56 protein-coding genes and 1 riboswitch (1 of these 57 running past the window's edge) are annotated in these 57671 nt (G+C 44.5%); of the genes, 17 read left to right on the forward strand and 39 right to left on the reverse strand.

Annotated elements, in window-relative coordinates; genetic code table 11:
- Positions 1-302 precede the first annotated feature (302 nt).
- Positions 303-1328: an Rgg/GadR/MutR family transcriptional regulator gene (locus tag ACYQ2E_RS04565; protein ID WP_460016888.1), complete on the forward strand. Its 1026-nt coding sequence runs from the start codon at positions 303-305 to the stop codon at positions 1326-1328.
- Between the two features lie 31 nt (positions 1329-1359).
- On the opposite strand, the gene ACYQ2E_RS04570 is transcribed toward ACYQ2E_RS04565, so the two are convergent.
- The 3 genes from ACYQ2E_RS04570 to ACYQ2E_RS04580 form a co-directional block, all read right to left on the reverse strand.
- Positions 1360-2499: an ABC transporter permease gene (locus ACYQ2E_RS04570; protein WP_460016889.1), complete on the reverse strand. Its 1140-nt coding sequence runs from the start codon at positions 2497-2499 to the stop codon at positions 1360-1362.
- Positions 2496-3263 (reverse strand): ABC transporter ATP-binding protein, encoded by a 768-nt coding sequence (locus ACYQ2E_RS04575; RefSeq protein ID WP_460016890.1) that lies wholly within the window; start codon positions 3261-3263, stop codon positions 2496-2498. Before ACYQ2E_RS04575 ends, ACYQ2E_RS04570 begins: the two co-directional genes overlap by 4 nt.
- Positions 3264-3337: 74 nt before the next feature.
- Positions 3338-3985 carry a TetR/AcrR family transcriptional regulator gene (locus ACYQ2E_RS04580; RefSeq protein ID WP_460016891.1) on the reverse strand — a complete coding sequence of 216 codons (648 nt, stop codon included), beginning with the start codon at positions 3983-3985 and terminating at the stop codon, positions 3338-3340.
- A gap of 223 nt (positions 3986-4208) precedes the next feature.
- Between ACYQ2E_RS04580 and ACYQ2E_RS04585 the strand changes: the two genes are divergently transcribed.
- Complete coding sequence (locus tag ACYQ2E_RS04585) at positions 4209-5060, forward strand: KilA-N domain-containing protein (protein WP_460016892.1); 852 nt, start codon at positions 4209-4211, stop codon at positions 5058-5060.
- On the opposite strand, the gene ACYQ2E_RS04590 is transcribed toward ACYQ2E_RS04585, so the two are convergent.
- Entirely contained in the window at positions 5053-5802 is a 750-nt protein-coding gene (locus ACYQ2E_RS04590) for a pseudouridine synthase (RefSeq protein ID WP_460016893.1), read from the reverse strand. The two genes, ACYQ2E_RS04585 and ACYQ2E_RS04590, sit on opposite strands and share 8 nt — an antisense overlap.
- A gap of 106 nt (positions 5803-5908) precedes the next feature.
- On the opposite strand from ACYQ2E_RS04590, the gene ACYQ2E_RS04595 reads away from it, so the two are divergent.
- Together ACYQ2E_RS04595 and ACYQ2E_RS04600 are read left to right on the forward strand one after the other, a co-directional pair.
- Positions 5909-6619, forward strand: a complete 711-nt coding sequence (locus ACYQ2E_RS04595; protein WP_460016894.1) for a transaldolase — start codon at positions 5909-5911, stop codon at positions 6617-6619.
- Between the two features lie 359 nt (positions 6620-6978).
- A complete protein-coding gene (locus ACYQ2E_RS04600) occupies positions 6979-7329 on the forward strand; it encodes a hypothetical protein (RefSeq protein WP_460016895.1) in 351 nt (116 codons plus the stop codon).
- Between the two features lie 31 nt (positions 7330-7360).
- Here the strand turns inward: ACYQ2E_RS04600 and ACYQ2E_RS04605 are convergent, their stop codons facing one another.
- A complete protein-coding gene (locus ACYQ2E_RS04605) occupies positions 7361-7741 on the reverse strand; it encodes a carboxymuconolactone decarboxylase family protein (RefSeq protein ID WP_460016896.1) in 381 nt (126 codons plus the stop codon).
- 71 nt (positions 7742-7812) lie between these two features.
- On the opposite strand from ACYQ2E_RS04605, the gene ACYQ2E_RS04610 reads away from it, so the two are divergent.
- Positions 7813-8184, forward strand: a complete 372-nt coding sequence (locus tag ACYQ2E_RS04610) for a MerR family transcriptional regulator (protein WP_460016897.1) — start codon at positions 7813-7815, stop codon at positions 8182-8184.
- 55 nt (positions 8185-8239) lie between these two features.
- The gene (gene mnmE, locus ACYQ2E_RS04615; protein WP_460016898.1) at positions 8240-9613 is read left to right on the forward strand and encodes a tRNA uridine-5-carboxymethylaminomethyl(34) synthesis GTPase MnmE; all 1374 of its coding nucleotides are present in this window, start codon (positions 8240-8242) and stop codon (positions 9611-9613) included.
- A 21-nt stretch (positions 9614-9634) separates the two neighbouring features.
- Here mnmE and ACYQ2E_RS04620 read toward each other — a convergent pair whose 3' ends face one another.
- A complete protein-coding gene (locus ACYQ2E_RS04620; RefSeq protein WP_460016899.1) occupies positions 9635-10879 on the reverse strand; it encodes an MFS transporter in 1245 nt (414 codons plus the stop codon).
- 334 nt (positions 10880-11213) lie between these two features.
- On the opposite strand from ACYQ2E_RS04620, the gene ACYQ2E_RS04625 reads away from it, so the two are divergent.
- Complete coding sequence (locus ACYQ2E_RS04625; protein WP_460016900.1) at positions 11214-12212, forward strand: MFS transporter; 999 nt, start codon at positions 11214-11216, stop codon at positions 12210-12212.
- 330 nt (positions 12213-12542) lie between these two features.
- Here ACYQ2E_RS04625 and ACYQ2E_RS04630 read toward each other — a convergent pair whose 3' ends face one another.
- The 13 genes from ACYQ2E_RS04630 to ACYQ2E_RS04690 all read right to left on the reverse strand — a co-directional run bounded on the left by ACYQ2E_RS04630 (position 12543) and on the right by ACYQ2E_RS04690 (position 24964).
- Positions 12543-13232, reverse strand: coding sequence for a hypothetical protein (locus ACYQ2E_RS04630; protein WP_460016901.1), 690 nt, complete (start codon positions 13230-13232; stop codon positions 12543-12545).
- 18 nt (positions 13233-13250) lie between these two features.
- Complete coding sequence (locus ACYQ2E_RS04635) at positions 13251-13970, reverse strand: hypothetical protein (RefSeq protein ID WP_460016902.1); 720 nt, start codon at positions 13968-13970, stop codon at positions 13251-13253.
- Positions 13963-14595, reverse strand: a complete 633-nt coding sequence (locus ACYQ2E_RS04640; RefSeq protein ID WP_460016903.1) for an ABC transporter ATP-binding protein — start codon at positions 14593-14595, stop codon at positions 13963-13965. Before ACYQ2E_RS04640 ends, ACYQ2E_RS04635 begins: the two co-directional genes overlap by 8 nt.
- Entirely contained in the window at positions 14592-15161 is a 570-nt protein-coding gene (locus tag ACYQ2E_RS04645; protein WP_460016904.1) for a hypothetical protein, read from the reverse strand. The genes ACYQ2E_RS04640 and ACYQ2E_RS04645 overlap by 4 nt, the downstream gene beginning before the upstream one ends.
- Complete coding sequence (locus ACYQ2E_RS04650) at positions 15154-15633, reverse strand: hypothetical protein (RefSeq protein WP_460016905.1); 480 nt, start codon at positions 15631-15633, stop codon at positions 15154-15156. The genes ACYQ2E_RS04645 and ACYQ2E_RS04650 overlap by 8 nt, the downstream gene beginning before the upstream one ends.
- Before the next feature lie 178 nt (positions 15634-15811).
- Positions 15812-16645, reverse strand: coding sequence for a hypothetical protein (locus ACYQ2E_RS04655; RefSeq protein WP_460016906.1), 834 nt, complete (start codon positions 16643-16645; stop codon positions 15812-15814).
- Between the two features lie 188 nt (positions 16646-16833).
- Complete coding sequence (locus ACYQ2E_RS04660) at positions 16834-17694, reverse strand: hypothetical protein (RefSeq protein WP_460016907.1); 861 nt, start codon at positions 17692-17694, stop codon at positions 16834-16836.
- Between the two features lie 100 nt (positions 17695-17794).
- Positions 17795-18901, reverse strand: coding sequence for a CHAP domain-containing protein (locus ACYQ2E_RS04665; RefSeq protein ID WP_460016908.1), 1107 nt, complete (start codon positions 18899-18901; stop codon positions 17795-17797).
- Between the two features lie 244 nt (positions 18902-19145).
- Positions 19146-20027: an Rgg/GadR/MutR family transcriptional regulator gene (locus ACYQ2E_RS04670; RefSeq protein ID WP_460016909.1), complete on the reverse strand. Its 882-nt coding sequence runs from the start codon at positions 20025-20027 to the stop codon at positions 19146-19148.
- A 159-nt stretch (positions 20028-20186) separates the two neighbouring features.
- On the reverse strand, positions 20187-21701 hold the full coding sequence (locus tag ACYQ2E_RS04675; RefSeq protein WP_460016910.1) for a glucosyltransferase domain-containing protein: 1515 nt from the start codon (positions 21699-21701) through the stop codon (positions 20187-20189).
- A 26-nt stretch (positions 21702-21727) separates the two neighbouring features.
- Complete coding sequence (locus ACYQ2E_RS04680) at positions 21728-22348, reverse strand: ATP-binding cassette domain-containing protein (RefSeq protein ID WP_460016911.1); 621 nt, start codon at positions 22346-22348, stop codon at positions 21728-21730.
- 12 nt (positions 22349-22360) lie between these two features.
- Entirely contained in the window at positions 22361-24379 is a 2019-nt protein-coding gene (locus tag ACYQ2E_RS04685) for a hypothetical protein (RefSeq protein WP_460016912.1), read from the reverse strand.
- Positions 24380-24655: 276 nt separating this feature from the next.
- Entirely contained in the window at positions 24656-24964 is a 309-nt protein-coding gene (locus tag ACYQ2E_RS04690) for a hypothetical protein (RefSeq protein ID WP_460016913.1), read from the reverse strand.
- Positions 24965-25629: 665 nt separating this feature from the next.
- Here ACYQ2E_RS04690 and ACYQ2E_RS04695 point away from each other — a divergent pair.
- The gene (locus tag ACYQ2E_RS04695; protein ID WP_460016914.1) at positions 25630-26568 is read left to right on the forward strand and encodes an Rgg/GadR/MutR family transcriptional regulator; all 939 of its coding nucleotides are present in this window, start codon (positions 25630-25632) and stop codon (positions 26566-26568) included.
- Between the two features lie 67 nt (positions 26569-26635).
- Here the strand turns inward: ACYQ2E_RS04695 and ACYQ2E_RS04700 are convergent, their stop codons facing one another.
- From ACYQ2E_RS04700 to ACYQ2E_RS04730, 7 genes are all read right to left on the reverse strand, one after another.
- Positions 26636-27763 carry an aminotransferase gene (locus tag ACYQ2E_RS04700; protein ID WP_460016915.1) on the reverse strand — a complete coding sequence of 376 codons (1128 nt, stop codon included), beginning with the start codon at positions 27761-27763 and terminating at the stop codon, positions 26636-26638.
- Between the two features lie 82 nt (positions 27764-27845).
- Positions 27846-28790 (reverse strand): carbamate kinase, encoded by a 945-nt coding sequence (gene arcC / locus ACYQ2E_RS04705; protein ID WP_460016916.1) that lies wholly within the window; start codon positions 28788-28790, stop codon positions 27846-27848.
- Positions 28791-29080: 290 nt separating this feature from the next.
- Positions 29081-30682, reverse strand: coding sequence for a basic amino acid/polyamine antiporter (locus tag ACYQ2E_RS04710; protein ID WP_460016917.1), 1602 nt, complete (start codon positions 30680-30682; stop codon positions 29081-29083).
- Between the two features lie 339 nt (positions 30683-31021).
- Positions 31022-32071: an ornithine carbamoyltransferase gene (argF, locus tag ACYQ2E_RS04715; protein WP_460016918.1), complete on the reverse strand. Its 1050-nt coding sequence runs from the start codon at positions 32069-32071 to the stop codon at positions 31022-31024.
- A 142-nt stretch (positions 32072-32213) separates the two neighbouring features.
- On the reverse strand, positions 32214-33449 hold the full coding sequence (arcA, locus tag ACYQ2E_RS04720; RefSeq protein WP_460016919.1) for an arginine deiminase: 1236 nt from the start codon (positions 33447-33449) through the stop codon (positions 32214-32216).
- 189 nt (positions 33450-33638) lie between these two features.
- Positions 33639-35675 carry an ATP-dependent DNA helicase RecG gene (recG, locus tag ACYQ2E_RS04725; protein ID WP_460016920.1) on the reverse strand — a complete coding sequence of 679 codons (2037 nt, stop codon included), beginning with the start codon at positions 35673-35675 and terminating at the stop codon, positions 33639-33641.
- Positions 35676-35710: 35 nt separating this feature from the next.
- The gene (locus tag ACYQ2E_RS04730; RefSeq protein ID WP_460016921.1) at positions 35711-36898 is read right to left on the reverse strand and encodes a pyridoxal phosphate-dependent aminotransferase; all 1188 of its coding nucleotides are present in this window, start codon (positions 36896-36898) and stop codon (positions 35711-35713) included.
- A 114-nt stretch (positions 36899-37012) separates the two neighbouring features.
- Positions 37013-37180, forward strand: a riboswitch (Lysine riboswitch).
- 97 nt (positions 37181-37277) lie between these two features.
- Here ACYQ2E_RS04730 and lysA point away from each other — a divergent pair.
- From lysA to ACYQ2E_RS04770, 8 genes are read left to right on the forward strand one after another with little or no spacing between them, the layout of a single operon-like run.
- Entirely contained in the window at positions 37278-38543 is a 1266-nt protein-coding gene (gene lysA, locus ACYQ2E_RS04735) for a diaminopimelate decarboxylase (RefSeq protein ID WP_460016922.1), read from the forward strand.
- Positions 38544-38551: 8 nt separating this feature from the next.
- On the forward strand, positions 38552-39367 hold the full coding sequence (dapF, locus tag ACYQ2E_RS04740) for a diaminopimelate epimerase (protein ID WP_460017003.1): 816 nt from the start codon (positions 38552-38554) through the stop codon (positions 39365-39367).
- A complete protein-coding gene (dapA, locus tag ACYQ2E_RS04745) occupies positions 39360-40250 on the forward strand; it encodes a 4-hydroxy-tetrahydrodipicolinate synthase (RefSeq protein WP_460016923.1) in 891 nt (296 codons plus the stop codon). The genes dapF and dapA overlap by 8 nt, the downstream gene beginning before the upstream one ends.
- Positions 40251-40269: 19 nt before the next feature.
- Positions 40270-40989, forward strand: a complete 720-nt coding sequence (dapB, locus tag ACYQ2E_RS04750; RefSeq protein ID WP_460016924.1) for a 4-hydroxy-tetrahydrodipicolinate reductase — start codon at positions 40270-40272, stop codon at positions 40987-40989.
- An 11-nt stretch (positions 40990-41000) separates the two neighbouring features.
- On the forward strand, positions 41001-41702 hold the full coding sequence (gene dapD, locus ACYQ2E_RS04755; protein WP_460016925.1) for a 2,3,4,5-tetrahydropyridine-2,6-dicarboxylate N-acetyltransferase: 702 nt from the start codon (positions 41001-41003) through the stop codon (positions 41700-41702).
- Between the two features lie 41 nt (positions 41703-41743).
- A complete protein-coding gene (locus ACYQ2E_RS04760) occupies positions 41744-42742 on the forward strand; it encodes an aspartate-semialdehyde dehydrogenase (RefSeq protein WP_460016926.1) in 999 nt (332 codons plus the stop codon).
- Positions 42736-44058 (forward strand): aspartate kinase, encoded by a 1323-nt coding sequence (locus tag ACYQ2E_RS04765; protein ID WP_460016927.1) that lies wholly within the window; start codon positions 42736-42738, stop codon positions 44056-44058. Before ACYQ2E_RS04760 ends, ACYQ2E_RS04765 begins: the two co-directional genes overlap by 7 nt.
- A 3-nt stretch (positions 44059-44061) precedes the next feature.
- Positions 44062-45228, forward strand: a complete 1167-nt coding sequence (locus ACYQ2E_RS04770; protein ID WP_460016928.1) for an N-acetyldiaminopimelate deacetylase — start codon at positions 44062-44064, stop codon at positions 45226-45228.
- Positions 45229-45285: 57 nt separating this feature from the next.
- Here the strand turns inward: ACYQ2E_RS04770 and ACYQ2E_RS04775 are convergent, their stop codons facing one another.
- From ACYQ2E_RS04775 to gap, 3 genes are all read right to left on the reverse strand, one after another.
- On the reverse strand, positions 45286-45540 hold the full coding sequence (locus ACYQ2E_RS04775; protein WP_460016929.1) for an NINE protein: 255 nt from the start codon (positions 45538-45540) through the stop codon (positions 45286-45288).
- Between the two features lie 86 nt (positions 45541-45626).
- Complete coding sequence (locus ACYQ2E_RS04780; RefSeq protein WP_460016930.1) at positions 45627-46775, reverse strand: MFS transporter; 1149 nt, start codon at positions 46773-46775, stop codon at positions 45627-45629.
- A 241-nt stretch (positions 46776-47016) separates the two neighbouring features.
- Positions 47017-48030, reverse strand: coding sequence for a type I glyceraldehyde-3-phosphate dehydrogenase (gap, locus tag ACYQ2E_RS04785; protein WP_460016931.1), 1014 nt, complete (start codon positions 48028-48030; stop codon positions 47017-47019).
- A gap of 237 nt (positions 48031-48267) precedes the next feature.
- On the opposite strand from gap, the gene ACYQ2E_RS04790 reads away from it, so the two are divergent.
- Positions 48268-49518 carry a polysaccharide deacetylase family protein gene (locus ACYQ2E_RS04790; RefSeq protein ID WP_460016932.1) on the forward strand — a complete coding sequence of 417 codons (1251 nt, stop codon included), beginning with the start codon at positions 48268-48270 and terminating at the stop codon, positions 49516-49518.
- A gap of 43 nt (positions 49519-49561) precedes the next feature.
- Here ACYQ2E_RS04790 and ACYQ2E_RS04795 read toward each other — a convergent pair whose 3' ends face one another.
- From ACYQ2E_RS04795 to ACYQ2E_RS04840, 10 genes are all read right to left on the reverse strand, one after another.
- Positions 49562-50518, reverse strand: a complete 957-nt coding sequence (locus ACYQ2E_RS04795) for an L-lactate dehydrogenase (RefSeq protein WP_460016933.1) — start codon at positions 50516-50518, stop codon at positions 49562-49564.
- A 172-nt stretch (positions 50519-50690) separates the two neighbouring features.
- On the reverse strand, positions 50691-51434 hold the full coding sequence (gene dagF / locus ACYQ2E_RS04800) for a 2-dehydro-3-deoxy-phosphogluconate aldolase (protein WP_460016934.1): 744 nt from the start codon (positions 51432-51434) through the stop codon (positions 50691-50693).
- Positions 51434-52543, reverse strand: coding sequence for a DgaE family pyridoxal phosphate-dependent ammonia lyase (locus ACYQ2E_RS04805; RefSeq protein WP_460016935.1), 1110 nt, complete (start codon positions 52541-52543; stop codon positions 51434-51436). The genes dagF and ACYQ2E_RS04805 overlap by 1 nt, the downstream gene beginning before the upstream one ends.
- Positions 52540-53703: an amidohydrolase/deacetylase family metallohydrolase gene (locus tag ACYQ2E_RS04810; protein WP_460016936.1), complete on the reverse strand. Its 1164-nt coding sequence runs from the start codon at positions 53701-53703 to the stop codon at positions 52540-52542. The genes ACYQ2E_RS04805 and ACYQ2E_RS04810 overlap by 4 nt, the downstream gene beginning before the upstream one ends.
- Before the next feature lie 12 nt (positions 53704-53715).
- Positions 53716-54402, reverse strand: coding sequence for a DUF4310 family protein (locus ACYQ2E_RS04815; protein WP_460016937.1), 687 nt, complete (start codon positions 54400-54402; stop codon positions 53716-53718).
- A gap of 16 nt (positions 54403-54418) precedes the next feature.
- Positions 54419-55189, reverse strand: a complete 771-nt coding sequence (locus ACYQ2E_RS04820) for a DUF4311 domain-containing protein (RefSeq protein ID WP_460016938.1) — start codon at positions 55187-55189, stop codon at positions 54419-54421.
- A 20-nt stretch (positions 55190-55209) separates the two neighbouring features.
- Positions 55210-55551 carry a DUF4312 family protein gene (locus ACYQ2E_RS04825; protein WP_460016939.1) on the reverse strand — a complete coding sequence of 114 codons (342 nt, stop codon included), beginning with the start codon at positions 55549-55551 and terminating at the stop codon, positions 55210-55212.
- Positions 55552-55554: 3 nt separating this feature from the next.
- Positions 55555-55911 carry an SFCGS family glycine-rich protein gene (locus tag ACYQ2E_RS04830; RefSeq protein ID WP_460016940.1) on the reverse strand — a complete coding sequence of 119 codons (357 nt, stop codon included), beginning with the start codon at positions 55909-55911 and terminating at the stop codon, positions 55555-55557.
- Positions 55912-55991: 80 nt separating this feature from the next.
- A complete protein-coding gene (locus tag ACYQ2E_RS04835) occupies positions 55992-56333 on the reverse strand; it encodes a PRD domain-containing protein (protein ID WP_460016941.1) in 342 nt (113 codons plus the stop codon).
- Between the two features lie 4 nt (positions 56334-56337).
- Positions 56338-57671, reverse strand: the 3' portion of a protein-coding gene (locus ACYQ2E_RS04840) for a BglG family transcription antiterminator (protein WP_460016942.1). Its footprint extends 505 nt past the window's final position; only the last 1334 of its 1839 coding nucleotides appear in the window; its start codon lies off the right edge, out of view; it ends in the stop codon at positions 56338-56340.

Raw genomic sequence — 57671 nt, forward strand, 5'->3', positions numbered from 1 at the left:
CTTAATATATAATACGTATTTTTTTGCAAGATGTTTCAAAAAATTTTAGTCAAATTTTCGATATTTGTCTCAAAACAGCAATCCTTGAAAATACTTTCTAGGTCAAAGGATTACTTCCAGAAAAGCGGATGTTGGTGGTATTTCTTCTCCAACATCCGCTTTTCTCTAGAGAAAAGTCTAAAAACTAATAATTTGATAAAGTAAAACAAGAACTATGAAGGAACTCATCAAACGCAACATTTTAAATTTTCTCATCATTTTTTCCTTTTCTTATTTATTTGATAATATGTTATAATAAAAGAATGATAATTGCAACTGTCATACTGCTTGATGGGCACAATTTCTGGAATTATTCTACATATTTTCTAGTATACAGAAAGAAAATACTAATTATGAGACAATTTGACAATAATTTTACAAAAATTAATCATGTCATGAGTACTGTTTTTAAAAAATTGCGGTCAACTCGCAATTACACACTTGAAGATGCTGCTGATGAGGGAATTTCAATTTCTCAGCTTTCCAGTTTTGAACAGGGGAAAACGAGGTTATCAGCTCCAGCCTTATTTACTGCACTTCAAAATATTAATGTGAATACCTATGAATTTCAATATGCTTGCAATAAAAGACTTGAGCAAAAAGACATCCTGCTATTCAATACGGAAGTTACAAACGCCTACATGGATGACAGTGTTCCAAAACTCAAAATTCTTTTGAAATCTGTCCAAGATGAAATAAAATTGCACCCTAACAAAAAGAAGTTTAAATTTGATAAAATACGGGTTGAAGCTACTCTTTATTCTCCTGACTCTGACTACGAACCCGCGGAGGAAGATATCGCTTTTACCAAAAATTATTTAGTGAACCTCAGCAGCTGGGGTAATGAGGATATTCGACTTTTTAGTCAATGCCTTCCATTTTTTGATGTCAATGTGATAATTAACTTGACTGGGAAAATGACTGATTTGGTGAAGGTATCTCCTCAGCTTCACTACACACAACACGTCTTTATACAGACATTATTAAACATTGTCGACCGCTTTATAGAGTTGAGAGCTTTTGACAAAGCGCGCCATTATATTAATTATTTAGAAGATTATAAAATCCATGAGTACTACATGTATGAAAAACTGACTCTCATTTACAACAGAGCAAAGCTCAACTATCTTGAAGACGGTGACGATGAGTCTCTCAATACCATGAAACACTGTAAAGAGGTGATGGATTTCTGTGGTTGTCTTAAAACTGGACTCTTGATGGAAAATGAGATGGAAGAGTCGTTGGAGGAAAGAGGAGTTAAGGGAGTTGAAAAGCACGGTTCGCAATGAATCGTGCTTTTGAAATGAGCAGGTTTTATTTTTAAATTCTTCGAAGGTTCCGTAAGGCTGCGACGTTGAGCAGGTAGAGAAGGATAACAATTGCGAGCAGGACTGTCAGGTCTAGTCTTATCGAAGCGAGTCCAAGGCCTTGTTTTATCACTTTCTGGAGGGCGTCGACGCCGTAGTAGAGGGGCATGATGTGAGCGAGCCACTGCAGGGGGCGCGACATGGTGTCTATGCTGATGATTCCCGAAAAAAGAAACTGCGGGACGATGGCAATGGGGACGAATTGGATGAATTGGAATTCGCTTTTGGCCAAAGCTGAGAGCAGGAGACCGATGAGGAGCGCAATTAGGGCGATGAGAAGGTTAATTACAATCACCCAGGCAAAGTTCCCGAGGACGTTCATTTGCAGGACAAAGCGGGCCCAGAGGACGATGAGAATGGTCTGTGCAACTGCAAGCAGGCCGTAAGCCAGCGTGTAGCCGCTGATGATTTCGCTGCGCCTGACGGGGCTGATGAGCATGCGGACCAGTGTGCCGCTGCTGCGCTCATTGACCAGGGAGATGCCGGAAATGAGAAAGACGAAGAAAAAGACGAAGAAGCTGACAAGGACCGGCGCGAGGTTGTCAAATGGGCTGAGCTTGGAGTTTCCATAGAGATAACGGGTCTTAATTCTAAGACTAGAACCGCTGGAAATATCAAGAGACGCAAGTTTCCCAGCCAATGAGGAATCGCTTTGTAATGCTTTTCTGAGCGTGCTCTTGATGGATTGCTGAACCTTGCTTTGGGCCGCTTCTGCTTGTGTTTTCTGCAGCAGTGCCGTGATGATGCTGCCCACGTGCTGTGTGCTTCCCGTGTCCTTATTGGAGAAAGTCAGATGAACTGCCTTATCGCGAATGTCCAGGATTGCTGTCAGGTTTTTGCTATTCATTGTCTGACGGCTGCTGTTCTTGACTTTGACAAGTTTTAGCTCTTCAGAGCTTTTCAGTGCTGTCGTTAAGCTTGTGCTGCCGGGTTCGCTGACAAGACCGATGCGGTAGGTCTGGCCAGACGGGATTTGCAGCAGCAGGTACAGCAGACTGAGGATGACCAGCGGGGCGACAAAAAGCAGGACGAGACTGCGTTTATCGCTGCGCCGCTGGAGGAGGATTCGTTTGAAAATGGCTCGAGTTCTCAATTTGCTGCCTCCACTTGAATTTCTCCGGCTTTCAGCTCTTGACCGGCTTTGATAAACGCATCTTCGATGCTTTGGACGGCGTATTTTTTCTTAATCTCGCTGGGACTTCCCTGCGCAACGAAGCGACCGTCTCGCAGCAGCAAGACCTTGTCACACTTTTCAGCCTCATCCATGACATGCGTCGTGATAAGAATTGACTTATCCTGAGTCGCCTGTAAACGCAGTTCTTTCCATATCTCCCGGCGAAGTTCCGGGTCAATGCCGACGGTCGGCTCGTCCAGCAGAATCAGCGGTGCATCGGTCTGCAGAGCAATGGCCAGTGACAGCCTTCGTTTCATGCCTCCGGAATAATTGCTGAGCGTTTTATTCAGGTGCTCGGTAAGATTGACAGTTTCCGCAGCTTTGTCTAATCTGCTTTTCAATTCTTCCTTGGGAATACCTTGCAGGGCGCCGAAAAATTCCAGGTTCTGACGACCGGTTAATTCGGTGAAAAGTGCGTCTGACTGCGCCATGAAGCCTATTTTTGTCAAAATTTCGCGATTGGGAATCTGCTTATCAAAAATGGTCACTTTACCTGTGTCTGTCTTGACCATGCCGAGCAAGGCATTGATAAAAGTTGATTTTCCGGCACCTGAGGGACCGATTAATCCGACAATTTCGCCTGATTGCAGGTTTAAAGACAAGTTATCTAGAATTGTCGTTTTATCAGACTTCTTGCGTCCAAAACTGACGGTCAGATTTTGGACAGAAACTGCTGTTTTCATCTTTATCTCCTATAATTGAATTCGGTGTGACGACTTCACATTCTTCGTGGGATGGTAATATATGACTGAGATTTTCACGGCCTGAGGCTTTTCTGCAGGAAGTCAGTCACCACAGTGATTTCTGTTTCTAGGTCGGGCGCTTGAGAATCCAGCAGCATTCTCCCGAAATAACCCGCCATTGTGCTCAGAACAAGCTGGAAAATCATGTCATTCGGCAGGTTCACCATTTTTCCTTCGTTTTTGAATTTTGTAAAAACTGGAAAGATAAATTCTGCCAGATTTGTCATGAACACGGACTTGACGTATTCTTTCAGTTTTTCATCAAATAGCAGCTGTCCGACCATCAGCTTAAGGACTTGTGCATTGTCGCGGATAAATGTCAGACGGTCATGCACGATTTGTCTAATAAAATCTTCGAAATTTTGATTTTTTGGAGACGAAACAATCGTTTCTGTCAAAAATTCATCTTTAACGGACTGTATGGTTTGAAAAAGCGGCGTTAAAACAGCCGCCAGCAAAGCTTCTTTGTTAGGGAATTTTTTGTAGACAAGGCCGGTTGAAACGCCTGCCCGCTCGGCAATCTGCTGGGTGGACGTTGCCTCAAATCCCTGCTCTGAAAACAGGTCCAGCGAGGCTTGCAGGATTTGCTTCTGCTTGTCGGTTAGGTCTGGGATTTGCGCGAGCTGCTGCTGGTATAGGGTGGAAATTTTTTGTTCTGTCATGCTTTTTGTATTTTTCTGTTTGTTTAATTTTTTGAGTGAGTGAGCGTTCACTTACTATGGTTAGTATAAAATAAAATCCTCACAATTGCAAGGATTATGTTATTTACTCTTTGCAGATAGTTTAAAACTAATCCAAAATTTTGAAACAAATTCCACCTTTCTACGTATAAATAGATAAGGGGAGATAAGCCCCTATCTTAGTAAAATACATAGAATGGGAAATATGGTTAAGAAAACAGCAAAAGAAATAATCCACGCCAAGGGAGTGGATATTGCAATTTATACCAACAACTTCCAAGATGAGTTTTTGTCATTGACGGATATTGCAAAGTATAAGAGCGACTCGCCTGCAGATCTTGTCAAGAACTGGCTGCGCCAAAAGGACGTGATTCAATTTTTAGGATTGTGGGAAAAACTCCATAATGAGAGTTTTAAACTGGTCGAATTCGACCAGTTTAAAAACAACGCAGGTTTGAATTCTTTCACTTTGTCTCCAAAGAAATGGATTGAGAAAACCAATGCCATAGGTATGGTCTCTAAATCAGGACGCTACGGCGGAACCTTTGCACACAGCGATATCGCCTTTGAATTTGCCTCATGGATTTCAGCTGAATTCAAGCTCTATATCATCAAAGACTATCAGCGTTTAAAGCAAGATGAGAATAGCCGCCTTTCCTTAAACTGGACACTTCATCGAGAAATATCAAAACTCAACTACAAAATCCACACAGAGGCAATCAAGAAACATATCACTCCAAAATTACTTACTCCAAAGCAGATTTCTTTTACTTACGCTGATGAAGCTGACGTGCTCAATGTCTCTATATTCGGATTAACTGCTAAAGAATGGCGGAGAGCCAATCCGTCTGCCAAAGGCAACATTAGGGACGAAGCAACACTTAACCAGCTGTTAGTTTTAGCAAACATGGAAAGTTATAATGCCGCTCTAATCGAGCAAAATAAAACACAATCTGAACGCCTGCAACTGCTTAATACGCTGGCAATCCGGCAACTCGAAACAATTGAGCAAATCAGTACTGATACAATTAAAGGACTTGAAAATCCAGTTAAATGATTTTCTCTGCTTCCTTTTTTAAGCACATGACTTCGGTATCGCTCAGAACTCGATATTCTCCGAGTTTCAGGTTTTCGTCCAGCTTCAAATCGCCCATGCGCAGTCTCTTCAGGTAGAGAACGTACATATCCACGGCCTCAAACATGCGTTTTACCTGGTGAAATTTCCCCTCGTGAATGATAACGCGGATGTCGCTGGCTGTGCCGAGCTGCGTGTCTGAGTTTTCATAGATTTTGTCAATGAAAAGCTCGGCAGGACGTGCGCTTTCTCCGTTTTTCAGGGTGAGGCCTGCAGCAAACGCCGCCGCAGTCTCCGCGGTCACGCGCCCGTCAATGTGCGCGAAGTATTCTTTTTCGACGTGTTTTTTCGGCTGGGTCAGGTCATGTCCCAGTGCACCGTCATTGGTCAGGATTAGTAGGCCTTCCGTGTTTTTGTCCAGGCGGCCGACGGGGAAAATGTCTGCGCGAAAGTCTTTTTCGTCTAATAATTCTAAGACAGTTTTATCGAGTTTATCCTTGGTTGCTGAGACGAAACCTGCTGGTTTGTTCAGCATGTAATAGTAGAATTCCTGGTACTGCAGGACTTGGCCGTCATATCGGACTTCTGCGGAGTTTTTGTCGACTTGGAATTTTCCGTCCTGGATGATTTCGTTTCTGACAGTGATTTTTTTCTTTTTTAGGAGGATTTTCACTTCAGAGCGCGAGCCTAGGCCGCAGGCTGCTAGAAATTTGTCTAATCTCATGTTTTCTATTTTATCAAAAACTGGGCATTTTTCCAGCTAAAAATCGCAAGATTTGCTTTGACTTTTGCTGGTGAAATTAATATAATTAACCAAAAAGGAGATTTTTATGGCTCAATTTAAAGTTGCTCTCTACTCAGACGGGGCGGTGCTTCCGGACATGGTCGCGATGAAGGAGAAGGGCTATGTGACCGGTTTCACGACGAATCCTTCGCTGATGAAGGCGGCGGGCGTGACGGACTATATCGGGTTTGCCAAGGAGGCGCTGGCTGCGCTTCCGGGTATGCCGATTTCTTTCGAGGTTTTCGCGGACAATTTGCCGGACATGGAGAAAGAGGCTGTGAAAATTGCCTCTCTGGGAGAAAATGTCTATGTCAAGATTCCGATTATGACGACCGATGAGACGTCAACTCTCCCGCTTATCAAGACGCTGTCAGCTAAAGGTCTCAAGCTCAATATCACGGCTTTAATGACTGAAGAGCAGGTCGCCGGCGCTGTTGAGGCTTTGGCGCCTGGCACTGATAATCTGATTTCGATTTTTGTCGGGCGGATTGCTGATGTGGGGCGTGACCCGATTCCGCTGGTGAAGCGGACGGTTGAGCTTTGTAAGTCTAAGCCTGGCACTAAGTCGCTCTGGGCTTCGACGCGCGAGTTCTACAATATTCTCCAGGCGGATGAATATGGGATTGATGTGATTACGGTACCGCCGACGGTGCTTGAGAAGTTTAAGAATTTCGGCCGGAGTTCTTATGATTTGTCGCATGATACGGTGCTGGCTTTTAAGAAGGATATTGATAGTTTGGGGTTGTCGATTCTGTGAAAGTCCAAGTCTTGGATAAATGCTATTTCCATTCGGCTTATCGTTAGCAGAAGGAAGCAATCTAGCTTAAACAAAGAAAAGCTGTCACATTTTCGGCAGCTTTTCTTTTTGGTTATATTTCGTTGTGCATTAGGAAGTCCCAGATTTTCATGTGTTTTACACCGTCTTGTTCAAAATCTCGGTCGTCCTGCTGATGACGTATTTGGGGAAATTGTCGAGTATTTCGCGGTAAACGCCGGATTCTCGTTCTTGGGTTTCTTTTGTTTTTAGGAGATAGCTGAAAAACGATAAGATTAAATCGAGAGGGCAGACGCTGATTCTTTTCCTAAATTGCGGGAAGAGCTGATTTCTTCCATTTCATGAAGCTGAAAAGTACCGGAAAATCAAAATTAGTTCTAACTGTGTCATTTCGCTTCTCCCACTTTATAAGTCGCCCGACTTTTTCACCAGTTCCCAGACAGCTTCAAAGCGCATCTGAAAGTCTTCGTCCCATTGCGGAGCAATCATTGCGCGGTGAAAACAATGCCTCAAATCCAGTCAATATGAAGCTGTCGGATTTTATCCGTGTGAGCCTTTCTGAGATTGAGCACAATAAAAATGTTATTAATCCGGGCGCATCAAAGCTTTTACGACTGCTAGGAAAATTTGCGCCACTCGCAATCAGAAATCGTGTTTTTCAGGCAACGATTAAGACTTCTTTTGGAGAATAAAGACTTCTTGGCTTGTTTGACCTGATATTTTTCACTTTTCAGATTCTTCCGCCTTCCTGAAAATCTCCTTGGCAACAAATACTGCATTAAGCACGCGCGGAAAACCGACATAAGGCACACAGTGGATAAAAGTCTCCACAATCTCTGCCTTGGTCAATCCGACATTGAGCGATGCTTGAATATGTACACGGAGCTGATTTTCTGTTCCGCCCTGTGTTAAGAGACTTGTAATGGTAATCATTTCCCGCTGCTTCAGGTCCAGAACGCCGCGGTCATAAATCGTACCGAAAGCGAATTCCAGCATGATTGTACCCAGGTCAGGTGCGATATTCTTCAGGCTTTCGACCACTTGTGCGCCTCCGTCACCGTCAATTTCTGCGAGGTTTTTCAGTCCTTTTTCAAGTTTGTTCATTTTTATAATTTTTTCCTTTCTTGTGGTAAAATGATTATAAACTATCAAGTGCACTTGAAGGCAAGCGATAAATGACTAAAACTTATAAAATTTCTGAAATTTCACAGCTAACCGGGTTGTCTTCTGCGACTTTGCGCTATTACGAAGATATAAAACTGCTCAAACCGCAGCGGGCGGAGAATAATTACAGAGTCTTTACCGAGGACGATCTCCGTTGGATTGAGTTCATTCATCGGGCAAAAGCTACTGGGATGACGCTCGTTAAAATCGTTGAGTACTCTCGGCTTCGGGAAATGGGTGACAGCACGATTACTCAGCGAATCTCTCTTCTTTCTGAACAGGAGGTCGTTTTACGCGAAAAAATTCAGGAATTGGACGATCATCTGGGTTTTATTTCAAAAAAGAAGCAGGTTTATTTCGAGCAGTTAGAGAAACTGAAGTAAAATGATGCCAAACCAATGTATTGTCTCTAATAGTTGGTTATGATATGATAGAAGCATGTTAACACAAGAATTTGAAACAATCGCAGCTATTTCCACTCCACTGGGCGAGGGAGCGATTTCTATCGTTCGTTTATCGGGTGCAGAGGCTGTGAATATTGCTGCTCAGGTCTTCCGCGGTGGAGCGGATTTGACACAGGCGGACAGCCACACGATTCACTACGGACACATCCAAGACGGCGAGGAGCTGATTGACGAGGTCATGGTCAGCGTTTTTCGGGCGCCGAAGACTTTCACGCGCGAGGATATTGTGGAGATTAACAGCCACGGCGGAATTGCGGTGACGCAGGAGATTCTGCAGCTTCTGCTGCGCTCTGGCGCTCGGATGGCGGAGCCTGGCGAGTTTACAAAGCGGGCCTTTTTGAATGGGCGGATTGACCTGGCCCAGGCCGAGTCTGTGATGGATATTGTGCGGGCGAAGACGGATGCGGCGGCTTCTGTCGCGGTTCGGCAGCTTGACGGGAGTCTGTCCAGCCTGATTACGGGGATTCGGCAGGAAATCATCGAGACGCTGGCGCAGGTCGAGGTCAACATTGATTATCCGGAGTACGACGACGTCGAAGAGGCAACTTCTGAGCTGCTGCTGACTCGGATTGGACATTTTCGCGAGCTGTTATCGGATTTGCTGAAGACGGCGAAGCGCGGGAAAATTCTCCGAGAGGGCTTGAAAACAGCGATTATCGGCCGGCCGAATGTCGGCAAGTCCTCACTCCTGAATGCCCTGCTGCGTGAAGACAAGGCCATTGTCACGGATATTGCAGGCACCACGCGCGACACCATCAGCGAGTTTGCGAATATCGGCGGCGTGCCGCTGGAGCTGATTGACACGGCGGGGATTCGCGAGACTGCCGACAAAGTCGAGGCAATCGGGGTCGAGCGCAGTCGTAAGGCCTTGTCCGAGGCAGATTTGGTGCTGCTGATTCTTGACGCTTCTGGCGAATTAACGCCCGAGGACCGGGCTTTGCTTGAACTTTCACAGCCATCGACACGGATTTTACTGCTGAATAAAACGGATTTGCCCCAGAAACTGGATGAAACCCAGTTACCAGATGGAGCAGAGTCGATTAAGATTTCTGCACTGAAAAATGAAAATCTTCAAGCGCTTGAAGAACAAATTCATCGCATTTTCTTCTCAGGCGAGATTGAAAGCCGAGATGCAACTGTTCTGTCAAATACACGGCATATTGCGCTGGTTGAGAATGCGCTGACCTGTTTGGACGAAGCCGAGAACGCATTGGCGGCTGGGATGCCGGTAGACCTGGCTCAGGTTAATCTGCGTGAGGCTTGGGAAAAGCTGGGTGAGATTGTGGGTGACACAGCACCGGATGCCCTGATTACTCAGCTTTTCAGCCAGTTCTGCCTGGGGAAATAATTCAAATTTTGCATTTAAATCTTAGTCTAATTTATTTCGTCGCATATCAACTTTAAAAGCTAATGGGTAAATAATAGTTATGATAACGGTAAATAAGCCAGCAATCATAAAAATATAGGGACTATTATTTTTATTGAATAAAGCAGAAAATAGTAAAATCCCGATTGGCGATAGCAGCTGAGCTCCTGTATTTAGTAAATTAAACACACGGCCTTGATATTTTGGCGGGATTTCTTTTGTCATCCATACGGTCATTGGGAGATTGACGAGAGTAATTCCTACTCCGGTTAATAAATTAAATAAACCAACGATAAAAATGTAATTTAGCTTCCCCATGTTAATAGATAGTGAAAATCCTAAAAGAGCAATTAATATCCCTATAAATCCTATTCCCCTCCAGGAACTGAAAATGGGAAACTTTAAATCGTTAGTGAAAGACAAGATGATGCTTGTTAATATCATCCCTAATGAAAAAATCGATTCAGTAATTCCGTATGTTGTGTTGGAAAAATGAAGTACACTGATTTGAATAAATGGCAGCCCAACATTAATCGCACCAAATATGAAATTAACCAGCATTGAAAAGAAGAGGACAAAAACTAATAGCTTTTGATTTTTGATAAATAAAAGTCCGCTGCTGAAAAGAGTTCGTATCGATGTATTTTCTGGTTTGTCATTCTCTGATTCAGTTTCGTTGAAGTGAAAGTTTACGGATGAAATAATCCAAATTGTTAGTAACTCTAGGAAAATTTCTATAATAATCAAGTACAGTAAGGGCAGCTTGTTAAATAATAAAGCTCCCATAATCGGTGAAAAGACTAAGATGATAGCAGATATAAGCTGTTGGATGGATTTGAGCTTTTGGATATCCTTTTCTGTGACTAAATTGATGATTGAAGCGGTAAAACCAGTTGTTAAAAATTGGTCAGATATTTTTAAAAATATTAGTAATATGTAGACGGGGAAAAGATTTATTCCTTTATCATGGAATATAAATATTCCAAAGATAAACAAGGCAACTATACTAAGTAGTTGTGCGTAAATAAGTATCTTTTTTTTATTATACTTGTCAACAAATGCACCAGTAACAGGTAAAAGAATCAGCGCAACCAATGGGCCGATAACTTGAGAAATCCCAAAGTTTAATGCTGAATTAGTTTCTTTAAGAATGAGAAGACCAATTATGAAAGTGAGGACAGAGCTTCCTATGTTCCCCGTAATGATACTTGCAACTATTTTAGTCATTTGCTTTTCTGATTGTTTCATATCGTATATTTATACTTTCTTTGTGGATTAAAATGATTGACTTTTCTAATAACTCATTATATACTTCTTTCACTAATAAGTAAAGGTAAAAGTTAAATACCGTTTGCTTCTAGCAAAATATATGAAAAATAAAAACATCAATTATCTTCTCGCTTCCAGAATTTTTCAGAATTTTCAGGCTCCATGTACCTGGTGGTTTACCCGCTTTTCATTCTCCGTCTCAGCGGTTCTTTAGCCTTATCCGGTCTATTTTTCATGCTGATTATGATACCGTGGATTGTGATGTCACCGGCTGTCGGTGTATGGATAGAAAAGAAATCCAAGAAAAGAATGATTGTTCTGGCGACTGCTGCTCTACTTGATTCAGTCCGTTTTTGTGTTTGCTGATGCTAAGCCGTCTCTGATTTTACTTGGAATATTCACAGCTGGTATCAGCTTTGTTTCAAAATTGTCGGACTTGACGACAAGAATTATGTTCTCTGAGATTGTTCCGAAAAATGAATTGGAAAAATACAACGGGATAAAGAGTGTGCTGGACAACATTGCCTCTTTTGGGGCGCCTGTCATTGGTTCAGCTTTCTACGGTATATGCGGTTTTGCTGTGTTTTCAATCATCAGTAGTTCGATACATTTTATCGCATTAATATTACTTGTACGTATTAATTATACACAGACGACAGAGTCTATGCCGTCGCGAAACAGCGGCTTTTTGAGCCAATTTAAGGATGGGCTTGTCTTTTTGTGGGAAAATAAGGCGGTTTTGAGACTTTCCATTTTGGCTGCGAGCTTGAATTTCTTTGTGGCTTCGTCTGGAAATATTACAAATCCTGGTATACTTATTCAAGAATACAGCATCTCAAGTCAGCTTTTTGGCTTTGTTGAGGTTGCATTCTCTCTGGGCGTCTTATTTTCTGGGGTGTTTATTGCCAAACATTCCAAAATCAACCTGCAGAAGAATATCCCGATTTTTTTAATTGTAAATAGTGTGATTATGATTGGCCTGGGTGTGTTCTCGTTCTTGATGTTTAATTTGCTTCATTCACTTTGTCTGGCTGTGTTCTTGATTCTCCAGATTGAGCTTGGTTTTGTGACGATTTTATTCAATGTGCCGATAATGTCTTTTTATCAGAGTCATGTTCCTAATGGATTTCAGGGAAGATTTTTCGCCTTGAGTTCATTCATCGGGAGTATTGCCATCTCGGTCGGAACGAGTTATGCCGGTTTCATTTCACAAAAACTGGATGCGGATTCGGCTTATATTTTTAATTATATTTGTGTGATTGTTATTGTAGTGGTGGTGATGTTCTGTGGAAAGCCTGATGGCTTAGAGTGATGGTTTTTCAACTGTGTCAGATTTTGGCACAGTTTTGCGCAGATTGACGTTAGAAAATAATTTGCTAAAAAAACAAGTTGGAATTGCGACGATTTACCCTTAAAAAGCCCGTTATGGCCGCAGAGAGCCAAGCGCCAACAGATGAGAAAACCACATCGCGTTATCAATGTGGTTTTTGTTTTTATTAAAATTTTTCTTGTTTCTCAAGAATTTTTTTATTTCAAATTTTAGTAAGTTCATGGAAGCACCTCTAATTTAAGAACAGGGGTGTTAATGATGATTATCAAAGTGAAAATCCTTGTACATCAACTGTAAGGTGGATTTTTTGTCTTACTTGATTTTAATCAGACTTACAGCAGTATCTGGTGTTGCCTGGTAAAAAGAGACAGTTAGAAGAGTTTTGTCCTTTAGAGTCAGAACGACCGTGCCGGAAATATCGCTGCCGAATAAGCTTAGGCTATAGCGTATATTCTTTGCTTCATTATCCTTCAGAATATTGCCTTCTTCGTCCTGAGCTGTGATGGTTAAAGTCGTGGGTGAGGAAGATTCGGACATGGTATTCCATGTACCACCTGTCGTGATACGATAGTCGCCTGCAGGAATTTGCTGTCCAACGAGATACATGCCGGGCCGCCTGAAAGTCAGGCTTTTTAGTGCTTTCAGATTGCTAGGTTTTAGGACAATCTTACTAGCTTTTGACAGACGAATCGTATCCGCAGATGTCAGATAGACCTGAGTTTTTTCGCCTCCTAAATTATTCAATCCTGCAAGAGGGAAAGAATCGACTTTACCTGACCGAAGATTAAATTCATAGAAGCCGCTGGCAATTCCTAAGTCTTTAACTGTGTGATTCTTGCCGTCACCAGTCAGTTGAACTGTCCTAGCGGGAGGATTTTTAAGACTTGTGAGAAAATCGCTTGAACTACTTTTTTGACGACCAAGCAGAAAGTAACCGCCGATAATCGCCAATAAGATGATGAAAAAAATAAAAGGAGCAGTTTTTCGTAGCTTATCTTGCATAATTAAAGTCCTACTTTCTTAGCCTATTTTTTCCAAATAGACTCTCAAATCTTTAGGCGGATTTATATAAGAAATTCCAAGAATCTGCTCTTTATCCAAAGTAAAGCTTGGCTCTAACTGCTTGCTTGCACTGCGATTAACATTTTTTAGCGGCACAGAGCCTGACTCACCAAAATCCAAGCCGGCCGTAGAAATCGCAATATCAGAATTAAGCTTTGATTTTACATCAGCTTTGGGTAAGTTCTCATAAAGAAGTTTATATTTTCCAGCAGGAATCTGACTGTCAGAAAAATAAAGACCTTGGTTTAGTACCTCGTATACTTCCTTTCCGTTATAATGGACGATTTCAAGGGCTTTAAGAGCTGACTTAGTGAATTCAGCTGTTCCTGCAGCGTTTAATGTAACCACGTCCCCATCTGCTAGAAGCATATTAGAAGCAGGGTTATCCTTGCTGACTGTAACAAATATTGAGCCCAAAAAAATTTGACAATCACTATCTGTTGAGACATCATAGTAACCAGCATGAATGTCTCTACCCACTTCAAAGTTTTTCACCTCTTGTGATGTTAAAGTGGTGTCCTGCGCAGTATTGCTGATTTTTTCGGTACTTTTCGTTACAGCTTTAATCATATTGGCTTTTTTAGTTTCTTCTGCCTTATCTTGCAGCTTAGTATAAGCAAAAGCAGCAATAGCAATCACAACTATAGCAATGAAAATAAAATTGACATATTTACGCATAATCACTTACCCGTCCCTCTGCCATATAGATAATCTCATCAGCTAAAAGTTTTAAGTCTTCTTCATTATGGCTAGCAATGATGATAGTCGCACCACGTGCTTTTTCAGCTAGAAGAATTTCTCTGACCTGACTGACACCAGCCACATCAATCGCATTTGTTGGTTCATCAAGTAAAATCAAATCAGGTTTTTCAAAAATTGCTTGGGCCAGTGCCGCACGCTGCTTCATACCAAGTGAGTATCTACGCACAGGCTGTTTATCGTCTGGGTCAAGTCCCACCTTGATGATAGCCTGCCGAATGCCATCTGCAGTAGTAATTTTCTTGATTTTAGCAAGAAGAGTCAAGTTTTTAGTCAAAGAAAAATCGGGCAGGACATTAGCATTTTCAATAAGGAGACCTAAAGATGGGGGGAAATCTATATCTTTTCCTAAGACCTTATCCATAATCCTGATTTGACCGGTGTCAACTCTAATGAGACCAGCAATCGCCCGTATTAACATAGTCTTTCCAGCGCCATTTCGGCCTTTTAGACCGTAGATTTTTCCAGCATCAAAGTCAAGCGAAACTTCGGAGAGAATCATTTTTTTCTTAAGTTTTTTAGAAATATTTTCAACATGTATCATACTAAAATATCCTTTCTTTTCAATAGTAAGAGGGTGATGATGAAACTAGCAACAGCTAAACAAACCAATACCGGAATATTGGCTTGTCTGAGATTCAGACTCAGCATATTTAGAAAACCGAGGGGCAAATATAGACCGAGGTTGAGGAGAACTGCCAAACAAACCAACGCCAGTTCAATTTTGAAAAAGCACTCAATAAGAAGCATAAAATGTACCAAGAAGAAAGAAGCAAAGAGCAATTCAAAGAAGCACTGACTCTGCGATAATCCTATCAAGACAATCATAATCAAAAACTTGCAATCCAACAATATCAAACTTCTAAGCCAGTAACTGAGCCGAGACTGATAGCGAACGATTTGAGAAACTCGTCGTTCCAACTGCAGCCCCTGCCCGCTCAGCCAAAGAAATGGAGACATTTTACAAACAAAAACCATGATTTTTTGCGATAATTCAAGTATCAAAGGCTTTTTGAGCAGGAAAGGAGACTGACCTAACTGCTGGTAAAAGAGATAAAACAAAAATAAGCAGAGAAAAAAGAGAATTAGTCTAAAGTTACGGTTAATCATAGCACTCCACCCGGTCACTATAATAGAGGATTACCAATGTAAGCCCTGCGAGCAAAGCAAGATACTGAAGAATCTCCACCCCTGGTACTTGAAGTACCATTCTCCTGATAAAGACTTCAAAAATATCACTTGTAAAAGGCAGCTTCTGTCTAAAAGCAAGGCAATAAACTAAAGCGATAAACCAAAGACCAAAGTTGGCTAAAACTCGATTAAGTCTAAAAAGCTGGAGAAGCTCACTTAAAAATAAGAAAAGCAAAACCAAAAACCAGTTCATCAAAAGTACCAGAAAAACAAGAACAATCAGCCAAAGTTTTATTTCCCCTGTCAAAAACGCAATTCTAAGTACAAAATAGGAAAAAATTCCCAAACTTATAAAACCTGAAGAAACGAACTTGCGTCTAAGCGCCTTTAGAAGAATCTGCCGCTTTGACTTCTGTCGAATCAAAGTCTGAATGTTCATTTCTTCACTCAATAAATCATAAATCAGATAAAGAGGAACCCATCTTATCAGCCAGCTATTAATGTCAAATATACCGTGAGAACTAAGCTCTATACGCAAAAAATCCTCCGAATCCGTCACATAAAAACGCGTTGACAAAAGCAATAAAACAGCTAGCGCAAGGACAAGCGCAACTGTAAGCAAAGATTGTTTAAGCCTCAATCAGCTCCTCCTCTCCCGATAAATACCAGTGCATAACCAGATTAAAAGCCAGCAAAACTCCAAAAACCAAAGCGATATTGTGCCACCAATCTGAAAAAAGGACGGGTAATAAAGGATGTATACCTTTACTTGCCAAAATATTATCCTTGTAACTCACCCCCAGATAATATAGGAGAATCGACAAACTTAAGACTTGATACGACTTTCTAAAGAAACGTGCAAGTGTCATCATACTCACAGCCACAAGTCCGGAAAAAATACCCGCCAAAGTATTGTATAAGAGCCAGGCAAGTCCGCCATGCGCCATTTGCCAGACAACAAACTGCATATCCTCCTCTTTCTTGACCATTCCCACCGTATTACCAAAGGCTTCCCAAAAAGTCCTTATCATATTATTCGGTAAAAAGGGTAAAGTCAGTTTGACGAGAAGCAGATTGGTCAAGAGCGGAAAAAAGAGAACCACAAAACCAAAAATAAAAGTCGAACCATAGGTTTTTAGAATATAGCGAGAACGACCGATACGACTAATAACAAGGAGCTGCTCACCAGATTTCTGGTCTTCAATAAAGTTTTTGACAACAGCACCATAAAGATAAATTGGTAAAACAAGCAAAACAACAACCCAAGTAAGATGTCCACTAAATGAAATCCAGCCGGCAAGAAAGGTGGAGGCATAACCAGATAAAACATCCCCCCTGTTAATCTGCCGAAAGAAATCTGCAGCCATCACAGCAATCAGAAAGGCTTCTACTATCCAGAAAGAGCGGGTTGCTAAAACCCGCCCAAAGAAGTAAGAAGAAGTCACTTTTTTCAAAGTATTCATGGGCTTACCAAGTTTCCTCATCCCAGGCGCCTGAGATATTAATCTTCATATTTTCCTCCATGATTGTATTTAATTATGAAATATTTGTTCTAAGGTATTACCTGCTAGAACTGGCTTTTAGGGGGGCACTTGTGCCTCTCATCTCACTCTTCCTGAAGACGAGTGCCTACAACTTGGCGAAAGGTTACCTAGCTTCCCACTTTATAAAAGTAACTTGTTAAATAATTTGATTGACCAATGTAAATCCTTGGCTGGCTCAAATCACTCGTATCATTAGGCCCTGCGCTTGTACCTGGAGAAAGTATCATCATCGCCGCACCAGCAACTTCTCCTCTAAGTGTAAAACCGACATAACCGTCTTTTTTACTTGCCGTGTCCCACATATTCACTACAAGTCCATCATTCATGTCTTTTCCGTTCAGTATGAACTGATTACCGATTACTTCTAAGGTTCGGCTCTCACTATTTTTCCAGAGTCCCTGAATCGTTGTCAAATCCTGGTTATAAATCTGGTCCAGATTAATTTTGTTCGTTCCGATTTTAAGGGCTTTCCAGGCAATACTGCTGTATTTCCAGCCTAGATTTAACAGGTTATTCTGCTCGTTCATGTCTGTTGTATAATTGTGCGCACCTGAATCGGCGTTTGGATTATAAGCGACGAAATTTGCAACATCTCCGCCTGAGTAAAAGGCAGGTTTTCCATCGTTATCCCACTTCCAGCCCAATGAAACATTGTGCTCAGCTTCGAACTTACTCTTTGTGTAGTAATGGTCACCGCCTTTGGCGTTAGGATTGTAGATTCGATAAACCGGCTCGCCAGTTTGAGGCGCATACCAGCCGATGCCTTCAGATGTCCAGCCTGCTTTCTGAAGACTAATCAACTCATAAGCACTCGGCGTGTAGAAATGCTCGCCAGTGTTTTTATTGTAGAGGCGATAAACTGGGACTTCGTCTTTCGGTGCGCCTCGGGTGTCTGCCTGAACAGGAACGGCTGCTCCCAAAACAAATACTGAGAGTGCCAAGCTTGTCGTTAATTTTGATTTTTTCATTGTTTTTTACTTCTCCACTATCCCGCTATATATGAAATAAAAAATATTGTAAAAAGTTTTTTTATTCCATAAATACTGAAAGGTCATTGAGTCATGTCTTTTAACCGTAAAAAGCAACTCCTTCATAGCTCCAACCAGCAGCAACGAGTGAATTTTTTTCATATGCACTTGTTGTCCAGAAATGGAAACCTTGCGGATTATAAAGACGATAAACGGGGGCTCCAGAACTTGGTGCAGTCCACGATATTCCCTGATTGTTCCAGCCAGATGCAGCTAGGCTATTTGCTTCAAAGGAGCTTCCAGTGAGAAAATGTTCTCCGCTATTTGGATTGTAGAGTACATAAATTGGTGTACCACCTGAGGTTGATTTATAAAATGCAATTCCATCATATTGCCAGCCCGAATTTACAATACTCTGGGCCTCATATTGACTTGCTGTATAGTAATGGTCACCATTTCCAGGATTATACAAGCGGTAAACAGCATTGTTTACTGTAGGAACAACAGTAGCCTGAATCCTTAAAGACGGGCGTAGAACTCCCCAAAAAGTCAGACCAGAAAAACCAGCCGTTGTTCTTGAATAGGGTTGAACCGTTTTACTACCATTAACATTTTGTTCCAAATCGACAAAGGTGTTTCCAGCTCTTGCTGTTGCGACTCCAACATGCCCATAGCCTTCAAAACCTCCTGTCCAAACAACGATATCACCAGGCTCAGGCATTGTCCCAGGCAGGCTTGTAAAACCAGAATAGTCATAGTATGCATAATCGGAAGCATTCCCATAAGTCACTGGAAAACCGAGCTGTTGTGAGTAAGCTCGAGCCAAATCAACACATTGGATAGGGTCGTCAGGCGGTGCACCGTCTGTTTCAATTGATTGCCCCACTTTACTGTTCAGCCAGTCAAGTGCCTGAGAAATTGTGTATGATGAAGTAATTGTGGCTGCCCTTGTCCTTGGCTGTAAAGGACCATTTGTATGCAGCTCTCGTTCTTCTTCTGAAGAAACTTGTGGTCCGCCGTCATTTATATAACTCTCCCCCGGCTGAAGCACACCAGCAAGATAGTTAGACTGAGATTTCACCATGTCCCCTGCAGGTGCTTCAGCGAAAACTTTGGATTGTGACACATTCGTAAATAACAAAGCACTAGTGAGTATTGTTACAGACATTAATGTGAATTTAAATTTTTTCCTTTTCAAGATTTTCATTGTTTACTCTTTTCCTGTGAGAATTTCGCTCACAATCTGATTTTTGTTAATTAGGTTACGATGTCGTTATATTTTCGGATTTTCATTCATCACCATCTTTCTCGTTTGATAGACACTGTGTAGATTATTCGGTCTTTTTCTTAATGAGTTTCATGACACTCGTCAATTGAATTTATAAATTATTCCTACATTTTTATTATAACCCCGATTTTTCAAAGCGCCAAAAAAGTTCCACACAGGAACTTCATTTCAACCATTCTTTAAAATAGAGCGGAAATTTTGCATTTGTCACGTTTTCATCATAAATTCTCTGATAATATTGCGCCAGCTGTTTACTGCCTTCCCATTCAAAAACTTTAATTACTTTTTCCATTTCTTCACGGCCTTGCTTGTGTTCAGGACCATGACCAAAAAATAAATCATAATAACCTTTCGTAAAGCGATAAATCTGACGTGAACAAATATCTCTTTCGTGACAGCATTTTTCAGCCAAACTTAGTGATTCATGAGCTTCTAGTTGAGCGCTTTGCCCGTATTTGACGCAAGCTGTTGAGGCCCGGCAGGCAATTCGGCAGACGATATTACGATAACGTGAACGCTCTTGTAGTCTTTTGTGATTTTCCTGTAAATCACGAATTGTGCCGCGAATCATATTGGGCGAGAATTCTGAAATTGTATCAGATAGAACAGCAAGCTCATAAAAGGTGAAAATCTCAATGCCCATGATGAAAGTATTAATTTCCTGCGCCTCATCTTCATTCAGCCCTTTAAGTCTAGCCTTAGCCGAAAGAGCAATCATTCGCTCACCTTCTTGAGCTGCTTTGTCATGTATTGCTTTTAAAGCAACGTCATCTGATACCAAAGCTGCTCTATTAATTTCTCCAAAATACTGCTCATAATCATTATGCCAAAAGTGATTAACATATAAATCAAATTCGGATAAATCCATATGGATAACCGCCAAGGCCTTATCTATCTGGTCTAATGTAAGACTCTGTTTGCCATTTAAAAACCTTGAGAGTGTGGATTTTGCAATGCCTGTTTTTCTCTCAATCTCTGCCATTGTAATTTCTTTTGCTTTGCATAGTCGAGAAAAAGTTTCCCCGTATCTCTTATTCACTGCCATTGTTTTCCCCTCACCACGCGCCACTCACTTCACTTTTTATGCAAGCGCTTCATTTTATGCAATTTTAAAACATTTTCATTTTTTGTCAATGTGAATTTTGCAAATATTCTGTATTATCTATCCCTTTCCATTCCTTTCGGGCGTGATTCTCATATCTTATTATTTGGCAACAATATAAACTTCTTTTTCACAAGTATAGACAATCCAGCAGTCATTTTCCAAAACTTTTACAGCTTTACCATCTGTGATGTTCTGTTCCTGGGCTTGAGTAAACTCGCCTGTCTGCTCTTGAGCCTGGCTTATCGTTTCTGCCGGTTGAACATTCTGGTATAAATTCTGCATAATCTGAAGACGAATCAGCTCCTGACTGGTCTGAGTGTTTGAAAGGAAAAGTTGTGTGTAGCCGCCGTTCAAAATCGGGTAATTCTTCTGTGAATTTTTTAATGTCGCTGAGTCGGAAAAAAGGAAATCCGAAAAATAAAGTTTTACCCCTTTTAAATCAACTTTTTCTAAAGAATTTGCTAGCCCCATTGTCTGTGATTGAAGTGACTCGCGCTGATTTTCCAGAACTCCGGCATAGGTAAACGAGAATTGAAGTATAAAAAAGGATAGAAGTGCAGGAACAAATCTGTTGATGATAGTTAGCGCACGCCACTTCTCTTCTTGCTTATCAAACAACATGATGGCCAAACAGGCCAAAAAGAATGGAAGACCATAAATGTACCTGAGAGCAGGGGTCAGCTGCTGGAGAAAAAGATAGATGCCGAATGAAAGAAACGTTCCAAGAACAAAGAAAACAGCGAGATAAAGTGAACTAAAGGCTAAGTTATTGTCAGAATTAATGATTTCTTTTATGACGAAAACAACTAATAAGACTGCAAAAACTGCAATCCAAACCTTCGCACTGTTATACTTGAATGCTGACAAAAACAGGCGGACATTGGTGAACGGCTGAAGAAAAATATTCTGCGACAACATTGAATTGCTGCTGTGACCTGCGGCGACTGGAAGAACTTTCAGCTGGACAAAGTAGGCAATTGTCGGAAGAAGAAAAGATAAACCGCCCATTAAAACATTCGTTCTTAACTTTTTCCCATCAATTCTCTGTGTTAAACTCCTGTAAATTTTTATCAGAAAAATCACCAGGAAAATTCCCGAGCTCGCCTGATAAGTATTGTACATAAGGAAAAGCGCGAAAAAGGAAACCACGGCAAACTGCCGCTTCTCCCAGAATAAAAAGGGAATGATACTCATTAAGACACTTACCGCCATGAACGGAGAATCAAATTTGAAAGAGAACAAGCCCAAAGACCAGGGATTTAATCCAATCATTAAGGAGACAAAAAGTGATAAATAACCTAATTTCGATATTATTGAAACTAGTATGACACTTGACAAAGCAAGGATTAAAGCCGTCACAATAAAATTAGTCAGTCCCGTATCAACCAGATGCCGGCTTCCCTGTAAAATCCAAGCTAAGAATTCGCTCCCCCATCGTGAATAATCGTTGCCGAAAGCGGTGTAGCCCATGGCACGGCGTGAAGTATCATCCAGATAGGGATAATTTGAAAGGCCTATTGCAATGAGAGGAACCGCATAGCAGATAAAGGTGAAGGAAAAATACTTGAAAAATTCTTCCCGAGTAATATTAAAAATTTCAACCCTTCTGTTCATTTTTTCTCTCATCTTCTCTTTATTTCTTATTGACTTTCCACTAAACTAGAAAGGTCAATCACTTCATCCACACGAGTATAAATTTCCGGGTCATGCGTGGCAAAAATCAGAACATTTTTCGGATTAACAAGTCCTAGAAGAACATCTCGTATTTCAGCTCCTGTTTGCGCATCCAAAGCCCCTGTCGGTTCATCAGCTAAAATAATCGTAGCCCGTTTCAGCAGGAGCCTGGCAATTGCCACACGCTGTGCCTGACCTCCGGATAAGCCATAGATTTTCTGCGCTAGATAACCTTTCCCTAGGCCGACTCTTTTGAGTGCTTCGACTTGTTTCGAGCGGTCGCTTTCAACGACGGCCAAGTTCTTTGAAACACTGTCATCATCAATCAAGGCATAATTCTGGAAGATATAACCCAGCTGATTTCTGAAGAAATTCTTTTCCGACATGCGCCAAATGTCTTTTCCTGAAACTGAAACTGTCCCGCTTGTCGGCTTTTCAAGACGCGCCAAACTATTAAGCAGGGTTGTTTTCCCTGAACCTGATTTCCCGATTAAGGCGTAAGATTTGCCTGCTTCAAACTCCAAGTTAAGAGATTCATAAACTGTTTTCTGACCGAAACGCTTGGTTAAATTTGTTACTGTAATCATCTGTTTTTCCCTCTATTCTAGTGAATCCTTCATTACCTGAAGACGTCTTTGCTTAAGCTGTCGCTGATTAATCAAAACCACAACCAGAATTTCAAGCAGGTACAAGATTAAGATAAATCCGAAAATGGTTAGACTTCCTGTGATTAAACTGTTTAGTATTGCCACAAGAATCACACCTATTACCAAAGGGAGTAAAAGCAATAATTCTTGGCGCCTGCTGTCGCCTGAAAAAAGATACGTAATGACAAGTGATTTTGACGCGCGCTGATACTGATTTTTCAAATATTCCCATAAAACAAAGACCGAGCAGATAATCGTTGCAGCCATGACCATGAGTGCCCCCTGAAGCTGGCTGTTAACATTTTTGCCCAAGAGCGCTGCATCTGCACTCACATTATCTGTACTTAAAACCTGTTCTTGAAGACCTTGAGCTTTTAGTTTGTCTATTAAAACGCTTTGGCGAATCATTGCTCTCCCGTAAGGGTCGGTGTATCCTCCAACAACCCTAAGTGGTTCAGTGGCAAAGGAGGGAAGCAAATGATAATTAATTTGCACAAAAATTCTATTTTTCATGACTTGAGTCTGAGGCAAAGCACCACCTGCCAATCCTCCTTGTATCGCCTCGTAATTTAACAAGAAAGTTTTTTGATTATCAGGAATGATGTTCACATAAAATTGTGATGAATCCATACTTACAAAAGCAAATTCTTCTGCAATGATATTATTCTCAATACTTTCCACTTTTCCTTCCAGAGATTTCGGCACATAAAGTGTGATTAGCTTATCAGCGTTTGTTTCACCATAAGAATTCTCAGGATAGAATTTTTGATTCAAAAGAACGAATCCTCTGGAAACATAAAGTGTATTAGCTGTGAATTGGCTATCGGTTTGAACATTATTAACAATTCCCTTATTTCCTTGTAAAGCCTGCTTATAACTGTTTTCCTTTTCAGCATTAAAAGCCGATGGAGAGGAATAAATGAAGTCCTCATCATCAATTGATTGATTGAAAGCAAGTTCTCTCTGAGTCTGGGCGAGCATATAATCACGGTCAATAACTCCATTTACATCTGCATGAGCACCTACACCAGTTTCAACATTTGGAATCACATAGCCTTTCACTTCCTGCCAGCTGGAGAGCTGCTGCTTATAACTCGACAGCTGGCCCGCTGTTTTCAGACTCATATTAACTGACTGAGAGAAAATCAGAATTGACAAAAGAATACCGATAAGATAAATTACAGAGCCTAAGCGGTTGACATACTGGTGTTTCAAAATATTCGAAATGTGACTCGTCTTGACAACTAAAGTAAAAAGCAAATTCGCAAGAAATGTCAATAAAAGCAAAATCAAAGCAGACAATGCAAACGTCAAAACAAATTCTTTGAAAAATACACCGCTAACAGAACCTTGTGTTAAAGAAAAAAACAAGACAATGATAAAATCCAGAGCCAGTATCATTCCCAAGTATTGAAATAAGTTTACCAAGACATAGTGTTTAAATCTCCCTAAACTTCGATAAATCATTCCCCGTTTGATGAAGCTCATTTCAACCGCGAACACTGAGATAAAGAAGATAAAAAACAAGGCCCAAATGCTCGGTGCACGTCCCCCTTGTGTCAACAGAACAAGCGGCATTATCGAAACATTAATCGTTTGAAAATCCACTTTCAAACTACCATCCGCCATCATAGACTGCACAAATTGTTTATCCTGACTACTTAAAAAATAAGTCCCAATAATTGAATGGTTCTGCAAATCTTCAAGATTTGTTTCCTCCAAACCAAACTTGGCAGTTTCAGTCACACCAGAATCAGGCACAAAAGCCTTATAAATCGTAATTTTTGACTGCTTAGCCAAATTGTTAATCTTTTCGATAGTTTCCGGCTTATTTTCACCAGTGTAAGCAGTGACATTCATTATTGCATTCGCGGGATAAGAGATAGATTGGCCGACCTCCTTCATGCTTCCAGCTAAAACAAAGCTCAAGAACAGGGTTGCCACTGCCACGATAATTATTCTTAATTTCATTGAATCAACTTTCTAAAAGCTTTCCTCTGAAGCTTTTCCAGGTGTCATAATAATAGAAATGTCTATTTAAAATACGGACTACTTTTTCTTAATTCAACAGATTTCCATTACTTAAAAATATAGATAATTCTTGACATATGCTTTCTCGGAACTACGCCAAGAATTATCCATAAATCCTTTCGCTTATACAACCCTAAAATCAAATAAGTAAAAAATCTGTAATCTTTATGTTAAGAGCTACTACACAGTCTGGACTTGTATCAGCACACCAAACAATCAGAAGTAATAGTACCAAGAATAGAATTCTTCAGTACCAAAAACAGAATCTTTAACGTGTGCATAAGCCCAGCCATAATCATTGTAAACGTCACCGGAGTCCAATCCAAAACCATTCGTTACACGTGCCATTGAACCAACTCCTGCATTCTCAACAAGGAAGTTTGAATGGTCTTCATATGGCAAATCGCCGTCTTTCCAATAGCCGTATTGCCATTGTGAAGTGAGCCCTGGGATATGATTGAACTGATTAAAGATTGTTACATCAACTGTCTTTGCTCCTGCGAATCCTGTGCCAAAGATACCCAAAGCTATAGCGCTCGTTGCTATAGCTTTGGGTATCTTTGTTTTTCCTTTTTTTCTTTATTCACAAATCAATATCAAAATGATTTGCATCTTAATCGCCCTCTACAATCAGGACTTCTGCCCTAATCTTCGCGTCCTCCTCTTTCCATTACAAGTTTGCTAGGGGGTTTATTTAATTGTCCATTTGTTATGACTTTTTGCCTCTCTTTCTGAAAGATAAATGCCTTTACCTTTCGTCATTAATCTACGTAGATTTTATAATTTAACGAGCCAACAAAATTTGTCAACTCTTTAAATTCTCTTAAAAGATACCTGTAGGATTAGGGTGCTGAGGCGAATCTTCTCAGCACCCGCTTTTCTCTATAGAGAAAACTAAAATCCACCAATCAGGTACAACACAATCACTAAAGCAAATGCGACAGTTATTGATGATTTGTACTTTTTCATACAGCCTCCTCTTGACACCTTATTAATTTTTCGTATAATAACATTATAGGTTTGTTTTACGTCTTTTGCAAGGGCTTACACGTCCGTGTATTCAAAGTAGGAAAGTTTTCTTGTTTCAGCTTTTTTGCAAGAAATCCTCCTGATGCTTAATACTATTGATTATCCCTTGTTCAAGGTAGAACACGCGTTAGAAGTATTCTTTGCATAAGAGGAGAGAAAACATGGATTTAAACGAGAATTCTGACAAAAAAATAGATAAAACATTTGGCCAAGTTTTTCATGATTTGCGCTCATGGAAAAATTTTTCCAAAACAGAAGCAGATGCAGAGGTCATGACCGACACAGCACTCACAAATTTTGAAAATGGCAAATCTATTCCTAGCTTTGACAAAGTCTATAAAATGCTGAAAAATATCAATGTCACACTTTTAGAATATGACGACGCTTATAATCGTAATAAACTAAAACAGGACATTTTACTTTATGGTACGACCATCTCAGAGGCTCTTTTAACCAAAAACGTCGAAAAACTAAAGTTTATATTGTCTGAAATTGAGCATGAAATCAAACGTTCACCGAATGTAAAGAAATACGAAATTGATAAATGGAGAATTGAAGCAACCATTAAGGAATTAGACACGAATTACGTCATGCCATCTAGTGATATCTCCTCTTTAAAGGATTACCTTATGCATCTTTCGGAATGGGGATTATACGACATTCATCTTTTCGGCCATTGCGTCAATGTTTTCATCAATGATGACGATTTTGGAGATTTGGTCACTCAAATGCTGTCCCATACGGAAGACACAGGGCAGCTTCACAATGTTGAGCACGCAGTCATTGTAACAACGCTGAACATTATTGACTCCTGCCTGTCAAGAGGAAATTTCAAATTAGCTGAAGCTTTTATTAATCATCTCAACCGTCTGAAAATTCATGATTACTATATGTTTGAAAAGTTTACGCTAAAATATGCTACGGCAAATCTTGAGTATCAAAAAGGGAAAGATTCTGCACTTGAAGTCATGAAAAAATGTTATGAAATAGCACTTTTTTGTGGCTGCACTTCTCTGGCAGATACGATTTCAAAAGAGATTCCAAAGATTCAAGAGATGGTTAAAAACGCTAAAACTCATAAGTCCGAAAATCAGCAGTAAACTCAATGCATCATGGAAATTAAAAAAGACAGAATGTTTTTTGTACAATCTGTCTTTTTCTATTTACTCACTCAAATTCCCGCAGAAACTCCGACAAACGCTCAAGCCCCGCACGCAGCGTGGCTTCGTCCGTACAATAACCAATCCGCGCATGCCCAGGCATATCAAAGCGATTCCCGGGAATAATCAGCACACCCTTTTCCTGCAGCAGTTTAACCGCAAACTCCTCAGTACGCGCCGGGTCGAGCGCTTCAAACTTGACGAAACTCACAGACACCATGTCCGGATAAATCATTGACACGAGCGGCTCATGTGCCACCCAGTCCTTCAAAATGGACAGGTTGTTCGAAACAATCTCACGCGCACGCGCCAGGACTTTATCTTTATGCTTCAAAACCAGCGCGGCAACGGCATCGTCAAAGACACCTGTACAAATCATCGTATAATCACGAATTTTGCGCAGCTCATCAGCCAGCGCATCATCAGGCGTAGCAACCCATCCGACGCGGATTCCAGGGACAGAGTAGGTTTTAGACATCGAGTTGGTCGAGATGCCCTTTTCGTACAAATCAGCAATAGGTGTGTAATCGGCATCCGGATTCAGCGGCAGATAGACTTCATCGGACAAGATATAAGCGCCGACTTCTCGGGCAATTTTCACAACTTCGTCCAAAAACGCCGTGTTCAGAATCGCACCAGTGGGCTGAGCGGCATTGTTGATACAAATCAGCTTCGTGTTCGGCCTGACCAGCGCGCGCAGCTCGTCCAGCCGCGGATACCAGCCGTCCTCCTCATAAACCTGCCAGTTGTCCACCTCAGCGCCGAGCGTCCTCGGCCAGTCATAGAGCTGCTGGTAGGTCGGCCACTCCGCAATCACATGGTCGCCAGGCCCAATCAGCCCCAAAATAGCCATGAAATTTGCACCGGTCGCGCCATTCGTCGACAAAATATTGTCAGTTTTGACACTTTTGTACAGTTTCGCGACCTCGCCCTTAAACTCCGGGGAGCCCTCAATCCAGCCGTAGGAGAAGGTTTCCTTCTTTATTTTTTCTAAAAAAGCTTCGCCGTTATCTTGTTCAAAACTGAGGATTTCGTCCAAAGTCAGCGAAGAAATAGTCGACTGAGCAATGTCAATCTGAGCAGATTTTTCCCATTTGTTCAGCCAGTCTTCACAACCAAATTGTACTAAATTCATTTATATCCTTTCACTCTCTGTATAAAAATTCCCACAAAAACAACAAAGTCCCTGTCAGAATTGACAAGGACATTTTCACAAATCAAGGCATGATGCGTGTACCAGAGCCATTCGCCAGAAAATCAGGCAAGTTCTCCAGCGAGGTGATTGTCGCAGGATGTCCGGTGCGTGACACAAATGACAGAGCCGCCTGAACCTTCGGCAGCATTGAGCCTGCTGCGAACTGGTCTTCGCTGATGTAGTCGTTCATTTCAGTCACCGTCACGATTTCGAGCTTCTTCTGCTCCGGCTTGTTGAAGTTGACATAGACATTGTCAACAGCAGTCAAAATCAGAAGGTCGTCTGCTTCGACCAGTTCTGCCAGTTTGGCAGCTGAAAAGTCTTTGTCAATCACGGCTTCCACACCCTCATAACCGTCTGCGCTCTTCACCACCGGCACGCCGCCGCCGCCTGAAACAATCGGCAGAACAGTCATGGAAGGCATCGCTGCCAGAGCTTTTGCTTCAACAAAGCGGCTTGGTTTTGGTGACGGCACGACACGGCGGTAACCGCGTCCGGCGTCTTCTACGAAAGTCCAATTCGGGTACTGCTTCTGCATCTCAGCCATGCCGGCTTCATCATAGAATGGACCGATTGGCTTGGTTGGCTTCTCAAAAGCCGGGTCATTTTTATCTACAAGCGCACGTGTCACAACGGGCAGCACAGCGACTTGTCCCATGCCGACTTTATTCAGCGCTTTAGTAAAAGCCTGCATCATCCAGTAGCCGATTTCTCCCTGAGTCATGGCAACGGCAGTGTCCAGCGGCATTGCAGGATTCTTTGCTGAATCTGCCTCCAGCTGCTGCAGGAGCAGATTTCCGACCTGCGGGCCGTTACCATGTGTGACAACTATTTCTACATTATTATCTTTAATGAGCGGAATCAGCTGCTCGGCTGTTTTTTCCAGCGCATTCTGCTGAGCCTTGGCAGTCGGATTATCCGTCAGAATTGCATTGCCGCCGAGGGCAACAACTATACGTCTAACCATTTTTAAACACCTTTCTTCTTTTTATTTGTTCTTAATTGAGTTCATCTACGCCGCTTTGCGGCTCCGAATGTCCGTTTTCTCTACTTGCTAAAGCAAGTGAGAAAAAGGCAACACGCCTGAAGCTAGTAAGCAGATTCTTAGCGCTTTAGCGCATAGAAGTCGCTTTCCCCACCGCCGTGGGGGAAATTAGATAAATCGGAACCTGCCCTGCGGGAAGAACCACGATTTCCTAAGCAGACTCTTACCGCTTTAGCGGTTTAGAGGTCGCTTTCCCCTTTAGGGGTAAATTTCTACGCTTCATAGCGGGCGTGTTTCACATCTTCTTTTATTGCTCTGTTTTTGATGACGCTGTAAATGAAGGCAATGATGCCAACAATCAGGATGGCAGTCAGCAGGTACACGACGACCATACTTGAGGCGTCAATGCCTAGGCCGCTGCGGATGTCAAAGTCACCGCCCCAGCCCATCAGTAAATCAATGTCAGCCAGTACTGCCAGCACAATAATGACAGAGGACGCCGTAATATTTCCAGTGCTGACACGTTTGCCGTTCTCAGTTTTGGCAATCATGAAGAAAGCAAAACCGATGACGTAGATAATCGTTGCTGCCCAGGTAAAAATCCAGCCTGACAACCAAAGCGCGTAAATTTGGAAAGCGCCTGCCAGCAAGCCAATCACGATATTTGCTGTTTTGTGCTCTTGAATGCCGGTTTTCATCAGATAAAAGCCGACTAGTGCGTAGCAAATCATGATAACAGCCGTGCACAGATAGACGAAAACATTGTAGGCATTGGCTGCGAAGTAGGTCATAATGATGAAGACCTGCATCAGGACAGCCGTCAGTAACAGGGCGTTGGATGGTGAGTTGTTCTTGTTCAGTTTGCCGAACCATTTCGGCAGGAGTTTCTGCTCTGCCAGCTGCGAGGTGGACTCTATCGGCAGCATGGTCCAGGACAGCCAGGCACCGAGCAGGGAAATGATGAGTCCGATGGCCATGAGCGAGCCGCCCCAGCCGCCGACCATGGCGTTCAGTATGTTAATGAGACCAGGTGTGGCAACATTCGCCAGCGTTTCCTGGTTCATAAAGCCGTAAGGCAGGATGGACAGCAAGACGTAGATGACGAGTAAACTAATTAACCCAAGGATTGTCGCTTTCCCGGCGTCGGATTTTTTCTTGGCGCGGTCTCCCATCATTGCAGCGCCCTCAATACCTACAAAGACCCATATCATGACCATCAGCGAGCTTGAGAACTGGTCCAGGAAGCCTGAACTCGTCATGGCAGAGAAACTAAATTTCGTCATGTCTGCATTCGCGGTAACATTTTCCCAGAAATGCTCGGTAAAGATGCCTGCTTTGAAGGAGATGACCGCTGCAATCACGAAAATCAGGAGGGGAATCAGCTTGGCAATCAGGACGATGGCGTTGATGACGGCGGCACTTTCAATGCCGCGGGAGACTAGCAGCGTCAGGCCCCACATGACGAGCGAAACGACGATGATGGACAAAAATGTCAAGGAGCCGTTTTTGTTGGCAAATGTTCCCGGGAAAAAGAAGTCCACCGAGGTCATCAGGAGCACGGCGAAGGCAATGTTGCCGAACCAGCCCGAGAGCCAGTAGCCCCAGCCGGAGATGAAGCCGACCAGGTCGCCGAAGCCTGCGCGCGCATAATCGGACACGCCTGATAGTTCCGGCTTGTTGACAATCAAGTGATTGAAAGACAGAACTAAAAGCAGAATGCCGATGCCGACAATTACCCATGAAACCATGACTGCGCCAGGTGTTGCGCCGCCTGCCAGGTCGTTGGCGAGGTTGAATACGCCGCCGCCGATGGCGCCTGAGACGATTAGCGCAATCAGGGCACCGAGTCCAATACCTTTTTTGTTTTCTTCCATATTTTTTTCCTTTGAATGGAAAGGCTGCCGGGTTTGACAGCCTCTTCACATCTTATTAACTGAGTTCACACAGAGCTAAAGCTCTGGCAATTTCTAGAAGCTAAAGCTTCTGAAATTGTCTGCGTCCTACGGACGCTGTTGTCGACTCTCGCTACGGCGCTGAAGCGCCTAGTCGAGTCGCATCACGCCAGAAGCTAGAAGATTAGATAAATCGGAACCTGCCTGGCGGCAGAACCGCGATTTCCTAAGCAGACTCTTACCGCTTTAGCGGTTTAGAGGTCGCTTTCCCCTTTAGGGGTAATTTTCTACGCTTCAAAGCGGGCGTGCTTCACATCTTGTTTAATCCCAGTCTTGAGGGACTGACGGGATAAAGAGATTACCTAGTGTCGCCGCCATGATGGCTTTGATAGAGTGCATGCGGTTCTCCGCCTCTTCAAATTGACGCGCATATTTTGAGCGGAAAACTTCGTCGGTCACTTCCATCTCCGTCAGGCCGTATTTCTCAAAGATTTCCTGGCCGTACTCTGTATTTGTGTCATGAAAGGCAGGCAGACAGTGCATAAATATAAGTTGACCATTTTCAGTATTGCCGGTCATTTTCAGCATGTCCATCGTGACGCGGTAAGGCGTGAGCAGCTTCACGCGCTCTTCCCAGTTGCTCTCGCCCATTGAAACCCAAACATCAGAATAGATGATGTTGGCGCCTTTTACGCCCTCTTCAATGTTGCTTGTTGCCAGCGGTTTTGCGCCTGATTTCGCTGCGAAGCCTTCGGCAATGTCCATCACTTCTTTTGTCGGGTGGAGAGAATCCGGTGCGACGATATGTACATTTACACCAAGCATAGATCCAGTCACAATCAGGCTATTGGCCATATTGTTACGACCGTCGCCAACGTAAACCAGTGTGAGACCTTTCAGATGCCCGAAATTCTCTTTGACCGTCATGAAGTCAGCAATCATCTGAGTCGGATGCCATTCATCTGTCAGGCCATTCCACACCGGCACGCCGGAGAATTTCGCCAGGTCTTCGACTTCCTGCTGTGAAAAGCCGCGGCGCTCAATCGCGTCAAACATTGAGCCGAGAACTTTTGCAGTGTCTTCTGTTGATTCTTTGATGCCCAGCTGAATATCGTCTTTACCGAGATATTCAGGATGTGCGCCCAGGTCAATTGAAGCAGTCGTGAAAGCCGCGCGCGTACGCGTTGAAGTCTTTGCAAAGAGCAGGGCAATGTTGCGGCCCTCAAGGTATTTATGCGGAATGTGATTTTTCTTCAACGCTTTAAGATGAATGCCGAAATCTACCAGGTAGTTGATTTCTGCGGGTGTGAAGTCTTTTTCCGCTAAGAAGCTGCGGCCTTGAAATACTGAATTAACTTTTGCTGTTTCCATAATTGTTGTCTGAGTATCCTTTGTTTATTTTTTTGTTTTTTTGTTTTTTTGTTTTTTTGTTTTTTTGTTTTTTTGTTTTTTTGTTTTTTAATTATACCAGATTTGCAATAATATGCAACGAATTACTATCACTTGCTAAATCTTACAAATCTTCACGCCAGAGCGGCTGTGACATGCAGCGTGCGCCGCCGCGGCCTCGAGCCAGCTCGGATGAGAGAATTTCATGCACTTTAATGCCGTGTTTTTTGAGCAAATCAACGGTCACATAGTTCCGGTCATAAGTCACGATTTCGCCAGGCGCGATGGCCAGTGTGTTTGAGCCGTCATTCCATTGCTCACGAGGTGCTGCAATAGCATCGCCGCCGCCGCATTCAATGAGGTCAAGCTCGGTCAGATTCAGCACTTTCTTCAGGGCTTTCTCAAGGTCCGTCAAATGCTCAATCACGATTTCACCGTCCTTGCCGGGTTTCAAAATGAAGGTATTAATTGAGCCGTCGCCGTGGAAAATTCCTGGGAAGACTGTGAACTGGTCATGGTTAATCATTGTAAACACCGTGTCCAAATGCATCATTGCATGATTATGCGGAATTTCAACTGCCAACACTGTGTCAAAGGTCGACAGAGGATTCTTGAACAATTCTTTCGCCAGCTGCTGAATGGACTTGCTGGAGGTACGCTGTGAAACCCCAATGGCCACGACATTCTTGCTGAGAATCAGCTCGTCGCCGCCCTCAATGCGCGTCGTGTGATTACGGCTGCGCCAGACCGGCACCTTGTCCGCATAACGCGGATGATGATTGAGCACATATTCTGTCAGAAGCGACTCCGGCTGACGTGCCGCAAATGTCATGCGGTTGACCGTCATCCCCACACCCATTGAAGCCTGCGGGTCACGCGTGAAATAGGCATTCGGCAGCGGGTCCATGTAGAAGAGAGACTCTGCATCACTTCCGGCCATGTCTGACAAGGTTTCATGCGGAATATCAACTTCACTTTTACGCACACCTGCATAGATTTTGTCCACAAAGTCCTTTGTTGTGAAAGAATTCAAATACTCTGTCAGCGCCTCGAAAGTCTTGCCGTGCTGGAAACCGTGCTCTTCCAGGTATCGTCGCGTGAAGCCGGCACGCACCAGTGTAGAAGTATCAAGCGCCTCAGCTGCGAGCTGCTCAATGTAAAGCACTTCCGTCCCCGTGTCGCGCAGCACTTGGGCAAAGAAATCATGCTCTTTCTGCGCAATTTTCAAGAACGGGATGTCATCAAAGAGTAAACGCTCCATTGAATCAGGCGTGATGTTTTCAACTTCTGCACCTGGCCGGTGAAGAAGAACTGTTTTCAATTTTCCAATCTCAGAATTGACATTAATTGCTTTTTCCATTTTGTTCGTCCTTTCTCTCTATGAACATTTTTAATATTTGGAAACGATTACATTTATAATGTATCACATTGAAAACGCTTTGTCAAGAGAAATTATTAAATTTTTGTCATTCTGGGCAAAAATGTAAAATTAAAATCAGCGAGACTAGCAAAAATACTGCTAAATCTCGCTGAAACGTTACATCTTGATTCAGTCAAATTCACTATCGGCAAAATCAAATTTCTCCAAGTAAGTCTCATATCGTCCATCCTCATCGGAAAAAATTCTCACAGCCTCCTGACGCGCCACTTCGAGAATGTTATAATCGTTGACAATATCCGCCACGGCAAACTCCGGAATACCGGACTGCCGTACGCCGAAGATTTCACCGGAGCCGCGCATTTTCAAGTCTTCTTCAGCCAGCTTGAAGCCGTCTGTCGTGTCAACCATAATCTGCATGCGCTGCCGGCCTGATTCAGACTTGGGATTGGCCACTAGAATACAGTAAGATTTCTTCTCGCCGCGCCCGACACGCCCGCGCAGCTGATGAAGCTGGGACAGGCCGAAGCGGTCTGCATCCATGATAATCATAATTGTGGCATTCGGCACGTCCACGCCGACTTCAATCACTGTGGTTGAGACCAGCAAATCAAGCTTTCCGGCTTTGAACATGGCCATACGCTCTTCTTTTTCATCGTTTTTCATTTGACCATGCAGAAGACCAATGCGCGCGTCCGATTTGAAATAGTCTGAAAGCTCTTCATAAAGTGCCACGGCGTTTTTCAGGTCAAGTGCCTCAGACTCTTCAATGAGCGGTGAAATCACGTAGACTTGCGATTTCTTCTGAAGAATCTCCGACCTCACCCATTTGAGAACCTCATTAAACTGCTGGTGCTTGACCCAGCGCGTTGTAATCGGCTTACGGCCGGCTGGGAGCTCATTGATGATTGACACGTCCATGTCGCCGAAGGCTGTGATGGCAAGCGTCCGCGGAATCGGCGTGGCAGTCATCATGAGGACATCAGGGTTCTGTCCTTTTTCACGCAGCACCTTACGCTGATTAACGCCGAAGCGGTGCTGCTCATCTGTAATGACGAGCCCTAATTTGTAAAAGTCGACGGTATCCTGAATCAGCGCATGCGTGCCCACTACCATATCGGTAAAGCCGCTCGCAAGGTCTTCCAGAATTTCACGCCGCTCGGCGGCTTTTAAACCGCTGACGAGCAGTGAAACATGCAGCTCAGGGAACATTCCCACGAGATTGTTGAAATGCTGGCGCGCCAGAATTTCTGTCGGCACCATTAGGGCTGACTGGAAGCCGGCTGTCTGCGCCGCATACATTGCCAGCTCTGCGACGACTGTTTTCCCTGAGCCGACGTCCCCCTGAAGCAGCCGATTCATGTGCGTCGGAGCTGTCATGTCTGCTAGAATTTCATGCAAAGCGCTTTGCTGGGCCTGAGTGAGTTCAAATGGCAGCTCTGCTTGCTTCGCCGCTACTTTCTCGGCATCAAACTGAACCAGTAAACCCTCTCGTCCTGATTTTTCCTGATGTTTGAGCGCTTGGAGGCGCAGCTGGAACATGAAGAGCTCTTCGAACTTGATTCGGCGCAGTGCCTGCTTGTGCTCCTGCAAATCGAGCGGGAAGTGCATAGCTCTGACTGCTTGCTGTCTCGGCATGAGCCGGTATTTTTCAATTAATTCTTCGGGCAGATTTTCCGGCAGCAGAGCCAGTGCGCCGCTGTCAAACGCTGTCTGAATCAGCTTCACCAGGCTTGTCTGCTTGATGCCCTGCATGACATGATAAATCGGCTGAAAGTCCGCATCTGTTGTCGCTTCGCCATTTTCGCCCTCGACCGTTGAAAGAATTTTCATGCCGAGCAGCTGCTGTCTTTTAGCTTCCCATTTGCCATACAGTGCCACGGTCTGGCCGACTTCGACTTTGTCTTTCAAATAGGGCTGATTGAAAAATGAGACGCCGAAAATCACATCGCCTTGCTTGGCCTTAAAAGTCAAGCGTGAGCGATGCGCACCGAAATATCCTAAATTAGCCGGCGTCACGATTTCAGCCACAACGGTTGCTTTTTCACTGTCCAGCAAATCCATTACCTGCCGGCCTGCCACGTCTTCGTAGCGAAATGGAAAATAAAGCAGTAAATCCTGCACGGTTGAAATCCCCAATTTCCGGTAATTCTCGAAGGACTTGGGGCCGACGCCTTTCATGTATTGTATCGAATCTGTCAGTTGCATTATTTTAATTATAGCAGAAAGTTGGCTTATGGGTTTTAAACAATCCGCTCAGATTTCCGCATCTCCTGCAAATACTCGCCTAGACGCGTCATCGCAGTCTCAATCACCTCCATTGAAGCGGCATAAGAAATCCGCACATATCCTTTACCGTACTGACCGAAGGCGTCTCCGGGAATAAAGGCAACCCGCTTTTTCATGGCGAAGTCATAAAGAAATTCAAAGGAATTCTGGTTATAGGCTTCAGGAATTTTGGCGAAAAGGTAAAAAGCGCCAGAGGGCCCAATGATTTCAAAACCGAAGCCGGTCATTTTTTCGAGCAGATAATCACGGCGTTTGCGATATTGTACAAGCATCGCTTGAATGTCATTTTCCCCATTGACAAGTGCTTCTACTCCTGCCCATTGAGATTGAGTTGAGGCCGATGTAACCAAGTACTGATGCGTTTTTTCGACTTGGTCAATCAGATTTTTCCGGGCAAAAACGAAGCCCAAGCGCCAGCCGGTCATCGCATGTGATTTGGACAAGCCGTTCAATACAAAGGTCTGCTCGGGCAAAAATTCAGCAATGGACGTATGCGGCTGATTTGTATAATTTATCTCAGAATAAACTTCGTCAGAGAGGACAAAAATGTCCCGGTTTTTGAGTATTTCAGCAAGTGCCTGGAGCTGTTCCCGCGTATAAACAATCCCTGTCGGGTTGCCTGGCGAGTTAAGAATCAGCGCCTTGACATTTTCAGACTCACTCAGTACAGCCGACAGTTTTTCAGGATTCAGGACAAACTGTTCAGAACTCGTGTCAATCTCAACGACCTCGCCTCCGGCAATATTGACGACCGGTGCATATCCAGGATAAGCCGGCGCCGGAATAAGTACTTTGTCCCCCGGATTTAACACAGACAGCAGGCAAGCAGCAATTCCTTCACTCACACCAACGGTTGTCAGGATTTCTGTTTCTGGAGAGTAATGCAGCTTATATTTTTCTGCCAACATCCGGCTAGCTGCCTGGCGCAATTGCGGTAAACCGCGCAGTCCTGTATAATGACTCTGATTTGCATTAATCGCGGCGATTGCCGCCTGTTTGATGTGCTCTGGAGTGGCAAAATCCGGCTCTCCCAGGGTGAGCTTGAGGATATCAGGAATTTGTGAGATTTTTTGCTCAAACTGCCGAATCAGCGAGACGGTAATTTTTGAGAGCTGCCGGTTAAATTTATGTGATAAATCCATGATTTTTTCTTCTTATTCATTAATAATAAATTTTTATCTTCATTTTAACATATTTTAGTTTACAAAGTAAAAAAATTGTAGTAAAATAAGTAAAATTTAGATAACTAATAATTAACTACAATTAGAGGTAGCAATGCAAATGAGTATGACTTGTTAGGAGGCATCCGCTGAGCAGGTCTGAAAGGTAACCATTGCCGAACGATAAAAAAGAGGCATCTTATTATCGTGGGAACATAGGAAAAACCTATGTTACTCGGACTCTTGTCTGGCGCTAATTATCGGGGGCTCATTGTGTTCCGCCGATAAATCATCAACAGCGCTTATTCCTGCAATGAGCGCTGTTTTGTTCATTGTCAAACGTTATTCGAAAGGTTGATTAATGGAACTGGAAATTGCGAATGTCAAAGTCAGCGACTTACTGAAAAGATATCCGACGCCGCTCTACGTCTACAATCAGGAAGTCATTGAAGAAAATCTTCAAGTCTTTAGAGAGAATTTTCAGTCTGAAAAATTTGCGACAAAGATTTTATATGCCTCAAAAGCTTTTCAGGCCGTGGCTTTGCTGAATCTCATAGCAGATGCTGGTCTGGGGCTGGATGTCGTCAGCCAGGGCGAGCTTTATGCGGCTTCCAAGTCTCGCATGCCGCTTGAAAATATTTATTTTCACGGGAATAATAAGTCGCCTGAGGAGCTGCTTTTTGCCATACTGAATGTCAAAATCAGCCATATTGTCGTTGACAATAAGATGGAGCTGGAAGTTGTCTCCGAGCTTGCAAGTTTAGTAAAACGTCCGCTTCAAATCCTGCTGCGTCTGAATGTCGGGATTGAAGCCCATACGCACCAGTATGTCATCACAAGCCATGTGGATTCAAAATTCGGCATGGGCATTGAGAGTCAGGAGCTGAAAGACTGTCTGAAGATGATTGAAACACATCCCTTCCTTGTTTTGGAGGGCCTCCACTCTCATATCGGTTCTCAGATTTTTGAGCTGACGGCCTGGTTTGCTGCTATTGAGAAATTAACAGATTTTCTGCATGATTTGAGCGAACAGAGCGAACAGGATGAGCCTTTGGCTTTAAATATCGGCGGCGGTTTTGGGGTTCGTTATACACAGGAGGATAAGCCTTTGCCGATTGACCAAGTGCTGCGGCAGCTGATTCATCATGTGGAGAAATGCATGGCTGAGAAAAATGTCCGTTTGAAAGCGCTGATGATTGAGCCTGGACGAAGTCTCGTGGCCGAGGCAGGCTTGACCCTCTACAAAATCGGCTACCAGAAGGTCACGCCGAATAAAAACTATCTCTTCGTGGACGGCGGGATGGGCGATAATATCCGTCCTAGTCTTTATCAGGCAAAGTATGACTGCGACCTGGCACTGCGTCTCGGCGAGAGAAAAACGGAGCGTTTCAGTATTGCTGGTAAATACTGCGAGTCGGCTGATATTCTGATTGAAAATGCGGAATTGCCCAAGCCTGAAAGGGGTGACATTCTGGTGGTCTATGGGACTGGGGCCTACGGCTACTCGATGGCCAGCAACTACAACCGGAACGTGATTCCTGGGGTTGTTTTCCTGAAAGACGGCAAAATCACGGAAGTGGTCAAGCGGCAAACTCTTGAACAGCTGCTGGAAAATGAGGTTTATTGAACGTGAAGATAAATATTCGAAAATATAATGGCTGCGGCAATGATTTTGTGATTTTACCCTTTTATGAAGCGCTTGACTACAGTCAACTCGCTCAGCAGCTTTGCAATCGATTTGATACGGACGGTTTGATTGCAGTCAAAGAGACATTGAGCGAAGAGTCGCTCGAGATGATTTTTTACAACCGTGACGGCTCCAGAGCGCCGATGTGCGGCAACGGCATTCGCTGTTTTGCCCAATATGTGCGCGATTTGGGGATAATCTCCGCTCAGACGGTCAAATTTCCCGTGAAAACACTGGCCGGAGTTATGAAAGTTGAGATTTTACACGAGGCGCCTTGTCTCGTCCGCGTTGACATGGGAACAGCCCGTATCGCCGACGGCTCAACGAAGATGGCTGTCAAGGACAGCGGGCATCACCGGCTTGACATCGCAGGCCTGACTGTTGATATTTATACACTTTTTATGGGAACTATCCACACAGTGGTCTTCGTTGACAATGCCGCCGACATGCTGAATTCTGGGCTCGGAGAACAAATCTGCAACTATCCTTTATTTCTTGAGAAAACCAATGTTAATTTTGTCCAGCTCATTGACCGCGAGAATCTGTCTGTTCGAACTTTTGAGCGCGGAGTCGGCTGGACACTGGCCTGCGGTACGGGATGCTGCGCCAGCGCTGTGATTGCTCAAAAACTGCAGCTCGCCGATAACACGCTGCATGTCCATCTTGATCGGGGAGAACTCCTGATTGAAAACAGAGAGAATGAAATTTTCATGACAGGTTCTTCGGAATTTGAATTTGAAAGCGAGGTTATCGTTAATGACTAAAACATCTGTTAAAATGCCCATTAAAGGCTCCATCGCCGCACTGGTCACTCCCTTTCACAACGACGGCAGCATCAATTTTGAAAAACTGGCTGAGCTGGTCGAATTTCACATTGAGCATCAGACAGCTGCCATTTCAATTTTAGGAACAACAGGGGAAAGCCCAACAATTGATTTTGACGAACAGAAACAAATTGTCAAAAAAGTCATCCAACTGGCAAATGGGCGTATTCACGTGAACGTCGGCGCAGGAAGCAATGACACGCGAAAAGCCTGCCTGCTGGCACAGACATTCACCGAGCTAGGCGCGGACAGCCTGCTTGTCATAACCCCCTACTACAATAAAAGCAATGACTCTGGGCTGTACAAGCACTTCACCGCAATTGCCGACAGCACAGACACGCCGATTATTATGTACAACGTTCCCAGCCGCACAGGTGTTGTGCTCCCCGTCAACATTGTCCGCGAGTTGTCTGTACATCCGCATATTGCAGCTCTCAAAGAGGCTTCAGGCGATATCGGCTACGCGGTTGCCGTCAGCCCTTACCTTTCGGATGATTTTGCCATGTACAGCGGAAATGATGATATGATTGTTCCCCTGCTTAGCCTGGGTGCCTCAGGCGTTATCAGTGTTCTGGCAAATATCATGCCTTCTGAAGTTCAAGAGCTTGTCACTTCCTTTGCGGACAATCCGAAACACGCGCTTGCCCTGCAGCAGAAATATCTCCCGCTGATTCACAGTTTATTTCTCGAGACAAATCCGATTCCGGTTAAATTTGCCATGAATCAGCTCGGCCACAATGTCGGGCCGCTGCGGCTTCCGCTTGACGAAGCTTCCCCAGCTGTGCAGGAAAAAATCATCCGCGAACTGGCCGCCTTCTTTTAAAAGAAAGTATGAAAGAAATATGGAAACAAAAATGAAAATTCTGCAAATCGGCACCGGAGCAATGGGAAAACTTCTGAAATCCGAACTGCAAAAGAGCAGCCAAGTGCTCGCATTTTCCAATGCCAAGCAGCTTCCGGAAGAAAAATTCGACATCCTCATTGATTTTTCACATCCGGACAATCTGGAAAATATCGCCGAATATCTCAAAAAGTGCCCGGCACCAATTGTTATCGCGACCACAGGATTTAACAGCGAAGAAGAAATAATCATTCACCAGCTTTCCCAGCAAATCCCAGTACTATACAGCAGCAACCTGAGCCTCGGCATCACACTGATGAACCAGCTCGTCAAAGAAATGGCAAAAACGCTCGCAGAAGACTTCGACATTGAAATCATCGAAAAGCACCATAATAAAAAAATAGACGCTCCGTCCGGAACTGCAAAAATGCTGGCCGCAAGTATCAACGAAAGTCTGGAAAATCCCGATTACAAGCTGATTTACGGCCGCTCAGGCATCCAGCCCCGAAGCAAAAACGAAATCGGCATTCATTCACTACGGGCAGGAAACATTGTCGGCGAACATGAAGTCATCTTTGCTGGTCAGGACGAAATTCTCTCCATCAAGCACGAAGCCCTCTCAAAAATGATTTTCGTCCGCGGCGCCATAAAAGCGGCAAACTGGTTAAAAAATCAGGAAAATGGACTTTATACATTGGAAAATGTCCTATTTAAAAGTTAGGAGAAAGTAGTGTGAAAACAGAAAAAAAGCTAAATTCACAAGAAATCATTCAATATATTGCAAACGCAGACAAGAAAACAAAGGTCAAGGTCACACTCAAAGCAGCTTTAAAGGACAATTTGCCGAAAGATGTCCTCCAATTAGGCAACATTTTGCTTGGCGACTGGAAGACAATCAAGCCCCTATTGTCCAATTTGACAGAAAATCAGGATTACATCGTTGAAATAGACGCCAGAAACTCAGCCTTGCCCCTGCTTGACATACGCGACATCAACGCGCGAATTGAACCAGGCGCCATCATTCGTGACCAGGTGCAAATCGGCGACAATGCCGTCATCATGATGGGAGCCATCATCAATATAGGGGCTGAAATCGGCGAGGGGACAATGATTGACATGGGCGCCGTCCTTGGCGGGCGAGCCGTTGTCGGGAAAAATTCACACATCGGAGCCGGCGCAGTCCTTGCCGGCGTGATTGAGCCCGCTTCTGCCAAGCCGGTAAAAGTAGGCGACCAGGTACTTGTCGGGGCAAATGCAGTAATCATCGAGGGCGTTTCTGTGGGGAATGGCGCCGTTGTCGCTGCTGGAGCAATCGTCATCGAAGATGTTCCCGAAAAGGTCGTTGTAGCAGGCGTTCCAGCGCGTATTATCAAAAAAATTGATTCACAGACGGAGCAAAAAACTGCCTTGGAAGAGTCTCTACGCCGTTTATAACAAACAATCCATGAAAATAACTGAAAATGGGGACAATGAAAATGAAAAAGTATAAATTATGCATCGTTGGTGCAACCGGACTCGTCGGTCAAACATTTCTCAGCATTCTCGAAGAAAGAAAATTTCCTGTTTCTGAGCTGAAATTGCTGGCCTCACCACGCAGTGCCGGAAAAAAGCGCAAATTTAACCAGCAGGAATTCGTCGTTGAAGCACTGAGCGAAAACTCTTTTGACGGTTACGACATTGCCCTCTTCAGTGCTGGCGGCACAGTCTCTGAGCAATATGCGCCGATTGCCCGCAACAAAGGACTTTATGTAGTGGATAATTCCAGCGCCTGGCGGGAAAATCCGGAAATCGGGCTCGTCGTGCCGGAGATTAATCCGCAGGATTTGCACATGAACAAAATCATCGCCAATCCGAACTGCTCAACCATCCAGTCCGTCCTGCCGCTTTACGCGCTTGATAAAGCATTCGGTATTAATCAAGTCAACTACACCACCTTTCAGGCCGTCAGCGGCAGCGGACAAAAAGGACGTGACGAGCTGCTGAGGACCCGCGCTGGAGAAGTACCTGCTTTTTATCCCTACAATATCTCAGAAACGGCCATTCCCGAGATTGACACCTTTCTTGACAACGGCTACAGCAAAGAAGAAATGAAAATGGTACATGAAACCCGGAAAATTCTTCACAAGACGGAGCTTCCTGTCAGTGCCACCTGTGTCCGGGTTCCTGTGCTCAACGCACATGCTGTAAGCATTCAAGCGACCCTCAATCAAGACTTTACACTGGACAAAGTACGTGAAATTCTGTCCGAGCAAAAAGGCGTCACAGTCATCGACCATCCGTCTAAGCACCAGTATCCGACCTCTGTCATCGCCAATGGGCGCGACGATGTCTATGTCGGGCGCCTCAGAAAAGACTTAAGCCGGGAACGCAGCCTCCTTTTCTACTGCACAGCCGATAACATCCGAAAAGGCGCAGCTTTAAATGCAGTTCAAATCGCCGAGAAAATCATCCAGGAGGAAGCAAAAATATGCTGACCATTGCAAAATTCGGCGGTTCATCCTTGTCCACAGAAAGTCAATTCCTCAAAGTCAAGAAAATTGTCCAGGCAGACCCGGACAAAAAGATTGTGGTGGTTTCAGCTATCGGCCGCAAAAATCAGGAAGACGATAAAGTGACCGATTTGCTCTATCTGATTGCTGCCCACGTCAAACACGGTGTTTCCTACCAGGCACTCTGGGACAATTTTGCTGCACGCTTCATTGCTGTGAAAGAAGAGCTTCATCTTCACTTTGATTTGACAAGCTGCCTCACGCTTTTGAAAAATCAGCTGGACACAGACAACTGCACAGAGGATTATCTGGTCAGCCGCGGCGAGTTTTTGACCGCGCAGCTCATGGCAGAATACCTCGGCTATACTTTTCTTGATGCCTCTGAAATCATCGCTTTTTCTGCTAACGGCGAGATTGACCTTGAGCAGAGCCGAAACCTGCTCGAAGAAAAGTTCTCCGGCAGCGAAAAATACGTGATTCCAGGATTTTACGGCGCCTATGAGAATGGCCGGATTAAGCTTCTAAGCCGCGGCGGCTCTGATATTACAGGTGCAATTCTTGCCAACTGCCTCAACGCCGACAAATACGAAAACTGGACAGACGTTTCAGGCGTGCTGATGGCGGACCCGCGTATCGTTGAGCAGCCCAGAGCCATTAAAGAGCTGACCTATGAAGAATTGAGCGAATTGTCATACATGGGGGCAAGCGTGCTGCATGAGAACACCATTTATCCGATTCGTATGCTCAAAATTCCTTTGTATATCAAAAACACCAATGCGCCTGACGACAAAGGGACACCCATTATTGAAAAGCATGCGTCCAATGACGTGCAGATTGCCGGCATTTCCGGGAAAAAAGACTATCTGTCCATTACCATTGTCAAAGACCAGATGGCCACAGAAGTCGGATTTCTGCAGCGGACTTTAAAAATTTTCGAAGATTATCAGCTGAATATTGAGCATATTCCCACAGGCATCCATCAAGTCGGGATTGTTTTAGAAAAGGCAGCGGTCGAAAATGTCCTGCTGGAACTCCTGGAGCGACTGAAAAACGAATTGAACGCTGACGACATTAGCGTCAAAGAAGATTTGTCCTTGCTGAGCGTTGTCGGTGAAGAAATCGTCCGCTCAGCAAAAATCACCAGCAAAATTTTCAGCGCCCTGGCAAAAGAAAATGTTACCATTGAACTTATTGCCCAAAGCCCGCGCGGAATCAGCGTCATCATCGGCGTAAGCAATCAGGATTACCAAAAATCACTGATTGCCCTTTACAAAGAGCTTAACGAACTTTCGGAGGATTAGCAGATGCCCTTCACAGACGAAGAACTTATCAAAATCCGGCGCGAACTGCACCAAATCCCGGAAATCGGAATGGAAGAATTCAAGACACAAGCCTACCTGCTTGAAAAAATCAAAGAAATGACACAGAATGTCCAGAATATTGACATCAGGACTTGGAAAACAGCCATCCTGGTCAAAGTCAAAGGTGAAGGTACTTCCTCGCAAAAAATCATCGGCTGGAGAACAGACATGGATGCGCTCCCCGTAACAGAAGCGACAGGGCTTCCTTTCAGCTCGCAGCATCCTGGAAAAATGCATGCCTGCGGCCACGACCTGCACATGACAATTGCACTGGGACTTCTTAAAAAAGCCATTGAAGACCAAACTCCTGCCGAAAATGACTTGCTCTTTCTTTTTCAGCCGGCCGAAGAAAACCTCTCCGGAGCAAAACTGCTCTTTGATGCGGGAATCTTCGGCGAAGACTTACCTGATGAGTTTTATGCGCTTCATGTCAATCCCGACTTAGCTGCAGGAACCATAGCGACAAATAATCACACCCTGTTTGCAGGCGCCTGTGAAGTTTATGTAACCTTTACCGGAAAAGGCGGGCATGCGGCCTTCCCGCAAGATTCCAACGACATGATTATTGCAGCCAGCCACTTCATCACTCAGGTTCAAAGCATCATTTCACGCAATATCAATCCGCTTGAAGCAGCCGTCATCACATTCGGAACACTTCAAGCCGGCGAAGCTGTCAACGTGATTGCAAAAGAAGCCAAGCTCAGCGGAACCATCCGCACACTGACAAAAGAAAGCAGTCAACTGACCCGAAAAAGGCTCTCTGAAATTGCGCACGGCATTGCTGCTTCCTTTGACTGTCAAGCCGAAATTCAGTTTAAACAAGGCGGTTACCTGCCGCTTATTAATGACTTAGTACTGGCGAACCAGATGATGGACTTTCTGAAATCGTCTCCGCTTATCCGCTTTGAGGAAATTTCCCCACTGATGACAGGTGAAGACTTCGCCTATCTTTTAGACAAAACACCAGGCGTCATGGTCTGGCTGGGCGTCAACTCAGATTATCCGCTGCATCACGGACAAATGTCACCCGATGAAGCGGTAATCGCACCTGCTGTTGAGCTCTTAAGTCAATGGCTCAAATCCAGAAGAATTGAAAAAAGCCATCTTTGATGGTCTTTTTTACGGAGTCGCACACCACACAGAGCTAAATCAAGAAAATTCCACATCTTACCTAGAATATTTCCCATCAATGAATGTAAAGTCTTCCGTGTCCGAATAAGCCCCGCCGTATGCCTTGACCAGCCCGATAATCCAGTCGACCAGCGCCCAGATTCCGAAAGTTCCCCAGCTGCCGAGAACAAGTTTTAGAATACCGAGTCCAATTTGTCCGCGGATAAAACGGTCAACGCCGAGCGCACCTAATAAGAAGGTGAAAATCCAGACGTGTATGTGTTTATTCATGGTTACTATTTTTTGATTCATTTTTTACCTCAATTATTTTTTTGGGACATTCCATTGATTATTGTAACACATGAATTATAATTTCTGGTAGTTTTAGTTTTGTATTTTCAGGATTCAAATCCTTCTTTTTTGTCTTCTGAATTCAAGATTAGGGCAATAATTCCAAATATGGCTAGCCAGACAAAGAACATCAGTGTGATTGCATTGAAGCTCAGGAAATGGCTTAGCTGGCCGGAGACAAAGGTGACGAGGGCTGCTCCGCCATAGGCGGCCAGGAAGAAAAATGAGAGCAGGCCCGCCCGCTCTGCGGGCTTTGCCAAGGATAACAGGCTTTGCAGGGTGTTGGAGTAAGCGATGCCCATGCCGATGCCGGAGCCGAGGACGCCGACGATGCAGAGGAGGATGGAGTTTAGGGGGAGCGAGAGGGCGAGTAGGCCGACGAATAGGACGTAGAGGACGACGCCGGCTTTTTTGCCTTTGATGCGGCTGACGAAGCGTTCGCCCATGGTGATGCCGATGGAGTTACAGAGCATATATGCGACTAGGATGAGCGCGGAGACGAGCGAGCCGCTTTGTTTGAAGATGTGCAGTTCGAGCAGGGAGCTGTAGGACTGGAAGTAGCCGCCCATTGCCCAGATTGTAAATAGGATGAAGAAGGAAGGGAGGATAATTGCGCGCGCTTCATGCGGGATTGCCACGCGCGGGCGCATGGATTTGAGCATACCCTTATAGGAGCGCGCTGCAAGGGTTTCTGCGCCGAAGAGGAGACCAACCAGGCATATAAGCAACAAAATGATAAGAATCCAGTAGCTGTCGAATGCCAGGCTTTGGCTGATTTGCTCCAGCGCACCTGACAGGAGGGCACCTAGGCCAATGCCGATGTACATCATTGAGCCCGCGATTACGTTGACAACGGCTTTTTTCTGGTAAATGCCGCTTTCAATGATGAGCACGGACAGCACGTTTGCTGAGATGCCGCAGGCAATGCCTAAGACGAGACGCGCGAAGATAATCATCCAATGGCTATTTGCGTTAATCATCCCAATCATTGCGATGATACCTAGCAGCAGAGCAATATAGCCCATGGGCTTGCGTCCCAGATGATTTGCCAGCCCCGGCAGAAACAGCAGCGCAAGCGCACAGCCGCCAAAATAAAAGACCGTTGCCAATGTCATTTCAGCGGTCTGAAGTTGAATGCTTTTTACGTAAATGTTGTAGAGTGGTACCATGCTGACAGAGGCAGCGAATAATACCATGTAAGACAAAGAGGCAAAAACAAAGGTGATATTCATTTTCTGTTTATTGGGTCGTTTGGCGACCACTTTTTCTGAACACATGTTTTTATTTTAAACTTTCATTTTTGAACTTGCAAATAAAAATGATTCTTATATTTCATAATTGGTCAAATTCTCGTTTTTGTCCATAATCTCCTGTCGAACAGAAATAAAAAAAGCCCCCGAAGGGGCCAAAGGAGTCGGAGAACTCCCCCAGAAAGACTTATTTAGCAAGCTTTGCAAAGTACTCAAGTGTACGAACAAGCTGTGAAGTGTATGACATTTCGTTGTCATACCAAGCAACTGTCTTAACAAGTTGAGTATCGCCTACAGTTGTAACTTCAGTTTGAGTTGGGTCAAAGATTGAGCCGTGGCTCTCACCAACGATATCTGTAGAAACAATCTGGTCTGCATTGTAGCCGTATGACTCGTTCTCAGCAGCTTTCATTGCAGCATTGATTTCGTCAACAGTAACTTTCTTGTCAAGAACAGTAACCAATTCAGTCAATGAGCCTGTTGGAGAAGGTACACGCTGTGCATGTCCCTGAAGTTTGCCGTTGATTTCTGGGATAACCAGGCCAATCGCCTTAGCAGCACCAGTTGAGTTAGGAACAATGTTGATGGCTGCAGCACGTGCACGACGGAAGTCGCCTTTACGGTGAGGGCCGTCAAGAAGCATCTGGTCGCCAGTGTATGAGTGAACAGTTGTCATTGTACCAACTTTGATGCCGTATTCCTTGTTCAGAACGTCAGCCATTGGTGCAAGACAGTTAGTTGTACATGAACCGGCAGAGATAACAGTCTCTTCGCCTGTCAATGTGTTGTGGTTAGTGTTGAAGACGATAGTCTTAACATCGTTTCCGCCAGGAGCTGTGATAACGACCTTCTTAGCACCGCCGTTAGCGTGCAGGTGAAGCTCTGCTTTTTCTTTAGTTGCAAAGAAACCAGTTGCTTCCAAAACGATATCAACGCCTGAAGCTGCCCAGTCAATCGCTGCTGGATCTTTTTCCTGCGTCACTTTGAGGAAAGCGCCGTTTACATCAAAACCGCCGTCTTTCACTTCAATCGTGCCGTCAAATTTGCCCTGAGTAGAATCGTACTTGAGCAGATGAGCGAGCATTGCTGGATCTGTCAAATCATTGACATGCACAACCTCAACACCCTCAACATCCTGGATGCGGCGGAATGCCAAACGACCGATACGTCCGAAACCGTTAATACCAACTTTAACTACCATTGTGTAGTTGCCTCCTATAAGGTTATTTTTAACTAAGTTAAACTTTTAACTTACTATTTTATTATAACACTTTTCTTGAACTTTATCTTAAATTAGTACGCTGTAAACGCTTTTCTTTCTGCATTTCAGAAAAATTTCCAGAAGAAAACGCTTCGATTCATTTTCGGCAAAACGGCCTTTGCGAAAAAAAGCGCATTTATGTTGAATGCCCACTGAGCTTATGCTACAATTATGTCCATGCAGACGATTCCAAAAAACAGAAAGCGCAGCAAGAAAACGGCCGTGATTATCTCACTGGCTGCTTTTTCCCTCCTCGTCGTGATTACATTTCTGATTTATCTAACCATAGACCGTCAGAATAAGCAGCGGACTTTCACGGAATTTGAGCGCAGAATCACAGCATTGACCTATAAAGATGTTTATTTAGCCAAGGATTTGAGCGAGAAGAAAATCTCTCGTCTCTCAACCGATTTGAGCGAAAACAAAACGAAAATGACCGAGAAAAGTTACAAGCGCCTCTCCGGCAAACTGAAGCAGATTTCAGCAAAATACAGCAAATTAAGCGAAGTCAACGCCCTCTTCAGCTCTGCAGCCATTTCCGGGGACGAAATCGTCTCCGCCGCCATTAAAGACAACTTGACGCAAAACGAGGTAAAAACTGTGAAATTAACAAATCTGGACAAGAGCCAATTTACCGTAGAATTGTCTCGAGCCGTGCAGGACGCGGACAATCAGCTGGCACAGATTGAAAAAGTAAAGACAGAAATAAAAAACAACACAGCGAGCACCACCGTTGCATCCGATATTAGTGAAATTAAGAACACACAGCTGCAGACCAGTTATACCACGCAGCTGCGCACGCGCGATGCCAATGCTGTCAAGGCCAAATACGCCGGCAAGAAAATCATCGCCTTAACATTTGACGACGGACCCAGCGACAAAACCACCCCAAAATTACTGGACATTCTCAAGCAAAATGGCGTAAAAGCCACTTTCTGTGAATTAGGGCAGAATATCCAGCTGCACCAGGACATCACCAAACGTGTCGCCGCAGAAGGCCACGAAATCATCTCTCACAGCTGGAGCCATCCGGACCTGACGAAACTGTCCAAGGAAGATGTGCAGTCGCAGGTTGAGGACACCTCCGCCCTGATTAAGCAGGTGAGCGGGCAGGACAATCCGCTCTATCGCCCGCCCTACGGCAGTACAAATGATGCCGTTCTGTCCGAAATCAACCGCGCCGCTTTTGAATGGGACATTGACACGGAAGACTGGCGCGATTCAACGAGTGAGCCGGTGGTCAAGGCGGCTGTTAAAGCGGCCCATGATAAGGGCGTGATTCTGATGCACGACATCCATGCCTGGTCGGTCGACGCAGTGCCTGAGATTATCAAGCAGCTGAAGGCGCAGGGCTATACTTTTGTGACGGCCAGTGAGCTGGTGCAGGTGAAGTATGGGGCGATTATGCCGCATCAGGTTTATTACTGAAATCCAAAAAAGAGAATTTCTGAAGTTCTCTTTTTTCTGTAGATTATAATTTCCCGGAAATTGACTCAAAGTTCTGCATCAATATTTCCGCGCTCTGACGGAACTTCTCTTGTTCTTGAGCCGTCAAATCCAGCGCAACCACTTTTTCCGCACCCTGCGCCGAAACCACCGTCGGAATGCCGATGTAGAGCTCACTGACGCCGTAGACAGGCTCCTTCAGATAACTTGAAACCGGCAGCACCGTGCGCTCATTTTTGAAAATCGCTCGTGTAATAGTCGCCAGAGCACTCGCAATCCCGTATGACGTCGAGCCCTTCATCTGGAAAATATCCAGGCCGACCTGACGAACCTCTTCATCAATCTGCTCAACATCCAAGTCTCTAAAACCTTCTTTTTCGGCGAAAACGCTCAGAGGAACACCAGCCACCTGCGCAGACGACCAGGCCGTAAAGCTGCTGGCACCATGCTCCGCAATCACGTACCCGCTGACATCATTCGCATCAATCTGAAACTTCGACGCTAGAATTGATTTCATCCTGGCAGAATCAAGCACGGTGCCGCTGCCGATTACCCGCTCCTTCGGAAAGCTGGAAATCTCCGCCACAATACGCGAAATCACATCCACCGGATTTGAAGCAATCAGGAAAATCCCGTCAAAGCCCGACGCCATAATAGACGTCGTAATGCTCTTAATCATAGCAATATTGCCCTCGAGCAAGGCCAGGCGGCTGTCACCAACCTTGAGCTGCGCAGCAGGTGCATTGGCAGTGATGACAACCAAATCTGCATCCGCCGCATCTGAATATTCTCCAGAAATTATCTGCTGAGGCGAGCGTTTTGTGAAGGGCTGTGCATGCGTCATGTCCAGACTGTCTGCCAGTGTACGGTCTTTATTGACATCCACTAAGACGATTGTTTCTGCGAGTTCCTGCAGGAGCAGAGTATAAGCATAGGTTGAGCCGACTGCGCCATCGCCGACGATAACAACTTTTTTTGACATAGAATGATTTTCCTTTCAAACTTGTAAGTATCAACTCGCTGGCAATAATTGTTTCACGAAATTGCACAAAAACGTTAAATCTTTACAATTACTCCAAGTTTATCTTACCATTCTATTATTTTACCCTAATTCTGCAAGAATTTCTACTCTCTATCCGATTTCTTATTACAGCTTACAGCAGACTCTTTTTCATCATCGCCAGCAGCGCCTTGACATCTTCAATCTTCGTGTCGCCCGTCGTCTTATCAATGATTGAGCTGTAAACATGCGGAATAATCTTCTGAACACCCGCATCCACAGCGATTTGCACGATTTCCTCAAAGTTCGTCAGGTCAATGCCGCCGGTCGGCTCGAGATAGAAATCATTGTCAGCGCAGGCTTTGGCAACGGCTTTATACTCCTCAATGTGGGCGAGGCCGTGCATGTTGAAAAACTTGATGGAGCTTCCGCCCATGTCCTTAATCAGCGCAATCGCCGTCTCAACCGGCACTTCAGCAGGCAACGCAGCTTGCGAAGAAAGCGGCCCCGTGGCAATGTTGACAATACCGACTTTGCCTGTCGGATTAACCAGACAGTTGACAATCGTTTCGTTTTCGGCGAGCAATGCCCGTGTCGCACCCACACCCGTGAAAACTTGATTGGCGTGCTGAGGTTTCAAGACGCCGGACAGGCGGGCAACCATGGCTGATTGATTCGGGTCACCTGCGCCGAGTCCTACGGAAAGGGCGTTTTCAGTGACCTCCGCATAAATTTTCATGTCCTCGATTGCCGCTTCATCACTGGCATAATTTTTTGACAGCACACCGACCAGTACATGGCCTTCGGCAGCTGCGTAGATTTCCTTGGCGTTCTGAGGTGAATTTGCCAGGACGTTCAGGCAGAGACGGTCTTCGAGATAATTTGGTGTAAGTTTCATTATTTTTCATTTCCTCTCATGATTTTTTCAAGTTTATTTTCAATCACTGTCAATTCTTCCGCAGTCACAGCTCGGATGTCAAATTCTATGATGCCGTTGTTGACCTGGTATTCACGTGTATAGACGGCGGTATCACCTTCTTTGAGTGCTGCAACGACCGTATATGCCGTTTTCGCTGCGGCGGATGTCACTTTGACGGCGGCGCGGAAGATTTCGCGGCCTGCTCCGTCTTGAACTTCTTTCGCTTCAAGGCCGGGTATTTCATTGACCGCCTGAATAAAGGGCAGAAGGCGCTGCTCCTGACTTTCCCGACTTTCTGAGCCGTTGGCCAGGTATTCTTCAATGGCTTGAACCAGCGCCACGACGTTGTCTTTGCCGATTTTCATGCAGCGGCCGACGCCTTTGGACTGCAGCTGCACCCACTTGATTAGCTCGTCTTTGCCGGCTACGAGTCCCGAAGCCGGCGCCTCAATAGCCTTGGCACCCGAGTAAATGACCAAATCCGCGCCCATTTCATAGTATTTGTGCAAATCTTCTTCCGCCGCCGCGTCCACAATCAGCGGCAGATGGTGCTTGTGGGCGACCGCCGCAGCCTGCTCAACCGTCAGCATGCTCTTCTGCACCGTATGATGAGACTTGATATAGAGAATCGCCGCCGTATTGTCCGTGATTTCCATCTCAATGTGCTCGGCCGAGCACATATTTGCCCAGCCTGCCTCGACAACCTTGCCGCCGCCGACTTCGACCATGACCTGCACACCCGTACCGTAATCGACATTGTGGCCTTTGGGAAGAATGATTTCCCGCCTGCTGATTCGACTTGCGTAAGGGTGATAAAGCGCGTAGGAATCGCCCTGGCCGATGACTGCAGCCACTGCCTGTGCAATCCCGGCGCTGGCGCTTGACACAATCGTCGCATTTTCAGTCCCGAGAAGTTTTGCGACATAATAGCCGGTTTTTTCCATTAAATCGGACATCTCAAAGAAGCTCTGTCCCGCCTCTTTTTGAGCTGCCGCCACAGTATCACTGACTTTAGATACACCTAGAATCGTCATTTTCCCCGAAGCATTAATCACATGTTTGAGACCGAATTTCTCATTTATTGTCATGATTTAAAATCTCCATATCTTTCAAAATAGCCTGCAAAGCCCTTCAAGCCCTCGCGCTCGCTGAAGCTGGTAAAATATTTCCCCGCCACGGTACAGCCTGTCGGCACAATGGCCGCAACCGATTCTTCAACATCGCCATTGGAATCTTCAAGCGGGACATGCTCGTCCGTCACCTTGAACAAGGTCAAATCCCCGTCAAAACCGACCTCAAGCCGACCCTTGCCGCCGAAATGCCAAGTTTCCGCAGGCACACTCGTGACCATTGGAATCAGCTCCTCCAAAGTATAACCGATATGCAGGAGCTTTGTCAAAGTGGTTGCCAAATCATAAACCGGGCCGTTTTTGCGATTTCGGATATAAGTGTCCGTGCTGACCGTCCGGCATTTGACGCCCTCTTTCAAGGCCTCACGCGCCACCGCGAAGTTGAAACTGTCCGTCCCATGGCCTAAATCAAAATGGACACCGCGTGCATAAGCTTCCTTGACAAAATCCTTGATTCGTCCATTTTCGCCTAGAATTCCGTTCTTCTTGCCGTTGAAAACATGCGTGACAATATCACCCGCATCCAGCTTCGCAAGAATCTCCTCAAGCTCCGGCGGATTCGTCCCCACGTGAATCATTAGAGGCAGCCCAGTCTTTTCTTCCAGAGATTTGGCAAGCTCCAGCGGAAGAATTCCCTTATCGCCGACCACCGATTTGCTCATACGGCATTTGATTCCCACGATGAAATCCGGCATTTCCTTCATCCGGCGAATATTGTTCTCTTCATTGACATCCTCCATATGACGGAATTCGTACTGGTCGTATATTCCATTTCTCGAAATATTGAGCATGGCGTAGACATTCGTCTCAGCACGCCTGGCATATTCATAGAATTCCTTGACATTGTTCTCGCCCGTGGAACCTGCATCAATGACTGTCGTCACACCTTTTGTCACACCCAGCTCGTCAATGTAGTCATAGTACAGCGTCATCTCCGGATAACAGTGCACATGCGCATCAATCCAGCCGGCCGAGAGATAAGCACCCTTTGCATCAACAGAATCTTTGGCTTCACCTGTAAAAGTTTCGCCGACAAAGGAAATTTTCCCGTCAGTCACTGCGACTTCTAGAAGCTTATCAGTCAAGTCTTTTGCATTTCTAATCACAATATCATGCATAAATCACCTCTTTCACTTCAAAACAACCGGGAAGAAAGCCCCCATAATCATTGCGCCGAGAATCGCCCCGCCGGTAATGGGTTTCTTCCAGAGGTAAAAAATCAAAGCACCAACCACCGAGCCGATACCGACCGGAATCGAAGCCAGTCCCGCACTCAGGATAATCAGCGGGCCGAGAAACCGCCCCGTCGAATTGCCTGCGCCCATCATGATGTCAGCTCCAAAGGTTGATTGCGCGCCGGCTTTTCCTTTAATTGTCGCTCGCCGAATTCCAATAATCACCGCGCCAATAATCAAGCCAATCAGCAGGCCTGTCGGCAAAGCCAGCCAGAAATTTTTAACCGGTGCATCGATTTTGGCAGCCAGCAGAATCGCCGGGATTCCGAGTCCGACACCAGTCAGGATTGACCCGCCCAAGTCAAGAATACCAACCAGCGAGCCCTCCAAGACACGCGCAAACAAGAAGCTGGCACCAAAGGCAGCAGCCGGACCATAACTTCCGCCAGTCAAACCTGCTTTCAGCATAGCGACAAACGCTACTTCATTAAAAGCCCCTGTACCGTGCTCGACGTACATTGATGTGCCTGCAAATACTGCGGCAGCCATCAGTCCAGTCATGATTGGAAAAGCCCAATCCGCATACCAGAAGCTTTTTTCATCAATTCCTGTTTCGTTTATTTCGATAACTTTTTCAGCCATTTTTCATTCTTCCTTATCATTTTCCTGTAACTGCGTTGTGTAAATCTGTCAGCCAGCCTGGCACTGGAACTTTCAGCTGCTGGAGCAGTACCAAATCCATTCCGCGGAAGAAAGTACTGAGTACAAACAGTAAAATAACAGCGCTCAGAATAATCTTCATCAGGCGCGTCCAGCCCAGTTCATCGACACCTTTGCCTATCAGAATCCCCAGAACCACGCCGGGAACAGCATTTCCCATCACAATCTGTGCAAGGCCGCCGAACAAAGTCGACCAGAAACCAGTCCGTTTTCCCGCATCAAGCGCCGCCAGCCAGAAAACAACCGGCATGACCGTGTTAATCAGAAGCGTTGCCGCCGGAACAAGCACAGCCACCGCAGCCACTTTTAAACTACTTGGAATCGCCGTCGTCGTGACATTCAAGAAAGTCACAAGAATCACGCCCAGAATCGCACCGACAATTGCCATTTTTTTCGGATTTTGCACCGTTTCCTTGACATTTTTATTGCGTACCAGCAGAGAAGCCGCCGCCCAGTTCGGCAGCACACGGTGCGTGACATCCTGTGTGAAAGCACCTGCTGCCACCGCCGAAGCCCATGCATTGAAGAAAAAGCCGAGGCCGAAAGAAAAGTGTGACGCAGCATCCCCCTCACAAGAATTCATTTCCCCCAGAGTTCTGAAAGCCCCGAGGGCCTGAACAGTCGGCGCATTAAACATTCTTGAAGCGCCCATACCAGCTGAAAATCCCATGAGTGCACCAACAATGATTGATTCAAAAATAATAATCATTTTTATGTCACGCTGCCTTTCTATATCGTTTTATCAATCAACGGAACACGAATCGAATTCGCTACTCCGTCTGTGACCTTAAAATTAATTTCGTCCAAAACAACACGCGTGCATTTCACTTCAACTTCGAGTCTGATTTCAAACTCCTGTCTCTGCCTTGGAAAGAAGAAAAATAGAAACTTTTCAGTCCAGCGCCGCTCATTTGCCTCAAGAACCGCAACATTAAGCGGCTCAATCCTCAAAATTGTGTCATTTGTATTTTTTATAATTTGTGCCTGAACCTGATTAAGCGCTGCTGCAAAGGCATTTTTCTTAGAGTTTCCTTTGCCGGACACAACGACCTTTTCATTTTTTTCATTCATAAATCAGGCTCCGTACTTCTTGATATAAGCCTTCGTCAGCTCTCGGCCCAGCTCTTCCGTATCCATGAAGCCGAAGCCCAGCACCTTGATTCCATCGTTAATCGCAGTGATGCCCTCCTGAACTGAGCGCATCCCGTGACGCTCCGTGTATTTGTACTTGTTGGCCGCCATCAGCGCACCTGCACCGCCGGAGCCGCAGAATGACAAACCAAGGTCTGCATTCTCCTTGTTCATCGTGTCACCCAGCTTCATATCCGCTGCCATTCCAGGGATGACAATCACTTCACCCCCTTCTGCTTCAATGCCTTTGGCAATGTTCTGGCCTTTTCCCATGCGGTCTCCGATAACTACTTTCACCATTTTGTTCCCCTTGACGCTGCTAATCCTTACAGCGCCGTTGCCTTTCTTTTTTGTTTTATTTTAAATTTTGCACTATCAGTTTAAAAAATATTTCCCTGAACATTCTCAAAGTGCACAGCTAGCAGAAATTGTTCATTATCTTCGAGATTTTGTACACTCTGCACAACTTTTTCTGCCATTTCCATCGACTTTTTAGACAAATCCGAGAAAAGGTTGATATCCATCTCCGGCAGTTTCTCGCCCGTTTTCGAGCGGCGAATCATCTCGTCCAAGTGATTGACCAGGATTTTCCACTGAATCTCCGTGGGCTGAAGATGCTCCTGGTCTAAGAGATTCTCCGTAAAGTTCACAAGCTCAACAAGTTCTTGGGCATTTTTACTCTGTTCTGCTTGTTTTTGAACCAGCTCATCCAATACTTTCACAAACTTACCTTTCTGTTTTTAAATTGAAATATTCATAGTAAGGAACCAGGGCCGAAACTTCCGACGCGTTTATCGGCAGCTCATGCGCCTGACAAACGGCTAAGATTTTTCCCTCCAGCTCCTTATTACTGGTTGGAGCAAAGGCCTGATACTGTTCATCATTATCCACCCGGCTCACCATTAGGAGCACATGGACTAGAAATCCTTCCAGGAACTCAATTGACAGCTCTTTTTCTTTTGCAAACAGCGTCTTTAAATCTGAATATATGCTGAAACCTTTCACCACCAATTCAACCGGCAAGTCCTTGGACTCGACTTTTTTCTCCTGATTCGCCGGTTGAATGGAGCCTAGACCAGCACTCAGCAATAGATTCACTTGGTTCTGAATCCTCTGGATATCACTTTCTGTCAGAAGAGCATTCACTTCAATAACCGGCACTTCAAGACCTGCGATTGGAAAGACACTGATAATTAAATCAGGTTTCAGCTCATTGGCGTAAGCCTGAACATTTAAAATGCTGGAAAAGCCTATGATTTCAATGTTTTTAATTCGGCTGGCAACTTTCTGCTGAATGAAAGAAGTCACGCCGACGCCTGTCGAGCAGACGTATAAAACTTTTATATCCCGCTCAAGCGCCTTTTCTCTTTCAATCGAAGCCAGAAAATGAAGCGCCACATAGCCGACAAATGCATCATCAATCTTGACAAACTCCGACAGGAACTTACTTAAAGCCTGTTTTGCAAAATCAAAAATCTCTGTCTGCCTGATTTTGATATCATTGACAAAAGGATTATATTCATCTGCCAGCCGATAACCTTTTGAAAAAATCAGTGAGAAGTGAGTATAAAGATTCTGGAAGAGCAGCGAATCCTTGTCAAACCTGACTCCTGACAAGCTGCTGACCTCGTGGATAATCTGAGCGGTAAATTTGGGAATGTCAACCTGATTAAAAACCAGTTCTTTTGAGGTAACATAGGCAAACTCATCATTCAGCGCCTCAAGTCCAAAATCTTCATATACTTGAAAAAGAAATTTCTCTACATCATCCGCATTATCTATTTCATTTTTCTCGGCAATTTTCGCTGAAATCGGCTTTGAGTTCTGCAGACGGGCAACCGAGATGCAGAGCCGAATCACAAAGGACAGAATACTGTAATTTTCAATCTTGTCACTAAGAACCGTCAGATTTTCCGTCACAAGCTTAATCACCTCCTGATAAATCTTTCTAAAATCATCGTTTGAAAAAATAATTCTAAACTCTGACTTATCCGGTCGCGCCTGCGAAAACTGACTAATAAGGCTGCTCACATCAAAGTTAGTTGATTCCGCAAATAATA

The organism is Lactovum odontotermitis (assembly GCF_054658595.1).

Excerpts from the sequence above, each read along its gene's own strand:
- ACYQ2E_RS04565 (WP_460016888.1), top strand. The coding sequence starts at position 303 with ATGATAATTGCAACTGTCATACTGCTTGATGGGCACAATTTCTGGAAT.
- ACYQ2E_RS04575 (WP_460016890.1), bottom strand. The coding sequence starts at position 3,263 with ATGAAAACAGCAGTTTCTGTCCAAAATCTGACCGTCAGTTTTGGACGC.
- ACYQ2E_RS04580 (WP_460016891.1), bottom strand. The coding sequence starts at position 3,985 with ATGACAGAACAAAAAATTTCCACCCTATACCAGCAGCAGCTCGCGCAA.
- ACYQ2E_RS04585 (WP_460016892.1), top strand. The coding sequence starts at position 4,209 with ATGGTTAAGAAAACAGCAAAAGAAATAATCCACGCCAAGGGAGTGGAT.
- ACYQ2E_RS04590 (WP_460016893.1), bottom strand. The coding sequence starts at position 5,802 with ATGAGATTAGACAAATTTCTAGCAGCCTGCGGCCTAGGCTCGCGCTCT.
- ACYQ2E_RS04595 (WP_460016894.1), top strand. The coding sequence starts at position 5,909 with ATGGCTCAATTTAAAGTTGCTCTCTACTCAGACGGGGCGGTGCTTCCG.
- ACYQ2E_RS04600 (WP_460016895.1), top strand. The coding sequence starts at position 6,979 with ATGAAGCTGAAAAGTACCGGAAAATCAAAATTAGTTCTAACTGTGTCA.
- ACYQ2E_RS04605 (WP_460016896.1), bottom strand. The coding sequence starts at position 7,741 with ATGAACAAACTTGAAAAAGGACTGAAAAACCTCGCAGAAATTGACGGT.
- ACYQ2E_RS04610 (WP_460016897.1), top strand. The coding sequence starts at position 7,813 with ATGACTAAAACTTATAAAATTTCTGAAATTTCACAGCTAACCGGGTTG.
- mnmE (WP_460016898.1), top strand. The coding sequence starts at position 8,240 with ATGTTAACACAAGAATTTGAAACAATCGCAGCTATTTCCACTCCACTG.
- ACYQ2E_RS04620 (WP_460016899.1), bottom strand. The coding sequence starts at position 10,879 with ATGAAACAATCAGAAAAGCAAATGACTAAAATAGTTGCAAGTATCATT.
- ACYQ2E_RS04630 (WP_460016901.1), bottom strand. The coding sequence starts at position 13,232 with ATGCAAGATAAGCTACGAAAAACTGCTCCTTTTATTTTTTTCATCATC.
- ACYQ2E_RS04635 (WP_460016902.1), bottom strand. The coding sequence starts at position 13,970 with ATGCGTAAATATGTCAATTTTATTTTCATTGCTATAGTTGTGATTGCT.
- ACYQ2E_RS04640 (WP_460016903.1), bottom strand. The coding sequence starts at position 14,595 with ATGATACATGTTGAAAATATTTCTAAAAAACTTAAGAAAAAAATGATT.
- ACYQ2E_RS04645 (WP_460016904.1), bottom strand. The coding sequence starts at position 15,161 with ATGATTAACCGTAACTTTAGACTAATTCTCTTTTTTCTCTGCTTATTT.
- ACYQ2E_RS04655 (WP_460016906.1), bottom strand. The coding sequence starts at position 16,645 with ATGAATACTTTGAAAAAAGTGACTTCTTCTTACTTCTTTGGGCGGGTT.
- ACYQ2E_RS04660 (WP_460016907.1), bottom strand. The coding sequence starts at position 17,694 with ATGAAAAAATCAAAATTAACGACAAGCTTGGCACTCTCAGTATTTGTT.
- ACYQ2E_RS04665 (WP_460016908.1), bottom strand. The coding sequence starts at position 18,901 with ATGAAAATCTTGAAAAGGAAAAAATTTAAATTCACATTAATGTCTGTA.
- ACYQ2E_RS04670 (WP_460016909.1), bottom strand. The coding sequence starts at position 20,027 with ATGGCAGTGAATAAGAGATACGGGGAAACTTTTTCTCGACTATGCAAA.
- ACYQ2E_RS04675 (WP_460016910.1), bottom strand. The coding sequence starts at position 21,701 with ATGAACAGAAGGGTTGAAATTTTTAATATTACTCGGGAAGAATTTTTC.
- ACYQ2E_RS04680 (WP_460016911.1), bottom strand. The coding sequence starts at position 22,348 with ATGATTACAGTAACAAATTTAACCAAGCGTTTCGGTCAGAAAACAGTT.
- ACYQ2E_RS04685 (WP_460016912.1), bottom strand. The coding sequence starts at position 24,379 with ATGAAATTAAGAATAATTATCGTGGCAGTGGCAACCCTGTTCTTGAGC.
- ACYQ2E_RS04695 (WP_460016914.1), top strand. The coding sequence starts at position 25,630 with ATGGATTTAAACGAGAATTCTGACAAAAAAATAGATAAAACATTTGGC.
- ACYQ2E_RS04700 (WP_460016915.1), bottom strand. The coding sequence starts at position 27,763 with ATGAATTTAGTACAATTTGGTTGTGAAGACTGGCTGAACAAATGGGAA.
- arcC (WP_460016916.1), bottom strand. The coding sequence starts at position 28,790 with ATGGTTAGACGTATAGTTGTTGCCCTCGGCGGCAATGCAATTCTGACG.
- ACYQ2E_RS04710 (WP_460016917.1), bottom strand. The coding sequence starts at position 30,682 with ATGGAAGAAAACAAAAAAGGTATTGGACTCGGTGCCCTGATTGCGCTA.
- argF (WP_460016918.1), bottom strand. The coding sequence starts at position 32,071 with ATGGAAACAGCAAAAGTTAATTCAGTATTTCAAGGCCGCAGCTTCTTA.
- arcA (WP_460016919.1), bottom strand. The coding sequence starts at position 33,449 with ATGGAAAAAGCAATTAATGTCAATTCTGAGATTGGAAAATTGAAAACA.
- recG (WP_460016920.1), bottom strand. The coding sequence starts at position 35,675 with ATGCAACTGACAGATTCGATACAATACATGAAAGGCGTCGGCCCCAAG.
- ACYQ2E_RS04730 (WP_460016921.1), bottom strand. The coding sequence starts at position 36,898 with ATGGATTTATCACATAAATTTAACCGGCAGCTCTCAAAAATTACCGTC.
- lysA (WP_460016922.1), top strand. The coding sequence starts at position 37,278 with ATGGAACTGGAAATTGCGAATGTCAAAGTCAGCGACTTACTGAAAAGA.
- dapA (WP_460016923.1), top strand. The coding sequence starts at position 39,360 with ATGACTAAAACATCTGTTAAAATGCCCATTAAAGGCTCCATCGCCGCA.
- dapB (WP_460016924.1), top strand. The coding sequence starts at position 40,270 with ATGGAAACAAAAATGAAAATTCTGCAAATCGGCACCGGAGCAATGGGA.
- ACYQ2E_RS04760 (WP_460016926.1), top strand. The coding sequence starts at position 41,744 with ATGAAAAAGTATAAATTATGCATCGTTGGTGCAACCGGACTCGTCGGT.
- ACYQ2E_RS04765 (WP_460016927.1), top strand. The coding sequence starts at position 42,736 with ATGCTGACCATTGCAAAATTCGGCGGTTCATCCTTGTCCACAGAAAGT.
- ACYQ2E_RS04770 (WP_460016928.1), top strand. The coding sequence starts at position 44,062 with ATGCCCTTCACAGACGAAGAACTTATCAAAATCCGGCGCGAACTGCAC.
- ACYQ2E_RS04775 (WP_460016929.1), bottom strand. The coding sequence starts at position 45,540 with ATGAATCAAAAAATAGTAACCATGAATAAACACATACACGTCTGGATT.
- ACYQ2E_RS04780 (WP_460016930.1), bottom strand. The coding sequence starts at position 46,775 with ATGGTATTATTCGCTGCCTCTGTCAGCATGGTACCACTCTACAACATT.
- gap (WP_460016931.1), bottom strand. The coding sequence starts at position 48,030 with ATGGTAGTTAAAGTTGGTATTAACGGTTTCGGACGTATCGGTCGTTTG.
- ACYQ2E_RS04790 (WP_460016932.1), top strand. The coding sequence starts at position 48,268 with ATGCAGACGATTCCAAAAAACAGAAAGCGCAGCAAGAAAACGGCCGTG.
- ACYQ2E_RS04795 (WP_460016933.1), bottom strand. The coding sequence starts at position 50,518 with ATGTCAAAAAAAGTTGTTATCGTCGGCGATGGCGCAGTCGGCTCAACC.
- dagF (WP_460016934.1), bottom strand. The coding sequence starts at position 51,434 with ATGAAACTTACACCAAATTATCTCGAAGACCGTCTCTGCCTGAACGTC.
- ACYQ2E_RS04805 (WP_460016935.1), bottom strand. The coding sequence starts at position 52,543 with ATGACAATAAATGAGAAATTCGGTCTCAAACATGTGATTAATGCTTCG.
- ACYQ2E_RS04810 (WP_460016936.1), bottom strand. The coding sequence starts at position 53,703 with ATGCATGATATTGTGATTAGAAATGCAAAAGACTTGACTGATAAGCTT.
- ACYQ2E_RS04815 (WP_460016937.1), bottom strand. The coding sequence starts at position 54,402 with ATGGCTGAAAAAGTTATCGAAATAAACGAAACAGGAATTGATGAAAAA.
- ACYQ2E_RS04820 (WP_460016938.1), bottom strand. The coding sequence starts at position 55,189 with ATGATTATTATTTTTGAATCAATCATTGTTGGTGCACTCATGGGATTT.
- ACYQ2E_RS04825 (WP_460016939.1), bottom strand. The coding sequence starts at position 55,551 with ATGAATGAAAAAAATGAAAAGGTCGTTGTGTCCGGCAAAGGAAACTCT.
- ACYQ2E_RS04830 (WP_460016940.1), bottom strand. The coding sequence starts at position 55,911 with ATGGTGAAAGTAGTTATCGGAGACCGCATGGGAAAAGGCCAGAACATT.